The organism is Paenibacillus sp. MDMC362, assembly GCF_003269305.1.
In the GTDB taxonomy this organism is placed as follows: domain Bacteria; phylum Bacillota; class Bacilli; order Paenibacillales; family Paenibacillaceae; genus Paenibacillus_AQ.
In genome coordinates this window covers 1-57671 of sequence record NZ_QLYT01000050.1, presented here as the reverse complement: position 1 = coordinate 57671, position 57671 = coordinate 1, and the positions used below count along the sequence as shown (strand labels likewise).

Below are 57671 nucleotides of genomic sequence, written 5' to 3'. Positions count from 1 at the left end.
AAGCCATATCCATGGGTATGGCTGTAACGTTCAGATCAAAGTTCAGTTTTTCGCATATTCACTATACCTCGTTTTCCCCCTATACACAACACTTTTCTGTGTATTTCGACAGGGGAAGGGACGGATGTGGGGGCTGATTATGGTATTTCAATTTTCGAAAAAGGATAACAAAAAACCGTCCACCCGGTAAGATCCGGATGAACGGTTTTCTGCAAGCCGAGTCGAAAACAACGACTACTTCAGCTCATATTGCACATACAGCTGCGTCGAGATCTTGATTTCGCCTGGCTTCACGGATGTGTTTGCGCCAGCGTCCGCAGCCGTGGATTGTGCTTCCATCTGCATTTTTTCGAGACCGTAGATGGTATCTACACCAACGGAGCCCTCAACAATGTTCAGCACGATGCCCAGCTGGCGCTTGGAGGCTTTTGCCATCGCCTGAGCTTTCAGGTCTGCATTCGCCATCGCCTTATCAATCACTTGGGCCTCGAACGCATCGCGGTTTTCCACTGAGAAACGTGCGTTTCCAATGGAATTGGCGCCGGCATCGGATGCTGCATCAAGCAGATCGCCGACTTTGTTCAAATCGCGAAGCGTCACTTCCAGGGAATGATACGCGGTGTAATTTTTCACTTTCCGTCCATTCTCATCGGAGTACGTATAGTTGGGCTGTACATAGAACTGCTCGGTTTTGATATCCTTGTCATCGATCTTCCAGGTTTCTTTCAACAGCTTCGTAATCTTATCCATTTTCAGTGCGTTGCTCTTCTGTGCGGATTTTGCGGTTTCCGCATATGATTCAGCCCCGATGGAAAGATATACGATATCTGGCTTCACCGAGATCTCGCCTTTACCGAGTACGGTCAGAAGGTTTTGCTGTGCTGCCTCCGCCGCATGCACCTCGGTTGCCCCGCTCAATCCAACTACAGCCGTACTTCCAGTCAACAGTGCACCTGCGATCATGACGGAACCTACTTGTTTGACCCATCTTTTCATATTGTCAGCCTCCTTCAATATTGGCATCGCTGCCATGCTTGCCTTACCCTTCTAACGTGAGGGCATTGGTAAATGTTGCATCCGGTTTGGAGTGTTTTGAGATTTTTCTTCACTTATGTTGATACGCCCATTTAATTGGTATATCTAGTCATGATTGGTTGATTGGCAAAATAAGATACCCCATGGAGAAGACGGCAACTGTTTAATATGGAACCCATAATGGGTAACTAACTTACATCGGTGTTTAAAAAGAGGAGGTCACTATGAAATCATTCCGGATGTTATACGCGTTCATGTCACTGCTGATACTCATGGCAGCGGGCATGCCATACGGGGCGGCAAGCGCCGCGGCAGAGCCAGCCTCCGGTAAAACCTATCAGATCGGAACCGACATTACGTTTGCCCCGTTTGAATTCCAGGATGCAAGCGGCAAATTTGTCGGTATCGACATGGATCTGCTGGATGCGATCGCAAAAGATCAGAATTTCAAATATGAGATCAAGCCGCTCGGTTTCAATGCGGCGGTTCAGGCGCTAGAAGCCAATCAGGTGGACGGCGTCATTGCCGGCATGAGCATCACGGAAGAGCGGAAGCAGAAATTCGACTTCTCCGATCCTTATTTTGACTCAGGTGTGGTCATGGCCATCCGCCAGGATCAGGAGTCAATTAAAGGGTATGAGGATCTAAAAGGGAAAAAAGTCGCCGTCAAAACAGGTACGGAGGGCTACAGCTTTGCTGAATCCATTTCGTCCAAGTACGGTTTCACCATCGTGCCTTTTGACGATTCCGCCCAGATGTATGACGATGTCAGGACCGGCAATTCCGTTGCTTGTTTTGACGACTTCCCCGTGCTGGCTTACGGAGTCGAACAGAATAATGGACTGAAGATCGTCACGAAAATGGAGCCGGGTGCCTCCTACGGATTTGCGGTGGGCAAGGGACGGAACCAGGAGCTACTGGAAAAATTCAATGCCGGCTTGATCAACCTGAAGGCCAGCGGAGAATATGATCGCATTAAGGCAAAATACATTGGCGAAAATGCCGTGGGCGCGGCGAATCAAAGCCGCTGGGAACTGATTGTGGAGTCGCTGCCTTCGCTGCTGAAGGGCCTTGGCAATACGCTGCTGTTGACCATCGTATCGCTGTTCTTCGCGTTTTTCCTAGGGTTGATATTCGGTTTTATGAAGGTCGGACGCAACAAATGGCTCCGAGGCATCGCAACTGTATTCGTGGATATTTTCCGCGGCATACCGCTGCTGGTCCTTGCCTTCTTCATCTACTTCGGTATTCCGCAAGCGCTCGGATTCACGATGTCGCCGATCGTGGCAGCTGTCCTGACACTTAGCCTGAATGCCGGTGCCTATGTCACGGAAATTATCCGGGGCGGTATCCAATCCATAGACCCTGGACAGCTGGAGGCTGCCCGATCGCTCGGTTTGCCATACCGTAAAGCCATGATGAAAATCATCATTCCCCAGGCAATCAAAGTCATGATTCCAACCTTTATTAACCAGCTGGTAATTACGCTCAAGGATACGTCGATCCTGTCGGTAATCGGCCTGGTTGAGCTGACCCAATCCGGGAAAATCATCATCGCAAGAACATTCGCTTCGTTTGATATCTGGCTCGTGGTCGCCATCATGTATCTGGTCGTGATTACTATTCTGACTAAAATTTCGGGCCGTCTGGAAGGGAAGGTGCGTCATGGATAAAATCCGCGTAGAAGGACTGAAGAAGAATTTTGGCACGAACGAGGTGCTGAAGGGCATCGACATGCAGGTTCAGGAAGGCGAGGTCGTCTGTGTCATCGGGCCCTCGGGCTCCGGCAAAAGCACCTTCCTGCGCTGCATCAACCGACTGGAGGACATTACGGCAGGCAGGGTGTTCGTGCATGACAAGGATATCAATGACCCTAAAACGGACATCAACAAGGCCCGTGAAAACATCGGCATGGTGTTCCAGCACTTCAATCTGTTCCCCCACTTCAATGTGCTGAAGAACATCACATTTGCCCCGGTCGAGCTGGGCAAGCAGAGCGCTTCCGAGGCGCGTGCCACGGGGCTGAAGCTGCTGGAACAAGTAGGCCTCTCCGATAAGGCTGAGGCCTTCCCCAGCCAGCTGTCAGGCGGTCAGAAGCAGCGTGTTGCGATCGCCCGGGCCTTGGCAATGAATCCAGACATCATGCTGTTTGACGAGCCGACATCGGCGCTGGACCCGGAGATGGTCGGTGAAGTGCTCGGCGTCATGAAGGATCTGGCGCGCGAAGGCATGACGATGATGATCGTCACGCATGAGATGGGCTTTGCCCGCGAGGTTGCGGATCGGGTGATCTTCATGGATGGCGGGTATATCGTAGAGGAAGGCCCGCCGGAGGAAGTGTTCGGCAGACCGAAGCACGAGCGTACGATCAGCTTTTTGGAGAAAGTGCTGTAATGGGGCAGCTATCCTGTCTTTAGTAAGCCGTTGCTGCGCGGCTGCACGAACCTTGCGGGTTGCTCCCTGTGCGCACTGCTCACTGTGCGCACGGTCCCGTGGCCGAGGTACCGTCGACGCAAATCATCCTGCAGCTGCCATTATCACACCGCACGCGGGAGAGGCACGCGGTAAACATGGTGGGCGGCCTCGGAATGTGCTTGGCTGTCGAGCATATTCATGTGCTTTGCACCCAGCTTTTGTGGAGCTAACGGACCGAGAGTTACCTTATTTGAGGGGAAATGGGGCTTTTTCGAAGACCATCGGACTAAGGATCCGTTATTCCTTCCAAAAGACCGCAATTATCTATACAAAGTCTAAAATAACGGATCTGGTGTCCGTTATTTTAGTTTACGGTTGCTTCATTCGGCAAATAAGGTCCTTGGTGTCCGTTACATTCGCAAGATTACCGAGGAAATGCTTGATGTCTGATGTCCAACCTTCACCACACAATCACTACTTCGCATCCGGTGGTCGCTTATAAGGAACCTTTACGGTAAAAGCCGAGCCCTTCCCAAGCTCGGATTGGACCGTTATCTTCCCTTGATGAATATCGACGATCCGCTTCACGATCGATAAGCCTAGTCCGCTGCCGCCCGCAGCGCGATTGCGCGATTTGTCCGCTTTGTAGAAGCGTTCGAATATATGCAGCTGGTCCGACTCCGACATCCCGACTCCCGTATCCGTCATCGTAACCTCGGCTCCGTCTTCCCCTGCTTTCAGCACGATGGTGATCATACCGCCTTCCGGCGTGAATTTGATGCTGTTGTGCAGCAAGTTGGTCCACACTTGACTCAACAGATCCTCTGTGGCCTCAATCTCTACTTTAGCGAGATCCAGATCCACCTGAATCCGTTTCGCCAGCCACTGCGGCTCATGCGCCAAGACGACCGCACGCAGCTGCCCGTCGAGCCGGTAGCGCGCCATTTCGAATGCAGGCTGCTCTCCTTCCAGGGACGACAGCTTCAACAGATTATCACTCAGCTGCGACAGACGGCGGCCCTCTCCTTCGATGATCTCCAGGTAACGGGCTCTCTTCTCCTCCGTGAGACGCGGATTTCGGAGCGCCCTTGCAAACCCCCGAATCGAAGTGAGCGGGGATTGAATTTCATGGGACACATTGGAGATAAAGTCCTGACGCATAGTCTCCATCCGGCCCAATTCGCCCGCCATGTCGTTAATGCCGCTGGCGATCATCTTGAATTCCCCGCGCCATTCATGTTCGTCCATCTTTACACTGAAGTCTCCCTGCGATATCCGGCGCATGGCATCTGTAATGGAATTCAGCATGGCCATTTGTCGATGCTTGAAGAACATGCCCACGACCAGCATGCATAGGAAGAAGATGATGACGCCAAAAAACAAGTTGATCAGCTGGACGACATAATCCCAACGCGGCGTTCCCGTCCAGGTGTAAATAAACCGCGTCACATAGGTCGCCGCCGTCCATGACGCGCCCAAGACCGCGAAGACCAAGATAATCTGTAGCGTTTCCCGAACGATCTTCCACCATATTTTATGCGTTTTCTTCATTAACCTTCACCTGCCTCCAGACGATAACCCAGACCGCGCACCGTCCGAATCCTAAACCGGTATTTCTCCTCCGGGAACCGCTCCCGCAGGCGATTTACGTGGACGTCCAGCGTCCGTTCGTTCCCTTCAAAGTCATATCCCCATATATCTTCGATCAGCCGGTCGCGCGGCAACGTGCTCCCCGGATAACTGGCCAGCTTGAAGAGCAGCTCAAACTCCTTCAGCGGCAGGGTAAAAGCCTCATCACCCGCCTTGACCTCATAGGTTCTGCGGTTCATCTGCAGCTTGCCGATGGTCACCGTCTGCGATGCGGCTACCTGATACCGCTTCAACAGCGCTTTGACGCGCACAACGAGCTCCGCTGGTTCGAAGGGCTTCACCAGATAATCGTCGGTACCCAGCTCAAAACCCTTCACGATCTGCCTCGTTTCCCCTTTTGCCGTCAGCATCAGCACAGGAATACCGGTGTTCCTCCGGATCTCCCGGCATAGCTCCCATCCGTCCATATTCGGCATCATGATATCCATCACGACCAGATCGACGGATGTCTGATCCATGACGGACAAGGCCTCGACGCCATCCGAGGCTTCGAATACCCCTTCCATCCCCGCTTCCTCCAGAAACACCTTTATGAGTTCGCGGATGTTCGGGTCGTCGTCCACTACCAATATTTTTGCCATGGTGGCCATCCCTTCTTCCCCTGCATCTTCAATGCGCCTTTAAGCCTCGATCGTTTCATTCATCTGCAGCTGCTGCACGGCAAACTCTCTGTACATGTCATGCTGCTCAATCAATTCATCATGCGTTCCCCGTCCGGTTACCGTTCCTTTTTCAATGAAAATAATCTGATTCGCTCCTACAACCGTGGATAACCGGTGCGCAATAATCATCGTCGTCCGGCCAGCCATCAGGTTCTTGAGCGCCTTCTGCACTTCAATCTCGGAACGGCTGTCCAGACTGGAGGTAGCTTCGTCCAGCATCAGAATCTTCGGATCCCGCAGCAAGGCTCTGGCGATGGCAATCCGCTGCCGCTGACCGCCGGAGAGCTTCACGCCCCGTTCGCCAACATCCGTATCAAAACCATGCGGCAGTTCGTCGATAAATCCATCAGCATAGGCCATTTCTGCCGCTCTTCGGATCTCCCCATCGCTCACTTCCCGGTCCATCCCATAACATAAGTTGTCACGAATGGTTCCCGCGATCATTGGACTATCCTGTGAGACATAACCAATCAACCCGCGCCATGAGCGTAAAGAGAACGAATCAATCGCCGTCTTGCCCAATCGGATCTGCCCTTTTTGCGGTAGGTAAAACCGCTCCAGCATGGAGAACAGCGTCGTTTTGCCCCCGCCGCTCGGTCCAACCACTGCCGTGACCGTGCCCGGCTCCATCTGAAAGCTGATATCATGCAGTACCAGCTCATCCGGCTTATAACCAAACGAAAGATTCTCGATGGACAAACGCTGGTTCGCGTTCACCACATCGGCACCGGCTGAAATGGACTCTTCCTCCGCATCCAGTGTTTCCAATATTCGCTCGGTTGCTCCTTTGGCCTTCTGAAACTGGGTAAAAAACGTCGTTAACTGCGTCATCGGCATCACGATCTGAATCAGATACAGGATAAACGCAACCAGCTCGCCGGCGGTCAATGCCCCCGTGGATACCTGAAGTCCGCCATACCCGATGACCACCACCAGCAGCATCATCAGCACGAAGGACATCAGCGGCGCGATCCAGGCGGATACCACGCCTTCCTTGATCCCGAAATTCAGCAGATTGGTGATCCCTTTATGCCCATTCTCATACTCTCTGTCCTCAGCGTTTGATGCTTTCACCAAACGAATCTCCGACAGCACCTGACTGATATTCGCCGTAAACGCAGCTGTCTCATCCTGCATGCCAAGCGAGATTCTATACATTTTTTTGCCAAGCGGCACAAGAATCAGCGCTGCAATCGGAATGACGATAAACATTGTCAGTGTCATCTTCCAGTTTAGATAGAGGAGCACCCCGATGGAACCTACAATAGAAATGATCCCGCTAAAAAATCCGGCCACATGGTCCGATATGAGACTTTTAATCACTCCTGTATCATTCGTCATCCGGCTGACCGATTCCCCTGAACGGTTATGATCGAAGTAGCGGATCGGCAGCACCAGCAGCTTTTTCCACAGCCGTTCCCTAAGGGCGGCCACCATCTTCTGTCCCGTATAACTCAGCAAGAAGATCGAAACCCCGGCGGCTATCGTCTGTACCACAAATGCGATCCCAAGTCCGATGATGTGGGAACGGTTCATATCCGTTAAGGAGAAGCCATCCACCAGGCTCTTTGTAAACATCGGAATGACTAGCCCGACCAGGGTTGATACCACATTCAGCAGGATGGCTCCAATCAGCAGCAGCATCGGCGGTTTCGTTTCTTTTAACAGCCGGAAGAAGGCCTGCGAACCTGCTTTGCTGCTGCCGGCCCGCCTTTCCTGAGCTATTTCCTGTATCGAAGTATGATCCGTTTCTCTCATCGTTTTCTCTTCCCTTCCATCCCTGTTTATTGTCTGTAAGGGAAGGATATATCAGCAAGTTAAACTGAAGTTAAACGAAGGCTTACTTCTAGAGAAACAACCTAAAATAACCCCACCAAGCGGAGCCTAAGCTACATGCTTATTCCTACTTTGCCGAGACCCCATAGAAACTTATACATCTAATATGTTGAAAAAGAGCGGATTTCTCCGCCCCTTCTTGAAATCTATTCATATGTAGCACGAAAACCAAGCAAGAATCCAGCAATAAATAGCAAAAAAAGCCTTGCAGTAACAAGACTTTTCTTAAACTTCAATCACGGTAACCCTTATTGGTTCTCGAGTTCCTCTTTGCTCACCAAGTTCACGAGTGAAGTAACCGCTTGCTCCGCGTCGGCTCCCTCAGCACTAATGTAAACTTCCGTACCAGAGCTGATCGCAAGGCTCATAATTCCCATGATACTTTTGGCATTAACTTTTTTATCATCTTTTTCAACGAAGATTTCAGATGAGTATTTATTCGCTTCCTGAACGAACAGCGCGGCCGGTCTGGCGTGAAGACCCGTCTTTAACCGAACGACTACCGGGTGCTTTGTCATGAAAATTACCCCCTATCTAATAAATCTGCTGCATTGAAAGCGCGATTGACATTTTATAATATTATACCATTTTACCATACAGGACACTAGAAGAAAAAATTCTTACCCATTCCGAATCTTTTCGGCCAATTCGTCAATTTTGCGCAGGCGGTGATTGACGCCGGATTTGCTGACGGTTCCTTTAAGAAGCTCGCCGACTTCCTTCAGATTCATGTCCGGATGAGCCAGTCGAATTTCAGCCACTTCCCGCAGTTTATCGGGCAAATTCTCAAGACCCATTTCCTTTTGGAGCAGCTTAATGTTCTCAATCTGACGAACGGCAGCGCCAATGGTTTTGTTCAGGTTAGCGGTCTCGCAGTTCACGATCCGGTTCACCGAATTCCGCATATCCCGCATAATCCGGACATCCTCGAACTTGAATAATGCCTGGTGGGCACCGATCAGATTAAGGAACTCGATAATTTTCTCGCCTTCCTTAATGTAGAAGATAAAGCCCTTCTTCCGCTCGATGCAGCGTGCGTTCAGATGAAATTCATTCGCCAGATCCACCAAGGACTGGCAGTGCTCTTCATACATTGAAGCAATTTCCAGATGGTATGAAGACCCCTCCGGATTATTCACGGATCCGCCAGCCATGAAGGCACCGCGCAAATAGGCGCGTTTACAGCAATTTTTTCGAACGATTTGTTCATCAATCCGCGATTGAAACAGAAAGCCCTCGGAAACGATGCGCAGTTCTTTAAGTATCTCCTGAACCTGGGCGGGAATACGAACGATATATACGTTATTCTTCTTCAAACGCATTTTTTTACGCACCAAAAGTTCGGTATGTGCCTGGAAATGCCTCTTAATTAAGGAATAAATACGTCTTGCAATCGCGGCATTTTCCGTTGAAATATCCAGGATTACCTTTTTGTTCGAAAGCTGAACAGAACCGTTCATCCGAATGAGCGCGGACAGCTCGGCTTTTTCACAGCAGTTCTGGCTTTCGATCATTGTCAGTTCTTTCTTCGTCTGTGCCGCAAAGGACAAGGTACTCACCCCTTTCGTGTAATCCAATCCTGTACCAGTTGAAAAATATGATTGCTCAGTTTGTCAGCGTCATGTCTTAAGTATGTTCTAAATAGCACAAGCTTATCTGCAATGAGTTTGTACCCTCTGCTGGTCACCTCATCACGATCCAGGAACACGGGCTTTGCACCCTTTTGAGCATATTTATCCTGAACCTGCGGCGGGATTTCGCCATCATTTACAATAACATAATCGAACAGATGAAGACCAATATGATCGTAAACGGCCTGCAAATGATCGCTCACCGTATAATTATCAGTTTCTCCAGGCTGCGTCATCACATTGCACACAAACATTTTGATCGCCTCAGAGGATACGATGGCTTCAGCAAGCTTGGGAACAAGCAAATTGGGCAAAATACTGGTATATAGACTTCCCGGACCGATCAGAATTGCATCGGCCTGCTGAATCGCCTCCAGCGCTTCCGGCAGCGGCTCAACATGCTCCGGCTCCAGGAAGATCCGCTTAATGCGGCGCCCAGCCTCCGGAATTTTGGATTCACCGGTCACGATGGAACCGTCCTCCATCTCTGCATGCAAAATAACGGCTTCACCCGCCGCAGGCAGCACCTGTCCACGAACAACAAAAACCCGGCTCATCTCCTTGACTGCCGTGACAAAATCACCGTGCAAATCCGTCATGGCAGCCAAGATTAAATTGCCGAGGCTGTGCCCGGCCAGTCCCGAGCCATTCTTAAAACGGTATTTCAATATATCGGATAACAGCGGCTCCACATCGGCGAGCGCTGTAAGTACATTTCGAATATCTCCCGGGGGCGGCATCTGCAATTCGCTACGCAGTATGCCGGAGCTGCCCCCATCATCAGCGACGGTAACGATAGCCGTAATGTCGAGCGGCTTCTCCTTGAGTCCCCGCAGCATAACGGACAGCCCGGTTCCTCCACCCATCACTACGATGCGAGGACGCTTTCTAGCTTGCACAGCCACATTTATCACTTCCCTTAATTAATGCCGATCCCGGTCGGAATCACGGTGACTCACCGATACCGCCTCCGTTTCGCTAACGCCCAGCATTTTGCCAAGGTATTCCGCTATCGCAACGGAGCGATGCTTCCCGCCGGTACAGCCAATGCCGATAATAACCTGGCTTTTGCCTTCCTTCCGATACTGCGGGATCAAGAAATGCAGCATATCGAGCAGTTTCGTTAGAAACGCCTGCGTCTCCGGCCATTTCATCACGTATTCATATACATCACTGTTCTGGCCGGTATTTGGGCGCAGCTGCTCAACATAGTGCGGGTTGGGCAGAAAGCGCACATCAAACACCAGATCCGCGTCAATCGGAATCCCATATTTAAACCCAAAGGATGTGATATTTACCGATAATGTGCTGCTCTCCAGATGTGTGAAACGTGAGATAATCTTCTCCTTCAATCGCACAGGCTTCATATTGCTGGTATCGATCACCTGAGTAGCGGAATTCTTCAGCTCATCCAGCATCTTGCGCTCCAACCTTATACCGTCAAGCGGCATGCCTTCCGGAGCGAGCGGATGGCGACGACGGCTTTCCTTATAACGTTGTACAAGCACGGAATCCGTTGCATCCAGGAATAGAATCTCGCAATGGATGGTAAAGTGGTCCTTGATGTAACTCAGAGACTCAGATAGAGCCGTAAAAAATTCGCGGCCACGCAGGTCGATGACCAATGCAACCTTGCCGATCTTACCCTTGGATTGATCGATCAGCTCCGCGAATTTGGGAATGAGCACCGGAGGCAGGTTATCGACGCAAAAGAATCCAAGATCCTCCAGACTTTGTACGGCCAAGGTCTTACCTGCTCCCGACATCCCGGTGATGATGATCAGGGTGGCCATGGATGATGTGTTGCCGCCTCGGTTGGCTGCTTCCAGCATCAGCTTTCCCTCCCTTATAGTTTAGATCAGACGATGTATGGTGAATAATGACTACGAACGCAAATGCAGTCCGGCAGCGCCTACAACGCCAGCATCATTGCCGAGCTCAGCCGGCACGATGCGTACGCCTCGCTGAAGCGGCTCTGGTGTCAGCTTCGCAAATACAGCGCGGACTTCATTAAACAGAATGTCACCGGCTTTGGATACGCCGCCGCCGATAATAAAGGCTTCCGGATTCAACACGGCCGCAACGGCAGCCATAGATTTGCCCAGATAATAAGCTGCGCGATTCACGATCCGAATGGCAACTTCATCGCCGGCCTTTGCAGCATCAAACACTTCCTTCGCCGCAATGCTCTCAACATGGGCAAGGGAAGTACGGTCCCCACGCTCTACGGCATCCTTCGCCATACGGATAATTCCGGTTGCTGACGAAACCGTCTCCAGACAGCCCATTTCACCGCATCCGCATTGAATCGCTTCCAAGTCCGGCACAACCGAGATATGTCCAAGCTCTCCAGCCATGCCGCCGAAACCTTGATAGATCTTGCCGTTAATAATAATGCCTCCGCCAACGCCAGTGCCCAGCGTGTAGCATACGCAGTTCTCAACGCCGCGCCCTGAACCGCTCCAGGCTTCACCTAATGCAGCCACATTAGCGTCGTTGTCTATTTTGACAGGCTTGCCGAGACGCTCTTCAAGCAGTGCGCGAATCGGTACATCCTTAAATCCTACATTCGGTGCCAGAATAATGATGCCTTCACGAATATTCGTAAAGCCGGCGAATCCAGCTCCCACACCAGCAAGTTGATCCCAGCTGAATGGCGATTCTTCCACAATGTGACGCACATATTTCTCAATGTTGTCAATAACCGTGTCAACGCCTTTGGCTGTTTCCGTCGGTCCCTCATACTTATGCAGAAGATGCCCCTCTTCATTGCAAATTCCGACTTTAATTGCTGTTCCGCCCAGATCGACACCGACGTAGATGTTCTCAGACATGTTTCAAGCCACCTTTTTCCTTCTATATTATAGATTGCTCCTACTGTACCCACTATAATTGAAGGCACTTCCGCGGTCAAGAGAACACCGCGTGACGGGAAACCGTAATCAGTCCTTTAATTTCGATTATGTAAGCGCATCCAATCATCCTCGAAACCTCCCTGGTTTGTTCATCATCTAACTCCCCTCTCCTTATGACAGATCCGACATGACAATTGTCACGCCGAAGTGGTGACATCCTTTACTAACAGGCATTCCCTCGCTTTCGTATGATGAATTCAGATCATTTCGATTACGGAGGAGCGATTCCATGACAAACCCAATCCAAGAACCAATTGCAGAGCTGCGGCAGGTAACCAAGATGTTCGGAAGCAAAAAAGCCGTCAACCAAGTGTCGTTTACGATAGAGAAAGGGTCGATCACAGCCATTCTCGGACCTAATGGAGCAGGGAAATCAACCGCCATCTCCATGATGCTCGGCCTTAAAGACGCGAGCCAGGGTGAAGTTCTCCTATTCGGACGCAATCCGAAGGACTTGACGGTCCGCGAGAAGATTGGCGCCATGCTTCAAGAGGTCAGTGTAATGGACGGATTGCGGACGCGCGAAATTATCAATCTTATCCAAGGCTATTATCCGAACCCGCTAACACTGGATGAAATCGCGAACTTGAGCGGACTTACCGCGGAAGAACTGAATAAATGGGCTGTCAAAATGTCCGGCGGCCAAAAACGCAAGCTCAGCTTTGCGCTGGCGATTGCGGGCAACCCCGAGCTGCTGTTTTTCGATGAACCGACGGTCGGCTTGGATACATCGGCCCGCCGATTATTTTGGCAGACGGTACGCAAGCTTGCTGATCAGGGCAAAACGATTCTGTTCACCACGCATTATCTGCAAGAGGCTGACGATATGGCCGACCGCATTCTGTTGTTCCATCAAGGTCAGGTTGCCGCCGATGGCACGCCGGAAGCGATCAAAGCCAAGCTGACACGAAGGTCGGTTTCCTTTATCGTGGATGCGGACCACCAGCAGGTCAAGGAGCTGCTTCATGAAGTGCCCGGCGTAACCGATGTGCATGAACACAACGGCCGGCTGAACGCCGTAACCGATGATACGGATACAGCGCTGGCGGCTCTGTTCCGAGCCGGGCTGGCTGTACGCGACATTCGCATCGATCAAGGAAGCCTGGACGAAGCATTCGACCAATTAACGATGGATCAAGGGGAGGCTGTATAACGATGACAACCTGGAAACTGATCACCTTGCAGTGCAAAATGGAATTACTCCGAATGGTACGCAATCCGTATTATATTTTCTGGTCTTTGGCCATGCCAATTCTGTTCTATTTCATCTTTACGCGGGTCGTGAACACGGGGGCCGACGATGCCGGACAATGGCAGGCCCACTATCTCATGTCGATGGCGTCCTTCAGTGTCATGGGCACCGCCATCATGTCGCTCGGCATTCGCCTCGTGCAAGAGAGAGTCCAGGGCTGGGCTGTATATATGCGGGTAACACCGCTTCCTGGCAGCGTGTATTTCTTTGGCAAAATGTTTGTGCAGACGGTTATGCACCTGCTCTGCATCCTCGTCATTTTCGTAGCCGGCTACCTGATTAACGGAGTCTCCCTCACCTACGGACAATGGCTGCTCAGCGGACTATGGATTCTGATCGCATCCGTCCCGTTTCTTGCCATCGGTACCTTGATTGGATCCATGAAACGGGTCGATACGGCAAGCGGCGTCAGCAACGGCATCTACTTAGGGCTGGCCGTTACGGGCGGGATGTGGTTCCCGATCGAAGCGATGCCTTCCATCATGCAAGCCATCGGCAAGTGGATGCCCTCCTATCATTTTGGCGGAGGTGCGTGGTCAATCGTTCGCGGAGAAGCGCCGGGATTGGATAATTTCATGGTTTTGGCAGGATATTTGGCAGTATTTATGTTACTATCCACCTATATTCGGAAAAAACAACAAGCCGATTAAGGGGATAGGATGATGGCTTCATGAAAAAATTGAAAGACGCGAAGTCCGCGGGATTTGAGGTTTTTCCAACGCAATTGGGGTTTTTCCCCTATCTGTGGCTCATTTATATATCTCTGCCCATAATTAACATGATGAGCGAAGAAGGCTGGAAGATGGGGATTGGATATACGCTGATTGCCTTGTTTCTCCTCACGTACCGCCAGCTTTACTTCGCTGCTGACACACCTCGTTTTTTCTGGTGGCTCGGCATTCAGATGTCCATCATTTTCATTCTCTGCATGTGGTACCACCCCACCTATATGTATATGGGGTTCTTCACAGCCAATTTCATTGGCTGGTATACCGACCGGCGCAATTTCACGATATCCCTTGTGCTGTTTGCCATCATAGAGGTTGTTCCCTTAATCAAAAACGCAAGCATGCTGGGATGGAGGGATCTGGTCTTTATGATTCCTTTCTTTCTCATCATGCTGTTCTCACCCTTCGGCATCCGCTCTCTAAACCGGCGGCAGCAGCTGGAGAAGGAGCTCGCGCAGGCTAACGAGCAGATCCGCAATTTGATTAAAGGCGAAGAGCGGATGCGTATCGCCAGAGATCTTCACGACACCTTGGGTCATACCCTGTCTCTCATCACGTTGAAGAGTCAGCTTGTGGAGAAGCTGGCGGTTAAGGATCCCGAGAAAGCCCAAATGGAGGCCCGGGAGATTCAGAACACCTCGCGGGCCGCACTTCGCCAAGTGCGTGAGCTGGTATCCGACATGCGGACCGCCACCTTGCCCGAGGAACTGGTCGAGGCCCAGATCATTCTGGAGAGCGCCGATATCCAGTTTAGCTGTGCCGGTAATCCGAAGCTGGAGGGAATTTCCGACCTGGCCCACAATATTCTAAGCCTCTGCTTACGGGAAGCCGTAACCAATGTGGTGAAGCACAGTCAGGCGAGCCAGTGCCGGATTGCCATCGAGTCGCTGGGCAATGAGTGGCGGCTTGAGGTGGCCGATGATGGGGTTGGTCTTCATAGCAAGGAAGAAGTTCCATCAGCTTCATCCAACAGTAACGGCCTGAAAGGCATGGCGGAGCGGCTTTCCCTCATCGGGGGCACCGTTGAGGTCAGCTCCGAGGCACAAGGCACGGTATTAGTGATTCATGTTCCGATCATCATCAAGAACCGGAAGGAGGACACTTCCCATGAGCATCAAAGTGCTGATCGCCGAGGACCAGAGAATGCTGCGCGGCGCTCTGGCTTCCTTGCTTGATTTTGAAGACGATATTGATGTGATTGGTCAAGCCGGCGACGGCGATGAAGCGCTGTCCCTGATTGCCTTGCATCAACCTGACGTATGCCTGCTCGATATCGAAATGCCTGTGCGCAGCGGTCTCGAAGTGGCGGAGGAAGTAAAGCTGCGCGGTTATCCCAGCCGGGTCATCATCCTGACCACTTTTGCTAGGCCCGGTTATTTCGAGCGGGCCGTGCAGGCGGGCGTTCAGGGTTACCTGCTTAAGGATGAGCCCAGCGAACGGCTTGCAGAAGCTATCCGCCGAGTCATGGATGGACGGCGGGAGGTCTCCCCAGAGCTCGTATTCGGTACGCTGTCAGGTGCGGGTGCCAATCCGCTGACCGAACGCGAACGGGAAGTGCTGCGAATGGCTGCCGACGGTAACAGTTCTAATGAAATTGCGTCGAAGCTCCACTTATCCTACGGGACTGTCCGCAACTATATGTCCGAAATCTTAAGCAAACTGAGTGCCAAGAACCGAATCGAAGCTATCTCGATGGCAGAGGAGAAGGGCTGGATTTAGGCCCTCACACCTTGCTCACACACCTCCCCCCGTCTCTTCAAGACGGGGCTTTTTGTGCTTCGCATCGAAAACGGGCCAACGTTTGGCCTTTTATTTTCTTTTTTGGTTGACACATCTTTCCACTTGGCATTATAGTATGTTACAAGACTAACATACTGACAGGGTGATATCATGAATTCCAGGTTTGACGAAGGACAGCCGATTTTTCAGCAAATCGCAGATATGATTGAGGATGACATATTGAACGGGACATACCAAGCGGATGATCAGATTATCTCGATGTCGCAGTTTGCGAGTACTTTTCAGGTCAATCCCGCTACAGCTGTAAAAGGCATTGCCCTGCTTGTCAATGAAGGGATTTTGTACAAGAAAAGGGGGCTGGGCATGTTTGTTGCAGCAGATGCCAAACAGATCATATTGACCAAGCGGCAGGACCGGTTTTACAACGAACTCGTATTGAAGCTGCTTGATGAGGCGGAAAAGCTTGAATTGACCACCGACGATGTTATAGAAATGATCAAACAGAGAGATAGGAGATGAGCGAGATGAATGCAATACTTACCTGTTCCAACCTGAGCAAGAGTTACGGGCGTACGGAAGCGGTTCGAAATCTGGAGCTCCAGCTGGAAGAGAATACGATCTATGGCCTGCTGGGCCGCAATGGCGCCGGAAAGACCACGCTGCTTAATATGATGACCGGGGGATCTTTTCCCGACGATGGCAGCATCCAGATCTCGGGTGTCAAGCTTAAGCATGGGGAAACCCCAAAAGGGGTCTGTTACGTAAGAGAGAAGAATTTGTTCTTCGGCGGTGCCAAGGTGATTGAAGTGCTGCGCTTGGCATCGGCCTTTCACGAGAACTGGGACTGGGACTATGCCCAGAGCCTGCTGAAGACATTCAAGCTGAACCCGGACAAAAAAATCCGCCAGCTATCACGGGGAATGGAGTCTTTGGTCGGAAACATTATCGGTCTGGCCAGCCGAGCCCCGATTACCGTATTTGACGAACCGGTGCTGGGATTGGATGTGCTCATGCGAGAGAGATTTTATCGCGTTCTGGTTGAGGATTATGCCAATCATCCCCGGACCATCCTGCTCTCGACCCATCTGATTGATGAGATCGCAACCGTTGTTGAGAAAGTTTACATCATGGATTCCGGGGCTATATTATTGCATGACGATGTTGACCATATCCGTGCCAATCCCCATCTGTTGACCGGGAACCAGGAGCAAGTCGAACTGTTTACGAAGGATTGCCACGTGATCTATAAAGAATCTTACGGGAAAGGTTCGTTAACCGCGATATATGGAGCCATCCATGAGGCAGACCGTGCACAAGCCAACAAGCTTGGTATCGCTATTGACGGTTTACCGCTGCAAAAGTTTTTCTCCTATTTGATCGAAGGAGGCCAATCCATTGAATAAAACCACTGCGCTCATGAGGGCTTCATTTCTTCAGCTTCGACCTTATCTCCTGGTGATGCTGGGCACTGTTGCGATAAGTATGATTACAAATGTAATCGTAAGCCTGTCTCTTGGAGACAGCACGGAGAATACGCAGGTGTCTGCGGCCAATCTCCTCATCGTGTTCCTTATATTTGTAGGCAGCGTGCTCCCGGCAGGCTTGTTCCGGCGGGTAATGAATTTGGGAGCTACACGAAAAGAATATTATGTTGGCATGCTTCTGGTTTACTCCATATGGTCCGCCATTTTTGCTGTCCTCAATATCATCTGGTTACAATTGGAGATCAGCTTTATACGACAATACGAGAATACCTTCAACATCCTTGAAATCTTTGGGTGGACTCAATTTGGAATCGTTGGCATGTTCTTCTATCAATTCGGCGCTTACCTGCTTCTTATTTCACTACTGAATCTGTTGTTTTCCGGTCTACGTCACATTATGGGCTGGGTGATCTGGGTGGTATTTATTGCGGCAATCCCGATCTTTACCTCCATTCCTTCACTCCGGCATACGCTGGCTGACGGCTTGCTGGCCCTTCTCTTCAACGATTCGCTGCTACAAGGGCTTGGGCTCACGCTGATTATCTCCCTCGTTCTGCTTGCAGGAGGCTGGTGGTTCACGGCCAGACGCACCATCGTTTAATCCCGTTTCCCCTAACAACGTGTTATTGTATCACTCTAGCACGAAAGGAATGATGAATCTTGAAAAAGGATGCTGTCCCCTCTGAGGTGTTCCAGTCCTTTCTGTTATGGGTCATTGCCATCGGTGCAGGGGTATTCGAGATGGCTCTGGCGGTTATCGATTCGATATCCAGCCAAACGGGTTCTGGAATTGTCGGTATTCTCACTCAAGTCGCAGCACGAACCATGATGTTCGCTGTCCTGGTCTACATCATGATCAGAATGCTTCGGGGTAAGAATTGGGCCCGTATCACACTCGCTTTGTTTTTAGGCGGGTTTGGCATGCTCTCCCTTATCATTGACCCCATCAAATGGCTCCTAACGGGCGGTTCTCTTTGGGACGTATTTGCTAATGCAGACAATATTTCCATCCTGTTTGCCTCCAGCCGTATCCTTCATGTGATCGCCGTTGTTGCAGCCTTGATTTTTATGTTCAGGCCCGCGGCGAATCGGTATTTCAAAGCTGAATTGTAAGTCTCAGCATCCGCTTGATCTTGGGATCAACAGAGCAACAGCCCCTGACCTATTCAAGGCTCGGGGCTGTTTCATATAGGTCAGATCACTTCAGCCATTCTTCCTCGATGAACTGCATCATTTCAAAAGCGCCGCCAGCGGCATTGGAAGCCACTACAAGGGTATGACCGGTGGCCGGATAATAAGCAGACCGAAAATTCACCCCCGGATCATAGCCCATGACGTGATATTTAAACACATCCTCATTTTTCTTGCCAATCCACACGCCAAGCCCGTAATGCAGTTCACTGTCCGGAACGTGTATATGTGAAGCCAACAGCTTCTCCGTCATGGATGCGGCGAGCAGCGTATTGTTCATCAGCGATCTCCATAACTTGATCATGTCCGGTACCGTCACATAGGCCCCGCCATCGGCATAACCTCGAATCGGAATGGCATACTGGTTCGTTCTCCACGTGCCGTCTTCCTCATCAATATACCCGTAAGCCGTATTCGCGGGCAGACGATCCAGCGGAAAATATCCCGAATTCTCCATGCCGCACGGCTCCAATACAAACTGCTGGACGTAGTCGCGAAACGGCATTCCGGTCTGCTGTTCAACGATCAGGCCAAGCACCACGAATCCTGCGTTGTTGTAATGAAACCTTTCACCTGGCTGAAATTTCATGCGCTCATCCCGGAACAGAGGAAGGAAATCCCTTCCATTACGGAGTGTATACATGGGAATTGTCTTCCACAGATCCTCAAAATCCTCCATAACCTCTTCATCAAAGTAATCCGGAATACCCGAGCTGTGACTCAACAAATGAAAAACGGTAATCTCCGGGTTAAAATTAGGCAGCGGAATATCAAGACAATCGCTTAGCTTGCTGTCCAGCGACAGCTTGCCCTGTTCGATAAGCTGACAAACCGCAATCGCGGTGAACAGCTTACAGCCTGAGGCAATGCCAAACCTGGTGTCTGCTTGATTCGGGATCTGATCGGCCCGGTTTGAATAACCAAAGGCACCATTCCATACAATGTTGTCATTTTCGTCGGTTACGAGCACAGCACCCGAAAAACGAATGCTGGCAGCAAATTCCTCTATTTTATGTATCATCGCAAATCCCCTTCCTTTTTCTAGTTAGGGGTATTTTACCACTTATCCTGAATGAGGGTCTCGGTATAAGATCAATATAATGAAATATTCCCCTGATACTTGAACGCTTCGGTCACAGTCTTCCAGTGGGAGTTTATATATTATGTTGATTCGCTTCGATCCTAATATCTCCACATCATCAGCAGGATCACCGGGACTGCAAAAATAAGCAACCCGGCACCAATCATCGAAGCGACCTGCAGCATGAATGTGCGCTTCGCTGGACCGGACGACTGCAGCATTCCGCATTGAGCGCATCTGTTAGAGGCAGGGTATACCTCGCCGCCGCAGCTGACACAATTCCCATTATTCCTCATGAATAACGCTCCTTTACTTGGAAAGACTACATCGACATCTAAACAGACTATTTGTGAATATTATCACATAAATGTGATAACAAGTAAAGGCATAAATGATTCATATTCCACGTCAACCCTTCGCTCCTCCAGAGCAAAGTTGCTCCATGTCAACCTAAAAACAGGAAGCACGGGGCTCCCTGTTTTACATTTTCAAGCTTATTTCTTTTCTACCCGAGGTTTTATTTGTTCTTGGCATGCAAAACCAAGTTTCCTACTCCACCAATCGCAAACAACAGTGAAACGACTCCAAATCCCCACTGCCAAGAGCTTCGATCCGTAATGAAAACAACCACCAAGAACGCTATCGCAGCCAAAAAATTAAGCAGTGCTACGATCAAAAATTCTTTTTTCTTCATTATTCATCCTCTACATTCCTACAGAATCAAATCTGTTCCAGTCTATAACCCACTGTTGTGATCATATCATATTTTTGCGATGAAAGATGACCGTTTATATGAAATTACGGTACAAAAGTAACCGTCTGCTCCGTCCACGCCGCTTCATGAAATGCCCTGGCCACTCCCTGCTGACCAATCTTCGCCTTCAACACGTACTTCCACTTCACCGAAGCCGGCCATGCCTGATCGAACAGAAACGGACGCAATCGAATCTCACGCTCGCTTGCCCAGGACGCCTTGACCCTTTCCCCATCGATCGACATATTGAAGCCCTCTTGGAACCAAGGATGCTCCTGATCCTTGGGAACACCGGGTGCATTCATATTTACATAGAGCGAGATGTCATCGCACAGCTGCAGCAGGCCAAACTGCCTGTTAACCACATCTTCATCGGGGAATGAAACCTGTTCACGCAGTCTTTTTTGCCGTTCCGTCTCCGAATGGTAGAATTCCACCAGCGGCGCTTCTGTCGCATTTTTCATAAATGACGCAAAATGAAGGCTGCAGAGATACCCTGCATAAGGACTCATCGCTTCGATCTCATCAACACCCTTGGTATACATTAGCATTTTCGGCTGGACCGGATAATCCATAAAAGTATACGGAGTCCGGCTCTCGTCATTCCATATCGGCGTGTCATCCATCCGAAGCCAAGCGCGATCATGCTCGGTTATAGCCAGCAGTACTTCTTCCAATACAGACTCATCCATAAACAGCTCTCGCCGGAAGCCCCGGGCAACATCGCCCGAGAATCGGCCATGATCGTCCTGAGTGGTCATCACAAAAGCATCCTCTGTCTCGCGAATGATCATCAGATCGTCTCCCCTCTATTCTCTACCCCAGATATGCTCTTCGCTTCATAACGGCAATGATGTCTCTGGACTGGCCCTGATGCACGCTCGTATCAAAGCACGAGATTAATTCCCAGCCGTCAATTCCGTAGCTGTTCAATAAATCCTCGAATTCCTCCTCGTCCACCTTGCCTCCAAGGAATCCTCCTGTTTTGTATTTCAGCGTTTTGTATTCCCATTGATCCATACGCGGCATCCTCCATCATCTCAATTAGAATTTAGACCACAAACTTGAACATTTTCTATAAGATAAAATCAATTCGTATCGCCAACATAGCAAACGACGGGGCGCGCAGCCTTATCCTGAAGTGGCTTAACCAGGGAGCGAGGGTATACCCGAATATCATCCAATGCGGACAGATCGATCCATTCCACGCCCACCTGGTATTCATCCGGGTTATGGCCAAGAAAGGTATCCCCTGCATCCGCCAATCTGCACTCAAAATAAAACTCCACTTGGTGCACATCGGAATCCCATTCCGCAAACTCGTGGTTGGCCCCTATGTATTCACGGACGTGCAGCAGGTCGCGAACTTCCACCTTACGCCCGATTTCCTCCTGACACTCTCTGATCACCGCCTGCACCAAGGTTTCCCCTTTTTCTTGTCCGCCGCCAGGGAACAGATAGAAATCCCCCAAATGGTCTACGTTTTTCGTTAGCAGAATTTGATGATTCCGCATAATGACGGCCTTGGCCGAGTTTCGTATCGGTTTCATGAGCTGTCTCCTTATCGTATCGGTTTCTAGTTCTGTATTCTATTGTAGCAAATATAAATCCTCCATGAGTCGGCCTGCAACTCGTGCAAATACATGAATGTAATAAGCCGGTGTCCTATGAGCATGCTCAAAGAATACCGGCTATGTTATAACACTATAACACATCATGAATAAGTGCCTAGCTCCCGTAGCCATCTAGCGCCTATATGAGCCACTCGTCCGCTTTCTTCGAACAACGGCCGCTACGCACACAACGATCAGCGGGATGAACCCCGCCGCTATCCAATCCTTCATGATCTCCCACGGAACACGGGACCCGCCATACTCACCCTCATAACGAGCCATGACATAGCCTTCCTGCGTCTCAACCGCGATGGCGGATTCCGTAGTAATTCCTAGGATGGCATCAGCGGTATTTTCATATACCATTCTGTACGATGGAAATTCAACATGGTCCCTCGGATATCAGAGTCATGTACCTTCATTCGTAATGTGTTGCTATTTGACCTGATTGCTGCTCCCATCGACGATCAGCTCGATGCCCGGCTCGTTTATTCCGCCTGATACACCGTATGAAGCATCGATTTGCCCTGTCGAACCCTCAAAGGTTTCTTCGATCTGCACCACCCCTCGTGGCCGAACCGTTACCGCCTTAGGCTCGAAATCAACCATCTTCCCGCCAATATTAACGCTTAGCGGGCGTACCATAACCTGCTGCTCGGTGCCATAACTGTAAATATAAATCTGGCAGTGTGCCCGAATAGCATCATCCTCTGAGCGATAATCACACTTGCTGTCTTTCCTGGAATAGGACACGGTGGATATTCCGCTCGAATTATAATTCACCACATACATCACAAACTCTGATATGAATGGAAAAATAACGATCCATGCAACACAGCCGATCATCACCCGGCTCATGATCTTCGGATAACGGGGGCGATACATGCGGACCACCCGCAGGATACCGACCATCAACAAAATCAGACCGGTAATTACAGGCAGATGAAAGCCATAATTGCCTTCCTTAGTCCATGGCGAGATCCCTGCCCAGCGGAACAGATCATCCCCGAACGAATAGCCCAGATGCTGATTGGAAATAAACAGCAACCCCACGATGATTGCGGAAATGGAGAGGATTTTACCTTTCAGTTATATCTCCTCCTCGGCGAACCCGTTTTCCACATTATAACAAATAGGAGACCCTGTGGTAACCTTAATTAATCAATCTTGGTTAATGGTTTATTCTCTACAATACCCAGCCTCGTTCCGCTCTTGGCTTCATGCAGCAGCTTCCGGTCACGATGGATGAGACATAGCAGCGCATGGATACACACAACGCCGTCCAGAAGCAATACCCCTAGTGCATACATGGCAGCCAGGACCTGTGAACCCAAGACATTAACGGTAATAAGCAAGGCATGAAGTCCACCCCATACCACATATAACAAACCGTTACGGATAATAACTTCCTTCAACTTCAGATGTTCCACTGCACCACGAATCTGGACCCGGACAATCCACTTGCCCAGCGTCTGTCCCTGCATCATATAAGGCAGCACGATATGATATAAAATGACGACAATAAAATACGCACCCCTCACGTTCAGTACGGTCAACACGCCGATGATCGGCAGCACGATCCCTGCATCAATGCCAAAAGCGATCGCCCGGCGCGTATAACTGACCCGTTTCTGCGACAGATCCACCGTCTCGTCCAATCGATCCAGGCGTGGCAGGTGATTTTTCATCCAATCCGCGAGCACGAATCCAATCATCCCACCCATGGTATTCAACAGCAGATCATCCACATCAAACAACCGGTAAGGGTGATCATAGATGCCGTAAATGCCGGTCACCTGGGTCACCTCGAAGAACAGCGATAGTCCGAATGAGGCCACCAAGCATGTAACCCAGGATGCCCGAGCGTAATAACGCAGGAACATACCGAACGGGACCACGAGAAATACGTTAAACACAACCTGCAAGAAGGCTCTTTCCTTAAATAAATGCAGGTAAGTCGAGGGCACGGCCCATACCACCTTGGTCTCCTTCAATATATCCTGTATAAAATTCAGCGGAATCCACTGCATGACCGAGGCTACATTCATCGGGGCATTGTGCCGCGAGGCAGGCAAAGGAAGGAGCACCAGATACACCGCGTTCATCATGTAGAGCAGAAATAGATACAGCAGAAACCCCCGGAATTTATTAAAATAACCATATTTGCGATACTGCACAATCAGAAAGGGAACTGCGCACAGCAAAGCCGCTATGGGAAAGGTTAAAAATGCATAAGATATAGGAAACAGATAGGCTTCCAGCATGCTCTTCGTTCACTCCCTCTGTGATGTTCTACTTATAAGTTACAGGATCAAGTTTAAATGATGGGGATTCCTTCGTTTAAAATGCGTTTAAAAAACGCATACCCGCGTCATTATCGGCCCTGCTGTTACCCCGGGGGTTACGGTTTACCCCAAAACCGAATAACCCACACCAGCAGTGTGGGCAGGAGCACCATATGCAAGACGCATTTGAGTGAATGTCATCGGAATAGCATGGTCATCGTTCCTACCTTCACGCATTGGTTGACGGGAGCCAGCCCCAGTACAGCTTCCATCAAGTCCCGTTATTTCTTCTGGTTACGCGCAGCTTTTCCAAAGCTGATCTTCCTGGGAAGTCCCAGCGTGAACTGCTCACGATGCCCGCTCCACTCTATCTTTAGGGTTAGATCCTTGTTAGGGTTCATCATATCAAGCAGATGCTCCAAATCAAGCTTCCCTTTGGTTTCCTTCACGGCAGCATAGTCGATCCCCACGACGATTTCGCCCTCCATAAAGTGGCCCGCCATATCCTCCAGCCGATAGTCTACTTTGCCATGGTCGAGAGGTTCCTTTCCTAAGTATTGCAGCTTCAGCTTTCCACCAAGCGAATCCTGAAACACGGTAAACTTCGCATTGATTTTATCCTGATGGGTAATGGCATAAGTTGCTTTCCACTTCTCACCCTTGCCTGTTAAGGTCATGGTTTTATTTCGATTCACGTGGACACCCCTCCTCACCCAGCACAACCAGTTATCCCGCTTAGGCTCATATCATAATAACGAGGAGGCATAGGGAATGGTTCTTCATTTTTGCAAATAATTCATAATCTCAAGCAAATCGGTAATCTCCCCATCCTTGGCGAAGTCCGGATCATAGTAGGGATCCCGCTTCCAGATGCCCTTCATGCCGATACGCCGGCTTGCGGTTACGTCGTTGTCCGGATGGTCTCCGACATAGATCGATTCTTCGGCCTTTGATTTAAGACGGCTTAATGTGTTGGTAAAAATCCTTGGATCGGGCTTGCGTAAGCCCTCCCATTCCGAAATCGCGATAATATCAAAATAAGGCTCGATGCCGAGTCCCTTGATATTGTTATATTGAAATTCGCCGTAACCATTGGAGATCAGTCCGAGTTTTATTCCCTTCCCTTTCAAGCTGTCCAACGCTGCATGCAGATTGGGGAAACCGACGCAATGTTGATGGAACTCGGATATGTAATCGGTCAGGAGGGTATCCCATGGCAGAGGCAGAGCAAACTCCTCGGTTAACTGACGATACACTTGGTCCTTCCACACATATCCTCTGCGATCCAGCTCAACAAACCGTCTCACATACACCTCTCTATCCACTGACGCATCATGGAGCAATAAACGATCATATTGGTCTTGTACGAAGCGAACCAGTGATGTATCGCGGTCAAGCAGAGTTCCGTCCAGATCAAAAACAACGGTTCTAATCATAGATAGCGTCCATCCTTTCTCTGAGAATACAGGTAATAGCTTAAGCGATAACCCTGCAAGCTTAGGAGAGTTGCCGAAAACCATCATCCCTGTTATTTAATCCTCCGCTTTCCGGTATACTCGTTCCGGCCTGCCCACCGTGCCGTAGGAAATATCCGCCACGAGGACGCCCTTCTCCACGAAGTACTCCAGATATCTTCTTGCTGTCGTTCGGCTGAAGCCTCCACGCTTGCCCAATTCCTCCGCGGTCCACACGTCCCCGGACGCCTCGATGTAGGACAGGATTTTCTCGCTCGTCAGTTTATCGATGCCTTTTGGAAAATACGCTTCCCTGTCCATCCGTTCACCGGCACGCCATAACAGCTGGTCGATGCCCTGTTGATCGATCTGCTTGTTCGCGCCGCCGAGCTGCTTCATCTGCTCGTAATATTTTTGATAAGCTCTCAGCTTCTCCTGGAAACGATCGAAGACCACCGGCTTGATCATAAAATCGTACACTCCGCCGCGAATCGCCTCCCGCACCGTATCGAATTCCTTGGCTGCCGTTATAATAATAACATCGGTATTCGGATATCCCCGTTGTATATGCTGCAGCAGATCCAATCCCGACATATCGGGAAAATACAAATCCAGCAGCACCAGATCAGGTGCCAGAATATCCAGCTGCTCATGCGCCTGGGCCCGATCCGTTGCAATGCCGACGACCTCGAAGCCCTCTACCTTCTCAACGAACCGTTGATTAATGCTGGCAATACGCACATCATCCTCAATGATTGCTACCCGAATCATGAACATCTCCCCTTGTTTTTGGTATCTTGACCGTGAACACGGCCCCGCCTTCAGGTACGTTGCGAAAAGCAATGGTACCCTGCAGCTGCTGTATGGTCCCACTGACGATCGATAGGCCAAAACCTCGATTGCGCTCCCCCTTGGTGGAGTAACCCAACTCAAACAGTCGATCCGTCCCAGCCTCGGCAATACCGGTCCCGCTGTCGGATACTTCGATCATTAATTCATTGGCCTGATCGTGTAACTCTATCCTTACCCATCTATTCTCCGATTTGGATCCCATTGCCGCCTCCATGGCGTTGTCGATCAAATTACCGATAATAGTAACGAGCTGGTTTCGGCTAATATGACCGGGAATGTCTTTAAAGGAACTGCTCCGGTCGATCTCAACCTTCACCTTCAACTCGCTTCCGCGATTAAACTTTCCAATAAGAATGCCGCCGATGATGGGATCGGGAATCTCCTGCAGCAGGAATTGAATCAGGTTCTGGTGCACATCGGTCTCATGCGTAATCAGATCCATCGCCTCCTGGTACGATTCCAGCTGAATCAGGCCGTATATCGTATACAGCTTGTTGGAATATTCGTGCGTCTGCGCGCGCAGCGCTTCCGTATATCTCTTCACCTGCGTAAGCTCTTCGGTCAAGTGCAGCAGCTCGGACTTGTTTCGAAAGCTGGAGACCGCCCCTACTATCCGATGCTCATGATCATAGATAGGCAGCCGGTTTACCACAACCGCATGATCGTTAATGAACATCTCTTGATCTTTCTCTGCTACCCCGGTCTGCATCACCTCCAGCAGCCTGGTGCCCGGGATAACGTCCTGAATATACTGCCCGGCGATCGCCCTGCGCTCCTCCGGATCGATCAGCATCATGGCTGTATGGTTGGCCAACGTTACGATGCCCTCCCGATTGACAGCGATAATGCCTTCATGAATCGTTTCCAGAATCGCCCGTTTCTCTTGATATAATAAGCCAATTTCCTTGGGCTCCAGCCCGTGAATGGATCGCTTGACGCTGGACGATATCCAGATAGCGCCGCCACATCCCAGGATTAACGCAATTCCTGCAAAGAACAGGACACGATTGCGATACGATTGTGCCGATATTTCGATATCCTTCATCAAAATGCCGACCGATACGATACCGATGATTTCATTCTTGTCATTGTAGATCGGCGTCTTCCCCCGAAGCGAGGGTCCCATGGAGCCAATCGCCTTCGATATGATGCTCATGCCCTGCAGTACCGGGCCGTTGTCGCCACCGACCATCTCTTTGCCGATCCGATCGGCGAGCGGATGCGCATAACGGATCCCTTCTCGGTTACCGATGACGATATACTCCGCGTCCGTCTCCAGCCGAATTTCCTCCACCACAGGCTGAATAATGGCAGACGGGTTCTCTTCCTCGAACGCGTCCTGAATGACGTCCATCTCCGCCACGGCCTTCGCCAGCTTTAATGCCGAAGCGCCAACGCTCTTCTCCAGCGTTGTGACGAGCAGCCGCTCAAAACTGAAGGTCAAGGCGACAATAACAGAAAACAAAAGGGTGCCTATAAGCAGAATCAATCTCGTCTGTAAACGCATTCATATTCCTCCAAAAGGATTGTCGCCATAAACGCGGCTCTGATTTCCCTATTGTATTCTAGATCACATCTATAACAATAGTCTCTGAGGAAAATCGGCCGTGAATTTTATGAACAAAATTAGCGAAATGAAGCTTTTTCAACTTATGGCACAATTCTATTCAAGCCAGATTCTCGATGATAGTATAGAGGAATCCCATAAAGTAAGCGCTTACAGTAATTACGAGCATTGGTTGTCCATAAAGGAGGAACTTATTCATGCTAAAACGAACCGGCTTCACAATCATAGCTTCTGCACTTGTCCTGGCAATGAGCCTGACAGCCTGCAGCACTTCCGGGAGCAGCACCGGCGAATATCCGAAAAAACCATTTATCGTGACCGCGCCTTCAGGCGCCGGCGGTGGATGGGACAAAACGGCCCGTTCCCTCACCAAAGTATTAACGGAAACGAAGCTCATCGAACAGACCATGACGGTTGAGAATAAGCCCGGCGGCGGCGGGACCGTATTTCTCGCGGAATACGTAGCAAAAGACAACGAAGATCCCTACAAGCTGTTCGTGAGTTCTCCGCCCATTCTCATTAACAATCTGAAAAAAGAAGGGAACAGTCCATTTGGCTACAAAGACGTGACACCGCTCGCCCAAATGACCAAAGACTTTGGAGCGATTGCCGTACCGGCAAACTCTAAATTCACCGATCTGCAATCGCTGATCGACGCGATCAAAGCCGATCCGACTTCGGTCACGCTAGCTGGCGGCTCCGCTCCGGGCTCGATGGACCACTTGATCAGCGTTCTGCCCGCATTCAAATCCGGCGTGGATCCGAGAACCGTGAAGTACTTATCCTATGATGGCGGCGGCGAAGCCATCGCGGCCCTCCTCGGCAACAATGCCGACGCGATTGGCACGGACATCTCTTCGCTCGGCAGTTACTTGAAAGCCGGCAAGATCAAAATCCTGGCCGTTACTTCAAGTGAACGCCTGGGCGGAGACTTCGCGGATGTACCGACCCTGAAGGAGCTCGGTCTGGATGCCGAATTTACGATCTGGCGCGGCGTATTCGGCCCGAAGGGACTGACGGAAGAACAGCTAGCCTACTGGGATAAAACGCTGAAGGACCTCTCCGAGAACGAAGCATGGCAGAAAGAGCTGGTTGCCAACGACTGGGCAAGCGAATACCGAAACGCTGCTGACTTCAAGGCATTCCTTGAAGAACAGGAGCAAGACGTACAGGAGCTGCTCACAGCGCTGGGCATGCAGAAATAAGCCTTGGAGCTGAAGGGAGCGGTGCGCTCCCCTCTCCCGTTTCATCCTTGAGGAGGTGTCCACCTTGAACAGAACGTTTGACCGCTACGCCAGCATCGTATTTCTGCTCCTTGGCATCGGCTTTATGTGGCAGAGTGCCAAGATCAGCTCATCCGCGTACGGAAGCACCGTTGGCCCTAACATTTTCCCGTTCGGCCTCGGGCTGGCGCTTGTGCTGCTGAGCATTCGTTTGTTTTATGAGGCCCTGAAAGCCAAGCCGACGGAGAACCGTACAGAGAAACTGGACTACAAACGGTTCTTCATGATTTTTGCGGCAGCCTTTCTCTATGCCTATATCCTGGAATTCATCGGATATATCATCGGTACCTTCCTGTTCCTCCTGTTTGCGTTTCAGACGCTGGAACGAGGCAAGTGGCTGAAATCCATTCTAATCTCCGCGCTGTTCTCCGGCGGCGTGTACGTCATCTTTGTCGTCTTGCTGGAAGGCTCCATGCCGGGCTTCCCGTCTTGGCTATCATGAGCATGGGAGGAATCTACAATGAATGTTCTGGATTATCTGGCGGACGGTTTTATGACCGCCTTACAGTGGCATAACCTGCTCTTCGCTTTTTTAGGCGTGCTGATCGGTACTTCGGTCGGGGTGCTTCCCGGCATCGGTCCGATGAGCGGTGTCGCGCTTCTGATCCCCGTCACCGCCTCCATGACTAGCGGCTTGCCGGCGGAAGCGGCAGCAACCAGCTCAATCATTCTGCTGGCAGGCGTTTATTATGGAGCCATGTATGGCGGATCTACAACTTCGATTCTGCTGAACACGCCCGGAGAGTCCTCTTCTGTCGTTACGACGCTGGACGGCTACCAGATGGCGAAGCAAGGAAGGGCAGGCCCCGCATTGTCCATCGCTGCGATCGGCTCGTTCGCAGCCGGGCTCTTCGCGCTTGTGGCATTGATCGCGCTGGCGGAGCCTTTATCCAATGTAGCGATTAAATTCGGCCCAGCTGATTATTTCTCGCTCATGCTGCTGGGACTCTGTGCGGTAAGCGGGCTTGCAGGCAAATCGATCACCAAGGCGCTCATCATGACCGTATTCGGTCTGCTGCTCGCTACCATCGGGATGGATACCGTATCCGGCGTCGCCCGATTCACCTTCGATATCCCCATCCTGTACTCCGGACTAGAATTTCTAACGATTGCCGTCGGTTTGTTTGCCCTTGGCGAAGTGTTTAAATCCATCCTGGAGAGGGACTACGCAGCGGGTCCAACTTCCAAGATCGGCCGCATCCTGCCGACACGCCAAGACTTGAAGGATAGCGCGGCACCGATTGCCCGCGGCTCGATCCTCGGCTTCTTTATCGGCATCCTGCCGGGCGCCGGCGCAACGCTTGCTTCCTTCTTCAGTTATATCGTTGAGAAAAAGGTTAGCAAGCATCCCGAATCCTTCGGCAAAGGCAACATCGCTGGCGTTGCTGCACCCGAGTCGGCCAACAATGCGGCATCCGGAGGCGCTATGATCCCTCTGCTGACACTCGGTATTCCGGGTTCCGGAACAACTGCCATCCTGATGGGGGCGCTCATCATGTACAACATCCAACCAGGCCCGCTTCTGTTCGAGGAGCACCCTCAAGTTGCATGGGGACTGATCGCCAGCATGCTCATCGGTAACCTGCTTCTGCTTGTACTGAACATGCCGCTGGTCAAGGTATTCGCTAAAGTCATCCAGACCCCGGCCAAATACCTCATACCAATCATCATTGCCATCTCCATCTTCGGCGTTTACGCCGTTCAAGCACAGATCTTTGACCTGATCCTGCTGCTCATCTGCGGCATTGCCGGCTTCCTGCTGGCCCGCAATGACTTTCCGCTCGCGCCGCTGGTGCTCGGACTCGTGCTGGGTCCCATGATCGAGAACAATATGCGCCGGGCGCTGACCACATCCAACGGCGACTTTATGATCTTCCTGCAGAAGCCGATGTCGCTGGCATTCCTCATCATCGCCTTGCTCTGGATTATCGTTCCGATTCTACTCAAGCGAAGAGGCAAGGAAGTTGTCGTGAACGAAGAAGGCTAACCCATCATACGTATATCGATAAGCTAAGGAGGCAGTCATGAATACCAGCAAACTAGGCGGCAAAAGTATCATCGCAAGAATCGAGATGCATACGGAAGAAGCAAGCTTCGGGCAAGTAACGGCCGCCATCTTCGAGGCGGGAGGCGATATCGTGGCCATTGACGTCATTCAGACAAGTAAGCATACGACGATTCGCGACGTCACCATCACGGTGATCGACACCATTGACATCGACATTATTGCCGAGCGCATTCGCAGCATCTCCGGTGTTCAGCTGCTGCATCTATCTGACCGCACCTTCCTGCTCCATCTTGGAGGAAAGATTGAAACCAAGCTGAAAGCGCCGATCCAGAACCGTGACGACCTCTCCCGCGTGTATACGCCGGATGTAGCTCGCGTATGCATGGCGATCCACGAAGAACCGCGTAAAGCCTTTACGCTTACCGTTAAGCGTAACACCGTAGCCGTCATCTCCGACGGCAGCGCCGTCCTGGGACTTGGCAATATTGGCCCCTATGCGGCCATGCCGGTGATGGAAGGCAAGTCGATGCTCTTCAAGCAGCTGGCGGATGTGGACTCCTTCCCGATCTGTCTGGATACGCAGGATACCGAGGGCATCATTACGGCGATCAAAGCGATCGCTCCCGCGTTTGGCGGTATCAATCTGGAGGATATCTCCTCGCCGCGATGCTTTGAGATTGAGCAGCGTCTACGCGAGGAATTGGACATCCCGGTGTTCCATGACGACCAGCACGGAACCGCCGTCGTCCTGTATGCAGCCTTGATCAATGCGCTGAAGGTCGTCGGTAAATCCGTAGAGAATCTGAAGGTTGTCGTCTGCGGCATTGGCGCAGCCGGCGTTGCCTGCAGCAAAATACTTATGTCGGCGGGCGTGAAGAACATCATCGGCGTCGATCGCCTCGGCGCCCTGACCTCCGATCAGACATATGACCATCCTATGTGGCAATGGTACGCCAGCAACACCAACCCCGAACGGCGTTCAGGCTCGCTTCAAGACGTCATCCGGGGCGCCGACGTATTCATCGGCTTGTCTGCTGGCGGAATCCTGAAGAGAAAGGATGTTCAGACGATGGCAGAGCGACCGATCGTCTTCGCGATGGCCAATCCGATCCCGGAGATTCTGCCGGAGGAGGCGGAGGATATCGCGGGTGTCATTGCAACAGGCCGCTCGGATTATCCGAACCAGATTAACAACGTGTTATGTTTTCCGGGTATTTTTCGCGGCGCCCTGGATTGCCGAGCCTCTGCCATCAACGAGGAGATGAAACTCGCCGCAGCCGAAGCGATTGCATCGGCGGTCACGGACAAGGAACGGAGCCGACATTACATCATCCCGAGCGTATTCAATCAGCAAGTCGTCAGCGGCATCCGGGACCTTGTCATCCAGGCAGCCATCCGAACCGGCGTAGCACGCCGTATTCCAAGGGAATACCGCTAACGATTACGATTCCATGAAACGGGGAGGATTCGCCAAGCACCAGCCGCAGCTGCAGCTGCAGCTCAAAGAGGATGGATCCCTAAGTTTTCAGAGCGTCCCATCTTAAACCATGATGATATGAGTATTTAAAGAAAATGCAAAAGAGTACGGTTTCCTCTAGGACCGTACTCTTTTGCTTCCTACCTAAACTGAAAACGCAGCACGTATAATCTTAGCCGCTCCGGCCCATCCCTTCAATGCCCAATCGACTTACTTTCGCTCTGCCCGATACTCCATAATCCAGCAGTCCCGCAGTTCACCTTCATGCTGTTCATGCTTCTCCAGCAGTCTGACCTTCCGGAAGCCGCACTTTTCGTAACAAGCAATCGCCCGTTCATTCCAAGCCTGCGGATCCATCACGATCCGATCAGCCTGCCTTTGAAACACGAGATACTCCACCATGGAAGTCATGAGCTTCGTACCGATGCCCCGATTCCAATAATCCGGCTCCCCGATGAATTGATCCGTGGCGAAGGTTCTGCAGTCTGCATCACTCCCGTTATACCCATACTCGCCTAGCGCCTCTTCATCCAGAAGATAAAACTGAATATACCCGATCGATATCCCCTCATATTCAATGATGCAGCGAGTCTCATCATCATCCACGTAAAAATGCTCCCGCACCCGCTCCACGTCGTGAGGATTGTCCCGTCCCTCATAATACTGCAGCACATCCGGATTGGACAGCCAAGAAGCTAAGGATATTTCATCCTTCTCCTCCAGCTCGCGAACCGTAATCGGTCCAGCCTCGTACACCAGCATCGCGATCCCCCTTCCCTTCTTAGATCCCCAATTCTTATTCTTCAGATTACATCCGCAAGCATCGTGATAGAGGTTCCGCTCATGCCCACCTCCTGAAATCCGAAACGCTCATATAATTTCATAGCGGCCGTATTCTCCGGAGCGACGCTTAACGATACCTTCTGAATTCCCTGCTCCTTCATTCCTCTGAACAATTCCTTCATCAGGGCCGTTCCGAGCCCTTGCCCGCGGGACTCCGGCAGCAGTGCCATGCCCAGTTCCGGAATGTCATCGCTCACGTAACCGAATCCTTTGTTCCCTTCATCAAAATAACGGATCGTAATCGAGCCTGTCGGCTTTCCTGCGGCATTCACGGCAATATAGCCTAAATCGCCCTCTCTCCCCCAGTTCTCCACATATTTTTTCATAAACGGTTCCTCGAGGATATCCCTGCTAAAAGGCTCCTCTCCCTCGGGCACATACAGGGACTCATACAGCATTTCCCGTAGAAAGGATACATCCTCCCGGCCAGCGACTCGAATATGATATGAATTCATGTGCATCTCCCTTTCCTCCTAGATACGATCCGTCAGTACAGTCCATAACGCCAATCTCTCCGGATCGAAATCGTTCCGGCCGTAATGGTCCAGAAAAATATCCCTATAGTCATCGTTCCCCAGGTTATATCGCAGCGTCCATATCCCCCAATAGAGGTCGTAGTGAAGGTCCCCGATCCCGCCATAACCCAGATCGATAAAACCTTCAAGCTGGAAATCCCTCATTATCAGATTCGGCAGACAATAATCGCCGTGGAGCAGCACATCATAGCCCGCTGTCCCCTGCAGCTTCTCAAGGCTTAATAGAACCTGTTCTCTTCCGCCCGGAAACCCTTCGTTATCTTCCGTTTTGTTCATGAAACTTTCCTGATATTCCTGGAGAAGTTCAGCCGTTCGATTCGGAAAGGGACAATCCGCAGCTGATACAGAATGGAGATAACGCAAACTTTCCCCAAACACGGCAGCCAGCCTCTTCGGATCATCAAGGTGTCCCCTGGACACCCCATCTTCACCCTGCAGAGCGACGGTCAGCAGGTAATCGTTCTCGCCATGCTGCTCATAAGCCAGCACCTTGGGAGCCAGGCCTTTTCCGTGCAGATAATCCGACATCATCCCTTCTCTCTTAAGTTCACCCCGTTTCGTTATCTTCAAAAACATCGGTTGGTTCGCTCCCTCGATGTACAGGGTTTTGGCCTGTTCCGATGAGCTGCTGTCATAGACGGCAGCATTCTGGATATATGGCTGCAAGCTGGCAGGCAGCGACTTGATGTCGAATGGAATTCGTACTTTTTTCATCGTTCCTCCACACCGACCCCAATCGGTTCGGCCCCAGTTCAATAGAATAAAGACGCCCCTATCGGAACGCCTTCGGATCTGTACTGTATGAATTGGCGATTTGCCGGCCTAATCCTTCCCTTCCAGCCGGTAATTTTTCGTTTAAACTATTTTTGCTCCCCTTTGATCAGAACGGAACTCCTTCGAAGTACACCACCTCAGCCAGACGAATGTGCAGCGCTTTATGATCCCCGACCGTCAATTGAAGATGGTCCACCGCAACGCCGGATAAGATCCCATCGACTTTCCCCGCGGTGGTCATAATGACCACCTTGGCTCCTTTATGCCGGAGCAGATGTTCAATAAATACCGGTTCAACCAGCGCTGCGTAGTGGGCTGGCTGCGGAATTGCTGGAATACGCGGCGCGTAATTCGGCGATATAGGTTGAGGCGGGGGATAGGCATAGTAACCCGGTGCATAACCCGTCGGGGCTGGATAACCGAAATGGTTTTGGTTGTTCATGAAAGACCTCCCATGCCGATATGATTCCTACACCCTTATGTATGTCCGGAAAGGGGCCGCTATGTTAACAATCCTCATATTTATGTGTAAAAGCAGGCAGACCGCCTAACTTCCCTTCCGTTACGCCTTCTGCGCAATCAACTTACTCATCGCATGCCGGTGCGGGATGCCCGATGAGTTACAATCAAAAATTACCTCCGGGCAGCTGTGAATCAACCAATCGTGGTAATGCGTCATAAGCTCCCCGGATTTCCAGTCGTAAGCGTACGGCTCATCCTCGGGAGGAGGCGCAATGAACGGCTTTTGTACGAACACATTAAGGCAATGAAGCCCCTCTGCCGACGTGAATTTTTTATAATTAGCAAAGATCTCTTCACGATACTCGGGTCTGATATAATGCAGAACGCCGCTGGAATACAGCACGTCAAACTCCGAATCCAAACGGTAATCCGAAATATCCGCCTTAAATACGTTCACGTGAACCCCAATATGATCGGCCAATTTCTTCGTTTTCTCAATCCCCGCATCCGAAATGTCGAATGCTGTGACATCATAGCCGTTACGCGCAAAAAACACGGCATCCTTCCCTTCCCCGCACCCGATATCCAGCAGCTTCACCCTTCTTGTGGGAGGGATCATTTCAAGTACCTGATAACAGGCCGCATTCGGCTCCGTGCCCCAATAGTACTCCGGTGTTTTGTACTCCTCTTCATATATGCTGATTGGCTTGCCCGTCACGGAATAACCAAACAATTTATCGATGCTGACATCAAGCAGCTGTGACAGCTCCGGAAGCAGCGCTATATCGGGCATAGTCTGTCCCGTTTCCCATTTGGACACCGCCTGGAACGTAACGCCCAGCTTGTGGGCCAATCCCTCTTGGGTGAGCCCCCGTTCTTTGCGGTATCGATGAATGTTTTTGGCTAACATGTCTCTCATATGTATCACGCTCCTATATAACCACATTGTAGGTGCCCTGCGTAAGGCATACAATAACCTGATTATTGAATCCCGGAAAAATTCAACCGTCAGTTGAGAAATCATCCAAATCCAGGAAATCGATGGCCAGGCATGTTACAATAAACCTGTTTTTACAATCACTATAGATGATAATGAGGGAGAAACTCGTGAACATTAGAAAGCTGAATACTCTTGAAAAACCCCCAATGGACCTGCTGCTGCTTGCAGATCCATCGATAAGGCTCGTAGAGGACTATGTAAAGCGCGGTCATTGTTATGTTTATGTTGCTGAAGAGGACACGCATCCCATCGGGGTCTACGTTTTGCTGCCTACAAGGCCTGATACGATCGAGCTCGTTAACGTTGCTGTAAGCGAGAATCTGCACGGCCAGGGATATGGCAAACAGCTTGTGAATCATGCCATCGGGCAGGCCCGAGAGCTTGGATATGCAACCATTGAAGTCGGAACAGGGAGTACGGGCGTGGCGCAGCTGGCGCTGTATCAGAAATGCGGGTTTCGGATGACAGGCATCGACCGGGACTTTTTTGTCCGTCATTATGATGAAGAAATCTACGAAAATGGCATGCGGCTGCGCGATATGGTGCGGTTATCGCAAGATTTGTAAGTTTTGTGGCTGGGCAGTTGCACCATTCCTCCATCCCGTGAATAGGCTATCGCATATTGATTATGGAGGAGAATCTACTTGAGCATGAGTCAAAATCCGAGGCATCTCGCTTGGCATGAAACGCTGGAGATTCATGAATTAACCGCCTTTCAGGCAAATAACCTGATGGGGTTCAAGATGTCATTGCATGATATCAAAGACCCTCAGCTCCATGGACTGTACACTGAGGCGATCCAAGGAGTAGAACAAAACTTGAGAGAGCTCTTACCTTACTATGCTGAAGCGCCGACAGGAACCCGCAGTCTTTCCGGAGCCGATTTGACGGCATATTACGCAGGCCATTTGCTGGGCTTCGCCAAAACCTCCGTCCGCAGTTACGCCATCGCCATTACCGAAGCCGCAACGCCAAGCGTAAGAGAAACCCTGCAGAAGCAATTGAACAAAGCCATTGAACTGCACGGGAAGATCTTCTATTTCATGTATGCGCGCGGTCTGTATCCTTCTTACAATTTGAAGCAGCTCCTGGAGAATGACGTAAAGAATGCCAACAAGGCATTAAGCCTGTAACCTCAGCAAAAAAAGCCCCGGGCTACACAAGACAGGTTATGTACGAGATCTTAGTCTCGCCAAAACCGTCTGCTGTATAGCTCAGAGGCTTTTTCTATTTCACACATCATCCCCCAAAAAGTCAGGAATTATTTATTCAGCGTTTCGCTCCAGTCATGCACCATATGGCCTTCGAGATATTTCTCGCAGTCCATTGCGGCCATACAGCCTGTGCCGGCAGCCGTAATGGCTTGGCGATAACGTGTGTCCTGGACATCGCCGCAAGCGAATACGCCCGGGATGTTCGTCTCCGTCGTTCCCGGCTTAACCAAGATATAGCCTGTCGGATCGGTTGTAATCTGATTGCCAAGGAAGCCCGTATTTGGCGTGTGACCGATGGCCACGAATACGCCCTCCGCTTCAATCAGTTCTTCTTCTCCGGTCTCGTTGTTGCGGACCTTCAACCCTTTTACACCGGTTTCGCTGGTAACCACCTCAATCGGCGTACGGTCCAGAGCCCACTGGATCTTCTCGTTCTCACGTGCGCGATCCTGCATGATCTTGGATGCACGCAGCTCGGTACGGCGATTAACAACGGTTACGCTGGAAGCAAAACGCGTCAGGAAGCTGGCTTCTTCCATCGCGGAGTCGCCGCCGCCGATGACAATGATTTTTTTCCCGCGGAAGAAGAACCCGTCGCATGTGGCGCATGTGCTTACGCCGCGACCAACGTTCTCCTGCTCTCCCGGAATTCCGAGATACTTCGCGGAAGCTCCCGTCGAGATAATCACGGACTCAGCCAGAAGCTCGCCCATGCCCTCGACATTCACCTTGAACGGACGTTCGGAGAAATCAACAGACTCGACCCAGGCGCTCTTGAACTCGGCACCGAAGCGCTCCGCTTGTTGACGCATATTATCCATCAGCTCGGGACCCATGATTCCTTGCGGAAATCCGGGGAAGTTCTCAACCTCCGTCGTTGTCGTAAGCTGACCGCCCGGCTGCATTCCCTCGATAACGAGCGGCTTCAAGTTCGCGCGTGCCAAGTAGATGGCTGCCGTCAATCCGGCAGGTCCTGTTCCGATTACGATTGATTTGTACATAGATACGGCCTCCTTTAAGGTGTCGATTTCTGTTACGTGCTCCATCCTTCTAGACTTATGGAATCTTCATGTACCAAGTCTCCTAAGTATCCGAATATGGGTTCTTACTTAAATGTTTTCCGTAAATGGCCGGAAATTATCATCCGGCTGTGCTTTCGTTTCACATACGCTATCCATTTGACGTGCATAACGGCTCACCGTTGATGGCGAAATGCCGTAACGGACAGCTACCTGTTCATAGGTCAGGGTTCTTCCACGCTTCTTGGCCGTCAAATATTCCAATGCCGCTGCCCAGCCCTCCACATTCCGAATGTTCGGAATATCAGGGTACAGCCGGCTCAGGAACTCGGACCAGAGATTCTCCATCTCTTTTTTCCAAAAAGCGTCTACCCGCATGTCCATGGTCTGCTCTGCCCTCTCCAGCACCGCCTTCCAGGAAGGCAGCCAATCCGGCAGTACTTCGCGGGTCTTGCCGCTGGATATCTCGCGATCGTCGCGGCGTTCCTTCAGCCGATTGCTTGCAGCCTCCATCTGCTGGAGCACCAGGCGGGCGGCATCCTTCAGCCCCGCATCCTCTCCCGGTTCCTGCAGGAACGATTGCAGCGCGTGCTGCACCTCTTCATCGGCAATCAATTCCAGCGTCCGGATCACCTGCAGCTTGGTATGCGGATCCCCATGTCGAAGCGCCCAGAAGAACGAAGATCGAATCAGCGGATTTTGCTTCGCTTCCTCCGTCAATTTGTCGCCGTCATGCTCCCAGCGTTTGAACTGCTCTTCGAACGGAAGATGATAGTGATAACTCACCTTCATCTGATCCGTACCGGTCTCTTTACGCTTCTGCAGCTGTGCCAGATAGAAATCCGGAATCACCGAATCTCCATCCAGCTTCAATGCTTGCCGCCAATATTTCTCGGCCCTGTCATAATAACCGCTATTGCATGCCGCCACGGCCGTGTAATGATACAGGCTAGGATCTCCGCTAAACTCCTCATCCTTCAACAACCGGCGAAAATGACCGTAGGCAATTTCGTGCTGCCCCAGTATTCCCATCGTTGTCGCCAGCTTAAACACATGCTCCTGATGGAAAGGAACCGTCACCGTTAGCATGTCCATTAATCGGTCGCGCTGCTCCTGATTTCCTTCATGCTGAAAGAAGATAGCCAGATTGCATAGACCGTGCAGATTGCCCGGTTCCTGATCCAACACCTCGCCAATGGTGCGCTTCGCGGTATCAAAGCGTCCCATATAATAATAGGCTAGAGCCAGATTGTTGCGCGCAGCCAGAAAATCCGGATTATCCTTGACGATTTCTTCCAACAGCTTGACCGCTTGTGCGAATTTCCCTTCCTCCAGCAGCGCCCGCGCATGCTCATGCTCGACCACGCCTTCACGACTCTTGATCCGGTTCAGCTTGGCTGGACGATTCAGCTCGTAGTGAAGCAGCTCCATCATCTCCTCAGCCTCATCCAAAAACTGACCGCTCGGGTCTTCCTCCAGATAAGTAACAAGCGCTTCTTCCGCTTTCTCGAATTGTTCCATATTGGCGTAATTGTTCGCCATATAGAAGTAGCACTCCGTCATCAACGGGTCAACCTGCTCCAGAATGTGAGCCAGCACATCGTTGGAAGCTTTATAATCTCCCGTTTCTGATAATATACCCGCCATATTGCAATGATTCACCGGATTATCCGGTTCATATTCAACAGCTTTGCGAAAATATTTCAGAGCCTTGTCATATTGGAAACGATCAAGCGAACGAACCGCGCGATCGAAGAAGAAATTGGCATTCATCTCGATAGATATAACATTGTGGGGGTCACTGGACCCATATGGATGACCATTCACGAAAAGCAAGGCACCTCCTTTAACTTGCTCCTCTATCCACAACAGTATAACACAAGTTTCAACGTCATTTGCAGAAAAAAGACACCAGTTTACACACCGGCGTCTTTGAATAAAGTGGCGATCGATCCGCCCTCGATAATAATATGGGTTGCCTGGGCTAACATTGGCGCTACGGACAGCACCTTAAGCCGCATCTTACAGTGATGATCCGGGAGCACAATAGAGTCTGTGACCACGATTTCCTCGATATGTGCATGGTCAAGGCGGTCAAGTGCTTCACCTGAGAAAAGGCCATGGGTCGCGCACACAATGGCATCATTGGCTCCCCGTTCCTTTAAGCTTTCCACCACTTGCACGATGGTGGTTCCCGTATCAATCAAATCTTCGATAATAATCGGCGTGCGACCCGCCACGTCCCCAATGACATGGGTAATTACCGCTTCGTTATGGGCAGGACGCTGCTTGACCATCATGGCAAACGGCGACCCCAGGCGGCTCGAAAGCTTCTCGGCCGTCTTCGCCCGTCCGGCATCGGGAGAAACGATAACCGGATTCTCGATATTCTTAGACTTCAGATACTCCGTAATCAAATCCAGTGCAGTCAGATGATCTACCGGTATATTGAAGAAGCCCTGAATGGCTGGCGCATGCAGATCGATGGTTATCACGCGGTTGGCACCGGCTGTGGTCAGCACGTCGGCTACCATTTTGGCCGATATCGGTTCACGCGGCGCTGACTTTCGTTCCTGTCTGGCATAACCGTAATAAGGCACAATGATATTGATCGTTCTGGCAGAAGCGCGCTTCGCGGCATCAATCATCACCAATAGCTCCACGAACATTTCATTGATAGGGTGAGAAAAGGACTGCAGCAGGAAAACATCGCAATTGCGGATGCTCTCTTCAAAGTGCACATAAACTTCGCCACTCTGAAAGCGGGAAATCTTGATTTTTCCCAGTTCAACTCCCAACTGCTGACTGATATTTGCGGCAAGCGTCGGATTTGAAGTGCCGGCGAACAATCGTAATGAACGATACATGAGGACCTCCTGACGAGAGTGGATGGATAATGTCGGCTGATGCAGCGATCTCGTTGAAAGCGCTATCGTCAAATCAGGCCGTTCCCGCCTCCGTCAACCTCTTCGAAGAAGGGTCTCTAGGAGTAGAAAACAGCCGTCTGCAATAAACCTGTTTGCAATTAATGCTTTTCTTTATTATACATGGTTTCCCTCAACATTCAAAAGCACCATCTCCCGCTTCCGGTTACGGAAGGTTGCAATCTCCCGAACGCCAAGCTCCGATAGCAGTGCCCGGGCCTGATCCAGATGCTCGCCCAGCTTCATCGGCTGGTGGGCATCCGACCCTAAAGTCAACGGAATGCCAAGCTTCATCGCTTCTTCCAACATGCGACGGCTTGGAAACATTTCCTCACAGGCCTTCGATAAGCCGGAGGCGTTCAGCTCCATCGCCTTTCCGCTCCGGGCCACGGCTGCAAGCGCGGCTTGCTCCAGAGCAATCACTTCCGGTTTCTGCTCGGGGCCAGGCCCATAACCGAACCGCTTGATCACGTCCAGATGGCCCATGATATCGTAGAAGCCGGTCGCGGCGGCTTTCTGGACCGCATCATAATATCGTCTATAAACCTCAAGCGGATCCTTGCCCTCCCAGCCTCGGGTCTGACGATAATCCGTAATATCCCATTCACCAAGAAAATGTACGGAGCCAATGACATAATCCCATGGATAGTCATTCACAATCCGCTCGATCTGTTCTTCATAACCCTCGATATAATCGCCTTCGAGTCCGATCCGGATGTCAATCTGCCCTTGGTAGCGTTCCTTCAGCTGCAGGCACTCTTCCACATAACGCGGCAGTTCCTCCATCGACATGGCCATTTCCGGATAATACGTTTCCGGGTTGACGTGAATCAAGGGCATATGATCCGACAAACCCAATTGATCCATCCCGAGTTCAATGGCGCGCCGTACATACTCCTCCAGCTGCCCCTCGGCATGTCCGCACCGGGCATGGTGGGTATGGTAATCAATATGCATCGGTAAGCCTCCCTAATCGCGGCGCGGCCGTTCATGGCGGCGGCTTAGCTCATCCATGATCTCATCCAGCGGGAGCTTCCGCTCCTGGAGAAGTACCAGCAGGTGGTAGATCAGATCGCTGATTTCAAGCTTAAGCTCGGCGTTGTCTTTATTTTTGGCGGCGATGATCGTTTCCGAAACTTCTTCGCCCACCTTCTTAAGGATTTTGTCTACCCCTTTATCAAAAAGGTAAGTCGTATAAGCCCCTTCAGGCCGCTCCACTTCACGCTGGGCAATAACCTCTTCCAGCTCGGCAAGAACCGCAAACCGCCCGCTCTCTGCAGCTGCACGGTTGTTCACAGGCTCGCTCTTCTGCCCCTGAACCGTAATCTCATTGAAGAAGCAGGTCGTTTGTCCGGTATGACAAGCCGGTCCTTTCGGATTCACCTGCAGCAAGAGGGTGTCTCCATCGCAATCGTACGTCATGGAAACCACGGTTTGGACGTTCCCGGAAGTTGCCCCCTTATGCCACAGCTCCTCGCGCGAACGGCTCCAGAACCAAGATTCGCCGCTTTCCAGCGTCAAGCGAAGAGACTCCCGATTCATATAAGCCATCATCAGCACTTGCTTGCTCTGTGCATCCTGTACAATCGCCGGCACCAGGCCCGAGGCATCCCAACGGATATGCTCGCTGACCTGCTCCAGGGATAAATCCTTCAACATATCTTCGCTCACCGTATATCCACTCCTTTTTGACTAAGCTGCAACTTCAGATGAGGAATCGAGATCTCTTTATAATGAAAAATCGTTGCGGCAAGACCCGCATCCGCCTTGCCCTTGGTGAATACGTCATAGAAGTGATCCTCTTTGCCGGCGCCGCCGGACGCGATAACCGGGATCTGCACCGTCGAAGATACGGCAGAGGTTAGCGACAGATCGAACCCATCCTTCGTTCCATCCGCATCCATGCTGGTCAACAAAATTTCGCCCGCACCCAGGCTTTCCGCCTGCTTTACCCAATCCAGCGCTTTGATGCCGGAAGGCGTACGTCCGCCGTGCGTGTACACTTCCCATTCTCCCCACGCTTCGTTGTACTTGGCATCGATAGCCACAACGATGCATTGGGAGCCGAATTTGCGCGCTCCGGCCGAGATAAGCTCCGGCTGCTTGACCGCTGCCGTATTGATCCCAATCTTATCCGCGCCAGCCCGCAGAATCCGCTTCATATCCTCGACGGACGAAATGCCTCCACCCACGGTAAAAGGAATGGCAATTTCCCCTGCCGTTCTCCGCACGACTTCCTCCATGGTCGCTCGGCCTTCGACCGATGCCGAAATATCCAGAAAGACTAGCTCGTCTGCGCCTTCCCGGTCATAGAGCGCAGCCAGTTCCACGGGATCGCCCGCATCGCGGAGATTCACAAAATTTACGCCCTTCACCACCCGTCCGTCCTTGACGTCCAGGCAAGGTATGATCCGTTTTGCCAGCATGCCTTTCCCCTCTTCCCCTATGAACTCTATCGATCAATCGCTTTTGAACGGAACCTAGGTCCAGCCTCACTTGATTCGAGTAATGGCCTCGTTCAGACCAATATTGCCTGTATACAGTGCCTTGCCTACGATTGCTCCGCCTACACCGTCACCGCTATGCGCGCTGAGTGCCAGCAAATCATCCAGCTTCGTCACGCCGCCGGAAGCGATGACCGAGCGGCCGCTGGCTTTGGCAAGCGAGACAATCCCCTCCACGTTAGGCCCCTGCATCATCCCGTCACGGGAAATATCGGTAAAGATGAAGGTTTCGGCTCCTTTGGCTGCCAGCTCCTTAGCCAACACCTCGGCTTGAACCTCGGACGTTTCCAGCCAGCCTCTAGTTGCCACGTATCCGCTTCGCGCATCGATCCCGATGGCCACCTTATCCCCGTACTTGCCCAGCACCTCTTCCGTAAAGACACGGTCTTCAATCGCCGCCGTACCGATGATCACCCGGCTGACGCCAAGCGACAGCAGCCGCTCCACATCCGCCAGCGTGCGCAGGCCTCCTCCTACCTGAACCGGAACCTGGACGCTGGCTGCGATCTTCCCGATGATATCGTCATTTACCGGATGGCCTGCCTTCGCTCCGTCCAAATCCACGAGATGAATAAAGGTGCCGCCCTGCTCTTCCCACGATTTGGCTACCTCCAGCGGATTATCATTGTATACCGTTTCTTGATTATAATCGCCTTGCACGAGTCTGACGCATTTGCCGCCACGAATATCGATTGCCGGATATATGATAAAAGAGGACATCCCCATTCCCACTTTCCTTCTGGTCTATTTGATCGCCTTACATTACGTTAAAGCCAAGAAATTGCGAAGCAGGCTCATCCCAAGCTCCCCACTCTTCTCGGGATGGAACTGCATGCCATACACCGAACCGCGGCCCACGATGGCCGTTACTGGCTGACCGTAATCGGTAACCGCCAGCAAATCAGCCTGAACCTCAGGAAGAACATGATACGAATGGACAAAATACACATGACCTTCCTCAAGTCCCGCAAACAGCGGATGCTCCCGCTTCTCGAACTGCAATGAATTCCAGCCCATATGCGGCACCTTGTAGTCACCACCCGTAAACCGAACAACCGATCCGGGCAAAATATCCAGCCCTTCAAACTGGCCATGCTCCTCGCTCCGGCTGAACAGGAGCTGCATACCGAGACAAATTCCCAGCAGCGGCTTCCCTGATTCCGCAGCATCCTTCATGACCGAGTCCAGCGAGGTTTCACGCAGCTGCTCCATGGCATCGCCGAACGCGCCGACGCCCGGCAGAATGATGCCATCCGCCGCCAGAATCGCCTCCCGCTCCCCCGTGACGAGCGGCTCATACCCAAGCCGCTCCACTGCTTTGCTCACGCTGTGCAGATTGCCCATGCCATAATCCACGATTGCAATCGCCATCGATTAGAGCACTCCCTTCGTGGATGGGACGCCCGTCACCCGCGGATCCACGGTAGTCGCTTCATCCAATGCACGGCCGAGCGCCTTAAATACCGCTTCAATCATATGGTGGGTATTGTGTCCGTAATGAACGATGACATGCAGCGTGATACGGGCTTCCAGCGCCAACTTCCACAGAAATTCATGAACAAGCTCGGTATGGAAAGAGCCTACCTGCTGCGAAGGATATTCCGCTCGGTACTCAAAATGCGGGCGGTTGCTGATATCCACAATGACTTGAGCAAGCGCCTCATCCATCGGTACAAACACGCTGGCATATCGCTTAATACCCTTTTTATCGCCCAGCGCCTCGCGGAACGTCTGCCCCAGGCAAATCCCGATATCCTCCACCGTGTGGTGGTCATCGATCTCAATATCTCCCTTCGCTTTCACGCGAAGATCAAATTGGCCATGCTTCGTAAACAAATCAAGCATATGATTCAGAAACGGCACATCGGTCTCCAGCTCCGAGATCCCGGTTCCATCGACATTGAAATCCAGGGCAATATCGGTTTCATTGGTTTTGCGGCTCACGCCGGCTGATCTTGCTGCTGCATCCAAACTGCTCACGTTGACTGCCTCCTCTATACATATCTAATATAACGAATCATCGATGCTCCTCTTTATTGATTAACGCTCCTGCTCCAGCCGAATCTCGATCGCCCGGGCATGGCCTTCAAGCCCTTCGCGCCGGGCCAGCTCCATAATCTGCTCGCCGTCGCGCAGCAGGGCTTCCTTGCTGTAGTAGATCAAGCTCGATTTCTTAATGAAATCGTCCAGATCCACCGGCGACGCAAACCGTGCCGTCCCATTCGTCGGGATGATATGATTCGGCCCTGCAAAATAATCACCTACCGGCTCCGAGCTATATGGCCCGAGGAAGATCGCGCCTGCGTTCTCGATCTGGCCCACGATCGCCAGCGGCTCCTCCGTCACGATTTCCAGATGCTCCGGCGCTAAGCGGTTAATGACTTCAATCCCTTCCCGAAGGGATTCCGTGACAATCACCGCGCCGTAGCTGTCCACGGAGGCCCGGGCGATGTCGCGCCGCGGCAGCAGCTCAAGCTGCCGCTCTACTTCGGCGGCAACCGCCTCACCCAGCTTACGTGAAGGCGTTACGAGAATGGCCGAAGCCATCTCGTCATGCTCTGCTTGGGAGAGTAAATCCGCCGCAATGTACGAAGCGTCCGCGCTGTCATCGGCTAATACCGCAATCTCGCTCGGACCGGCCAGGCTGTCAATATTGACCGCACCATATACTTCTCGCTTGGCCAGCGCAACGTAAATATTGCCGGGACCGCAAATTTTATCTACGGGGGAAATGGTCTCCGTACCGTAGGCCAACGCCGCAATCGCCTGAGCTCCTCCAACGCGGTAGATCTCCGTAACGCCGGCTTCGGCCGCAGCTACCAGGATATAAGGATCAATCCCATCCTTCCCGCCGGTTGCCGGGGGAGTGACCATGACAATCTCGGGCACGCCTGCCACTTGCGCCGGGATTACGTTCATCAGCACGGACGAAGGATAGGCTGCCTTTCCTCCGGGCACATATACACCCACGCGTTTCAACGGACGGATGATCTGCCCTAAGATGCTGCCGTCGGCTTGAAGATCCATCCAGGAATTCCGCTTCTGCTTCAAATGAAAAGCGCTAATATTAGCCGCAGCTGCCTGAATCGCCTTTACAAACGAAGTCTCCACATGATCATAAGCGACTTTGAGCTCTTCGTCCGTTACGCGAAGCTGATCTGCGGTCAGACGGACACGGTCCAATTGCTCGGTATGCCGCAGCAAGGCAGCATCTCCTTCGGATCGAACATCGCGCACGATCGCCTTCACGACTTCATTCTGCTCTGGTGTGCCGTAATCATTTTCCCGTTTCAGCTGAAAGTCCCTTGCTGATACAACCTTCACCTTAATCTCCCCCAATCCCGCTGCTTGCATCACAACTGTTCTCGATACAAGCATATCGTTTCTGACTCAATCGATAATTGATCTGTCCGATCACCGTGCTGATCCTGGTTGATACCTGTGTATCTTAGCGCTGTATATTCGCTCCCTCAGACATAATGACCGTTTGCAGACGATCGCATAATGCCTGAATTTCATCATTCTTCATCCGATAGCTGACGCGATTGGCAATCAGGCGACTTGTAATCTCAAAGATGCTGGTCATTTCTATCAGTCCGTTCTCCTTGAGCGTTTGGCCTGTTTCCACCATATCCACGATACGGTCCGCCAACCCGATAAGGGGTGCAAGCTCAATCGAACCGTTCAGCTTAACCACCTCAACCTGCTGGCCTTGTTCACGGAAATACTGCGAAGCGACATTCGGATATTTGGTGGCAACCCGCTGCCGAATGCCCGGCTTCCAGTCCGGCAAGCCGATAACCGACATCCGGCACCTTGCGATGCCAAGATCGAGCAGCTCATAGACGTCTTTGTTCTCTTCCATCAGCACGTCCTTGCCAACGATTCCGATATCCGCGACACCGTATTCCACATAAGTCGGCACATCCACCGGCTTTGCCAGAATAAATTCCATTCCTGCCTCCGGCAAGGGAATGACCAGCTTGCGCGTCTCATCCACATCGAGGGGAATCGGAAGTCCGGCTGAACGGAACAGCGCGGATGCTTTTTTGTATATACGCCCTTTGGGCATCGCTACTTTCAACGTTTCCGCCACGTTCAAATCCTCCTGACCTTGACCTATCTAAAATAGGGTGATATATCAACGTATCAACGTTCTATCGAAGGGTAATGATCTCCTGGTAGCCTCTGTTAAGCAGACTGCCGGATACGACGGGCATGCCTTCATCGCGAATATTTGCCGAATCCGGAATGATCGAAGTAATGACGGTATGGCCCTGTGCGCGTAATTCTGACGCTTTGGCCAAACCTTCCTTGCGATAGGAAGCCGTGTAACGGATCAGAATGGGCAGCTCTTCCGCAATCTCTCCTCCCTGAACCCCATCCAGAATGCGATTGGTCTTAAGCGCAAAGCCGGTTGCCGGAACCGCACGGCCAAACTGTTGCAGCAGCTTGTCATACCGACCGCCGCTCGCGACGGGTGAACCAAGTTCAGCAGCATAGCCTTCAAACGTCATACCGGTGTAATAGGAGAAGTCTCCGAGCATCGTCAGATCAAACAGAACATGCCTGGAGACATCGTATGCCTCCAGCACCTCCCATACTCTGCACAGATGCTCAATAGAAGCTCTTGCGAGATCGTTGCTGCTAATCTCAAGTGCCTGCCCGGCAATCTCCCGGCCCCCGCGCAGCTTCAGGATTCCCTCCAGTTGGTCCTGCTGTGTCTCCGTAAGGAGCAGACTGGCAATGGTGTTACGGTATCCGACATAGTCGCGGTTCAGCAGGTCCTGCTTCAGGCTCTCTTGATCCTCCGTCCGCTCAGGCAGCACTTCCTGGAGCAGGCCATTAAGGTAACCCATATGCCCCATCGCGATTTTGAATTTCTCCACGCCTGCCGCCTTCAGGGATTCGATCGCCAGTGCAATCACTTCGGCATCGGCCTCCGGCGTATCGTCGCCTACAAGCTCTACTCCCGTCTGGAAGAATTCAGCCTCCCGGCCCGCCTCCTCTTCGATTGCGCGAAATACATTCGCATGATAAGACAAACGCACCGGTAACGGCTCATCCTTCAGCAGCGACGACATGACCCTTGCTATGGGGGCGGTTAGATCGGACCGCAGCACCATGGTCGTTCCACGCTTATTCAATAATTTAAACAGTTTTTGGTCCGACGTAGAGCTTGCCACGCCTACCGTATCGTAATATTCCATCGTTGGTGTCATAATCTGCCGGTATCCCCAGCGGTCCATACATGCCAGCACTTCACGTTCAATCCGGCGCAGCTTCGTGACCGCATGAGGGAGATAATCACGAACACCTGCCGGTTTCTCGAAGCCTTTCGGTTTAGACATGACGCTCCACCTCAAATTCAGAAAAGTCTTTAATATGGTAAAGTGGTACCTTGCTAATAAATTAAAGGATATTGGCTATATTACCATGAACTCTGCCCGATCGTCAATGCATAATGAACGCTTCCTGCTGTGTATCGTTCTCTGTTGTTCTTCACCTTAGCCGCCAAAGAATTCGCTTAACTTCTGGGTATAATTGTAACACAAGAACAAGCTGGAGTGGCTTGCTTGTCTGTGGGTTGGGTATCGTATGTTTTGGGCCACTCCGTCATTCTCAGGATGATCTAATCATACAAAAAAGCCGCCCGATTGCCGGACGGCTTTGCTTCATAATGTCTGGTATGAATAAAGAATATGCCTGCTATGATTATAGATCAACTGATTTCTTGCTGTCGCCTGCAACGGTGTCTTTTCTCTGCGATGGCGCTTTTGGAGCTTTGGATGATGGCTTCAATGATCGTGGAACGCTGCCAAGCAGCACCCAGGAGCCTGGAATCCATCGGAACACTGTTTGTACGACCAGCGCACTAACAATCAGCGCAGTTACCATGCCGCCATAAATCCAGATGAGATAATCATCGGTTACCGGATTCAGCTTGAGATCGTACTCCCGATACAGGAACAGCCAGAGAGGATGCACCAGATAGATCGCGAAGGACAACTCGCCAATCCGCGTCAGCACCTTCACGATCAGTCTCCAACCGCTGTTATACAGCCAGCTGGCCAGCTGCATCAGCACAATGGCGGAGAAAACCGTGTGCAGATTCCATAACAGCTCGTACAACAGGGAGTCGTATTTGGCACCGTGCAATCTCTGATTGTACCAAATCTGCACGTGCGTCAGCGCCATCGCGAGCCAGCCCGCCCATAACACGACTGTACCTGCTCTTTGACCTGACGTCTGCTTTTTCCAAGATGACGTAAGCCAGCCCTTGAATTTGTCGTAATTCATCGCCAGATAAGCACCCAGCATATAGTAGGCTAAATACGAGATCGCCAAGCTTCCTTTAAACGTGTAGTGCAGCTCGTATTTATTCCATATGATAAAGCCCCATTGAAGCAGGAACCCGATGGGAACCGCCCACCGTACGAGAAACCGGGACGATTTGAACAGCTTGAGGAAGATCGGAAACAGGATGTAGAACTGCAAGCTAATAAACACAAAGTATAAGTGCGTGTAGTTCTGCCCCCGAATCAAGCGTTCAAAGAATATCGGCATCTGTGCCCATAGATCAAATGAGCTGTTGAGCAACCCGTTCTGATACATCCGCACAAAGAAATAGATGATCGAGAACAACACATAAGGCAGCAGAATGTACAAGAGCCGCCGTTTGTAGAAGTTTTTGATCAGATCCTTAGTCAGCGGCCGGTCCGCATAGTTATAGAACAGCACAAAGCTGCTTAGGAATATAAACGAGGGTGTGCCGTATTTAAAGAAAATATTCAAAAAATTAATAATATAATAGAATCGCGAATCAATCGCATCGACCGTTGCAAATGAAGTCGCATGAACGTGAAGCACGCCCAGGATGGCCAGCGCGCGATAAATATCGAGCTGCGGGAGCCTTTCCTTTTTGTTCAGCGTTGCACTCATGTCAGGCGTCGCCTCCTTGTTTTCAAGTTTTTTCATAGAGTCATGGTATAAGGATAGGCGGGCAAAAAAGTCCCTCAAGGCTATCATACCCAGGGGACTATTGAATCGCTTTGTGTCATGTTATCCTCTACTCATTCTACAATAATTCAGGTAGCTTGAGAACCTAACTTGTCACATTACCTCAAATTGACTCACTTTCCGTTGATGTCCTCTTCAGCTCTTGCAATGGATTGCCGCCTACAAAAACACCCGGTGCCACATCTTTATGTACGACAGACCCTGCAGCAACAACCGCTCCATCTCCGATCGTTACACCAGGCAAAATCGTGGTGTTCGCGCCGATGAGTACGTTCTCCCCGATCCGCACTTCACCCAGACGATATTCCTTTATTAAATACTCATGGGCAAGAATCGTTGTATTGTAGCCGATCACCGAATTCTCGCCGATGGATATTTTCTCCGGAAAAAACACATCCACCATGACCATCAATCCAAACGCGGTATGCCTCCCCACCTTCATCCCGAGCATATGGCGGTATATCCAGTTCTTCAAGGGCAGAATAGGACAATAGCGGGCCAACTGGATAAAGATGAAGTTCTTGACGCCTTTGAACGGGCTCACGGTGCGGTAGATTTGCCATAACGCGTTGGGCCCTTCTACAGGATAACGGGTAATCTTTCTGGCCATGCTGCCAAAACTCCTATTCCTCTTGAAGTCCTACGATCTCATACAGGTCTTTCATATCTTTTAAAACATAATCCGGACCATACTCCATCAGCTTCTGCTCACCCTTCAGGGACCAAGCTACAGCTGCTGCCTTCACGCCCGCCGCCTTGGCAGATTGAATGTCGACTGGGCTGTCTCCGATCATCAACGTCGTAGCCGGATTGGCGCCCAGCCGCTCGATCGCCGTCAGAACAGGCTCCGGGTGCGGTTTCGGATGCTCGACGTCGTTCACTGTCACAATCGCCGACATGAAGCGCTCCAGATCGTACTTCTCCAAAGTCATCATCGTGGAGGGACGGATCTTCGTGGTTACGATCCCCAGTGAAAGCCCGTGACGATGAAGACGCTCTACCACTTCATTTACATGGGGGAACGGTCTAACCATCTCATCATGATGAAGCGTGTTAAAGGAACGGTATGCTTTGATAAGCGGACTTACGTCCTCAACGCCTCCCGAGAAAGCCTGCAGCTGCTGCTCCAGCGTGGTTCCCATATGTGGAATGATCTGCTCCCTGGTTAACGGTCCTGGGGCCTGAGCCTCGAAGACATGGAGAAACGACGAGATAATCAATTCATTCGTATCAATGATGGTTCCGTCCAAATCAAACAGTACGGTTTCGATCATGCTGCAACTACTCCTTTTTGTCTTCCGTATCTGGTTTTATTGCCGGAGTATCTTCTACTGGGGACGGTTTGACTTCCGTCTCCTGGACTTGGGTTAGAGGGCTTTTGTCAGCCGTCTCTGCTGGCTCTGCTGCCGGTTTGTCCTGCTTAACAGGTGCCTGCGCAGATGACTTCGCGGCTTTATTGGTCTGAAGGTCCGCTTCAGGCGTAGGACCTGCTCCGGTCTTCGTTGACACGATGGGGTCCAAATAACGCACATTGGCGCGACCCGTTACACGGCGCACAATGATCAGTACGATGCCTCCAATGACAATCAATACAGACAGCAGCTGGGAGATCCTAATATTGCCGTAAGCCGGGTCCAGATGGCCCAGTTTAAAGCCCATCCAAGTCATCGGTGCCCATAACGTATTGTTAATGAAGTCGGCAAGTCCGGCTGCGCCTTGGAACGCCAAACTGTCCGTGCGCACCGCTTCAATGAAGAATCGGCCGATGGAATACCAGATGAAATATCCGATGAAGAGCTCGCCTGCGCGCAGGAATTTCTGTCTGCGAAGAATAAGCAGGATGACAATACCGACCAAGTTCCATAAGGATTCATATAGGAAGGTAGGATGATGGAATACGCCTTGTACATTCATTTGATTGACGATGAAATCAGGCAGGTGCAGCTGCCCGCGTAAAAAGGACTCGCTGACAGGACCGCCATAGGCCTCCTGGTTAACGAAATTCCCCCAGCGACCAATGATTTGGCCGGCCAACAGAGACGGAGCACAGATATCAGCAATCCGCCAGAATGAGTAGCCTCTTCTACGTACAAAGATCAAAGCGCAGATAATGGCCCCGATGAGAGCACCAAATATCGCAATCCCGCCATTCCATGTTTTGAACACGTCCAGGAAGTTGTCCTTATAATCTTCCCATTTAAATGCTACATAATAAATACGTGCACCAATAATTGCCGAAGGTACGCCAAGCAATACCAAATCCATAAAGAACTCCTGCGGAATGCCAAAACGCTTCCCCTCGCGAATGGCCAGCAACAGCCCCACCAAAGCACCCAGCCCTAAAATCAAGCCATACCAATGAACACGCAGCGATCCGATGGAGAACACCACCGGATCGATGAGCAATGTTTGCATCACTTATAACCTCCCTAGTCCTAGTCCAAATCGTCCATATCTTCAGCGATCGTAGCTGTCAGTTTGTTCGTAAACTGCAGCGCAGCATTCAGTCCCATTTGTTTCAGTCTGTAGTTCATAGCTGCCACTTCAATAATAACCGCAAGGTTACGTCCTGGACGAACCGGAATGGTGACCAGAGGGATGTCCGTCTCAATAATTCGTGTTGTTTCTTCATCTAACCCCAGTCGATCATACTGTTTATCCTGCTGCCAGGCTTCCAATCGAACAACAAGGGTAATCCGTTTATTGTTTCGAACGGCGCCTGCACCGAATAACGTCATTACATTAATAATACCGACTCCGCGAATCTCCAGAAGATGGCGAATGAGCTCCGGCGCCGTACCATGCAGCTGAAAATCCGATGTCTGACGTATCTCCACCGCATCGTCCGCAATTAATCGGTGTCCGCGTTTGACGAGCTCCAGTGCCGTCTCGCTTTTCCCGATACCGCTTGAGCCTGTTATCAGCATCCCTACGCCATAAACATCGCACAATACCCCGTGGATGGTTGTAGTTGGTGCAAGTTTGCGTTCCAGAAAGCTTGTGAATCGGCTTGTCAGAATGGTTGTTGCCATGCTGCTGCGCAGTACAGGCAAACCTCTCTCATTCCCGAGTTCCACCAGTTCTTCCGGCACCTCCAAGGAACGTGTTACCACGATGCAAGGTGTTTCTTCCGTGCACAGGCTGCGCATACGCTCTTTACGCTCTTCCGGCTTCAGCATTCCGAAGAAAGCCAACTCGGTGCGCCCCATAAGCTGAACCCGTTCCCGCGGATGGTATTCAAAATAACCGGCCATTTCCAATCCCGGGCGATTCAGATCGTCCGTTGTAATCTGACGTTTCAAGCCTTCCTCACCTGCGATGACCTCCAGCTGAAACTGCTGGACCAGCTCGGATACCTTTACTTTCTTGGCCATGGTCTTACCCCTCTTCTTCCATTGTATGTTGACATCACAACGGAACCGCCATATGGCACGGCCCGTCTTGGATGATATATTTCATCATTCAGTTATTCCTAAAGAGCAGTTCTGCACACTTATCTGCGATCTGGCAATTATCATAAAATATGCTCAACATCCCATATGTTCAATACTTATGTATGCCTTGCTTTGTGCTTATCTTATCGAAAAAAGCCAATGAATGCAATTCTAACCGACTACTCCATTGCGGCATTAGGCTTATATAGGGGTGTACATTAAATAGATTGCTACCTATGGAATACCTCTACTGGAAACGGCAAAGGGGATCTAAACCTTTTTAAGGGCGTGAATGCTAGTGTGTTATTGCCTTTTACTCCTAAAAAAACCGCCCCTTGAGGGGGCGGTTTTCAAGAGATCCCGATTGCTGAAGATTAATCTTCGAGCAATACGTTCAATTCAGACTCTTTATCAAAGATATGAACTTTGTTCATGTCGAGTGCCAATTTCACATTGTCGCCTTCGCGCGTAGTCGAACGTCCGTCTACACGGCCGATAACCGTATCGGTGCCCAAGCCGCTCAGGTACAAGAGCATTTCGTGACCAAGGTTCTCGGTTACATCGACTTTTGCAGAGAAGATCGTGTTCGGGGAAGCTTCCAGGAAGACTGGCTCTTCATGAATATCTTCCGGACGAACACCCATAATCACTTCTTTGCCAATCATGGATTTATTTTTGAGCAATTGTGCTTTACCACCTGGTACTTGAACGTTCAAGCCCTGGGAAGTGAAGTATACGCCACCGTTTTGCTCGGACAATTTACCGTTGATGAAGTTCATGGTTGGGGAACCGATGAAACCAGCAACGAACAGATTGTTCGGATTGTTGTACAGTTGCTCTGGGGAATCCGCTTGTTGAATGATGCCGTCCTGCATAACAACGATACGGTCACCCATTGTCATAGCTTCTGTTTGGTCATGCGTTACGTAGATACAAGTGGTTTCAAGACGCTTAACCAGCTTGGTGATTTCGGCACGCATCTGACCGCGGAGTTTCGCATCCAAGTTGGAAAGCGGCTCATCCATCAAGAAGACTTGTGGATCACGGACAATCGCACGACCCAAGGCAACACGCTGACGCTGACCACCGGACAGAGCTTTTGGCTTACGCTCAAGCAAATGCTCGATATCCAGGATTTTTGCTGCTTCACGTACACGCTTATCGATTTCGTCTTTCTTCACTTTACGGAGTTTCAAACCGAATGCCATGTTCTGATATACGTTCATATGTGGATACAAGGCGTAGGATTGGAATACCATCGCGATGTCACGATCTTTAGGCGCTACATCGTTAACAACGCGGTCGCCAATGTAAAGTTTACCCTCAGAAATTTCCTCAAGACCTGCGATCATACGCAGTGTCGTGGACTTACCGCAACCGGAAGGACCTACCAAAACCAAAAATTCTTTATCTTTAATATCCAAATTAACGTCAATTACAGTTGCTTTATCCGAACCTGCATACTTTTTGTAAATATGCTCTAAGCGTACACCAGCCATGTGCATTTGCCCCCTCATATGAATGTTATGAAATCGAATACAATTAATTTATAATCTTATATTACCCCATAGACACCTGACTTGCTATACACAATCTGCACAAAAAACCTATTTCCTTTTCGTCACTTTATACAATAGAAGCGTTATTTTCACTAAAACCGCATCACTGAAGCTGCGAACATCTAACCCTGTCTCCTGTTTAATCTTATCCAGGCGGTACAGCAGCGTGTTACGGTGGATATACAGGTGTTTGGCCGTCTCACTCACGTTACAATCCAATTCGAAAAAAGACTCCAGCGTTGACAACGTCTCGCTATCCTCGAACAAATCGGTATGGCCGGCAGCGTACTCGCGCAAGAATTGATTGCGCTGGTACTCGGGAATGCTATAAACCAGACGCTCCAGATGAAGCCCGGTCGACAGATGGATATGTTCCTTGACCTGGAACGTTCGGCCGATGGTCATGGTCTCTCTTAGCATGCTAACGGTCTGTGGCAGAGCATGCAGCGCATTAACCGCCGGTATCGCAGAGATATGGAAATCCCCCACCCATTCCGTTGAAATCAGCTCGTAGAGCCCCATACAGAATAAGGAGAGCAAATCCTGGTCGCCTTCCAACGAAGTATCCTCTTTATCATCCGTCGTTATACCATCCAGCAATTCTTGGTTCGCTAGGATAATCCATTCCTTATCAAGCAGCGGCACCAGAATGATGTCCCCGCCAAAATAACTGCGCAGTAATCGATGCAGCGCCTTATAGCTTGGAGTGGGAGCATGCTCGCTCTCATGAATTAGAAGAAAGGGAACCATGTCCTCTGTCAAACTTGTCCGAATCAACATTTCATCTGGTATTTCAGCAAGCAGTTCACCGGCTTGCAGGCGTTCCTGTAACCAACCACCTAACTGCTGGGCTCGTCGTTCTTCTTCAACCTTACCGGCATTCTTGGGCACTCCCCCTGGCATCGAATCCTGCAGGCTCGACAATAGTAGAGTTATAAGTCCAATCTCCGACTCCGTCAAAGCACCCTGATCCGCTACGATGACCCGGCTAGGTTCCTGTGGATTCACTGGAATCCAAATCTCACCCAGGTCCTTGTGAGCATAGGCTTCGTTAACCCTTTGTGATTTGTGCGAGGTTCCGTTTTCTACACGGTTTTTGGGCCCCTGGGCTCCTACCTCATGACCAATCCGATCACCGAATGGCGGTGAGGTCGCCATTGATTTTGTTAACCATGCCGCTTCCTGATCATTCAATGTTTTTAAACCGAGTGAGGTACCCAAAGTCTGCTCCAGTTTCTGAACGATGTGCTCCATCTCCACCATTGATGACTCCACCACTTTATCGTTTTTTCTTATTTTAGCATAAGACCCAGTACAAGCGACAATGCCTTCTCTCTAAGCCCATTTACATTGGACAAAAACAGCTTATAACAACACAAAAAGAGCCGTCAACAATGTTGACGACTCTTCGGATGAGCCATGAAGGACTCGAACCTTCGACACCCTGATTAAAAGTCAGGTGCTCTACC

Annotated in this window: 62 protein-coding genes; 16 read left to right on the top strand and 46 right to left on the bottom strand. The window is 50.9% G+C overall.

Going from position 1 to position 57671, the window contains the following annotated elements:
* Nucleotides 1-234: 234 nt before the first annotated feature.
* Nucleotides 235-996, bottom strand: a complete 762-nt coding sequence (locus DP091_RS23470; protein WP_113060519.1) for an SIMPL domain-containing protein — start codon at nucleotides 994-996, stop codon at nucleotides 235-237.
* A 323-nt stretch (nucleotides 997-1319) separates the two neighbouring features.
* Here DP091_RS23470 and DP091_RS23465 point away from each other — a divergent pair, with 323 nt between their 5' ends.
* Nucleotides 1320-2708 carry an amino acid ABC transporter substrate-binding protein/permease gene (locus DP091_RS23465; RefSeq protein WP_233355153.1) on the top strand — a complete coding sequence of 463 codons (1389 nt, stop codon included), beginning with the start codon at nucleotides 1320-1322 and terminating at the stop codon, nucleotides 2706-2708.
* Complete coding sequence (locus DP091_RS23460; protein ID WP_071219487.1) at nucleotides 2701-3429, top strand: amino acid ABC transporter ATP-binding protein; 729 nt, start codon at nucleotides 2701-2703, stop codon at nucleotides 3427-3429. The genes DP091_RS23465 and DP091_RS23460 overlap by 8 nt, the downstream gene beginning before the upstream one ends.
* Nucleotides 3430-3924: 495 nt before the next feature.
* On the opposite strand, the gene DP091_RS23455 is transcribed toward DP091_RS23460, so the two are convergent.
* The 8 genes from DP091_RS23455 to DP091_RS23420 form a co-directional block, all read right to left on the bottom strand.
* Nucleotides 3925-5001, bottom strand: coding sequence for a HAMP domain-containing sensor histidine kinase (locus DP091_RS23455; RefSeq protein ID WP_113060517.1), 1077 nt, complete (start codon nucleotides 4999-5001; stop codon nucleotides 3925-3927).
* On the bottom strand, nucleotides 5001-5681 hold the full coding sequence (locus tag DP091_RS23450) for a response regulator transcription factor (protein ID WP_113060556.1): 681 nt from the start codon (nucleotides 5679-5681) through the stop codon (nucleotides 5001-5003). Before DP091_RS23450 ends, DP091_RS23455 begins: the two co-directional genes overlap by 1 nt.
* A gap of 39 nt (nucleotides 5682-5720) precedes the next feature.
* Complete coding sequence (locus DP091_RS23445; RefSeq protein ID WP_113060516.1) at nucleotides 5721-7520, bottom strand: ABC transporter ATP-binding protein; 1800 nt, start codon at nucleotides 7518-7520, stop codon at nucleotides 5721-5723.
* Between the two features lie 326 nt (nucleotides 7521-7846).
* Nucleotides 7847-8116 (bottom strand): HPr family phosphocarrier protein, encoded by a 270-nt coding sequence (locus tag DP091_RS23440; RefSeq protein ID WP_006207570.1) that lies wholly within the window; start codon nucleotides 8114-8116, stop codon nucleotides 7847-7849.
* 102 nt (nucleotides 8117-8218) lie between these two features.
* Nucleotides 8219-9148 (bottom strand): DNA-binding protein WhiA, encoded by a 930-nt coding sequence (gene whiA, locus DP091_RS23435; protein WP_071219483.1) that lies wholly within the window; start codon nucleotides 9146-9148, stop codon nucleotides 8219-8221.
* 5 nt (nucleotides 9149-9153) lie between these two features.
* On the bottom strand, nucleotides 9154-10095 hold the full coding sequence (locus DP091_RS23430) for a gluconeogenesis factor YvcK family protein (RefSeq protein WP_181469905.1): 942 nt from the start codon (nucleotides 10093-10095) through the stop codon (nucleotides 9154-9156).
* A gap of 57 nt (nucleotides 10096-10152) precedes the next feature.
* Nucleotides 10153-11061, bottom strand: a complete 909-nt coding sequence (rapZ, locus tag DP091_RS23425) for an RNase adapter RapZ (RefSeq protein WP_113060515.1) — start codon at nucleotides 11059-11061, stop codon at nucleotides 10153-10155.
* Between the two features lie 51 nt (nucleotides 11062-11112).
* Complete coding sequence (locus tag DP091_RS23420) at nucleotides 11113-12063, bottom strand: ROK family glucokinase (protein ID WP_113060514.1); 951 nt, start codon at nucleotides 12061-12063, stop codon at nucleotides 11113-11115.
* Between the two features lie 310 nt (nucleotides 12064-12373).
* On the opposite strand from DP091_RS23420, the gene DP091_RS23415 reads away from it, so the two are divergent.
* The 8 genes from DP091_RS23415 to DP091_RS23380 all read left to right on the top strand — a co-directional run bounded on the left by DP091_RS23415 (nucleotide 12374) and on the right by DP091_RS23380 (nucleotide 18461).
* Nucleotides 12374-13297 (top strand): ABC transporter ATP-binding protein, encoded by a 924-nt coding sequence (locus tag DP091_RS23415; protein ID WP_113060513.1) that lies wholly within the window; start codon nucleotides 12374-12376, stop codon nucleotides 13295-13297.
* A gap of 2 nt (nucleotides 13298-13299) precedes the next feature.
* Nucleotides 13300-14046, top strand: coding sequence for an ABC transporter permease (locus tag DP091_RS23410; protein ID WP_113060512.1), 747 nt, complete (start codon nucleotides 13300-13302; stop codon nucleotides 14044-14046).
* Nucleotides 14047-14066: 20 nt separating this feature from the next.
* Complete coding sequence (locus DP091_RS23405; RefSeq protein ID WP_113060511.1) at nucleotides 14067-15299, top strand: sensor histidine kinase; 1233 nt, start codon at nucleotides 14067-14069, stop codon at nucleotides 15297-15299.
* Complete coding sequence (locus tag DP091_RS23400; protein WP_113060510.1) at nucleotides 15232-15843, top strand: response regulator transcription factor; 612 nt, start codon at nucleotides 15232-15234, stop codon at nucleotides 15841-15843. The genes DP091_RS23405 and DP091_RS23400 overlap by 68 nt, the downstream gene beginning before the upstream one ends.
* A gap of 171 nt (nucleotides 15844-16014) precedes the next feature.
* Nucleotides 16015-16383: a GntR family transcriptional regulator gene (locus DP091_RS23395; protein WP_071219476.1), complete on the top strand. Its 369-nt coding sequence runs from the start codon at nucleotides 16015-16017 to the stop codon at nucleotides 16381-16383.
* A gap of 5 nt (nucleotides 16384-16388) precedes the next feature.
* Entirely contained in the window at nucleotides 16389-17267 is an 879-nt protein-coding gene (locus tag DP091_RS23390; RefSeq protein ID WP_113060509.1) for an ATP-binding cassette domain-containing protein, read from the top strand.
* On the top strand, nucleotides 17260-17949 hold the full coding sequence (locus DP091_RS23385; protein WP_113060508.1) for a hypothetical protein: 690 nt from the start codon (nucleotides 17260-17262) through the stop codon (nucleotides 17947-17949). The genes DP091_RS23390 and DP091_RS23385 overlap by 8 nt, the downstream gene beginning before the upstream one ends.
* A gap of 59 nt (nucleotides 17950-18008) precedes the next feature.
* Nucleotides 18009-18461, top strand: a complete 453-nt coding sequence (locus tag DP091_RS23380; RefSeq protein WP_113060507.1) for a hypothetical protein — start codon at nucleotides 18009-18011, stop codon at nucleotides 18459-18461.
* Between the two features lie 85 nt (nucleotides 18462-18546).
* Here the strand turns inward: DP091_RS23380 and DP091_RS23375 are convergent, their stop codons facing one another.
* The 13 genes from DP091_RS23375 to DP091_RS23320 all read right to left on the bottom strand — a co-directional run bounded on the left by DP091_RS23375 (nucleotide 18547) and on the right by DP091_RS23320 (nucleotide 28085).
* Nucleotides 18547-19560, bottom strand: coding sequence for a serine hydrolase domain-containing protein (locus DP091_RS23375; RefSeq protein ID WP_113060506.1), 1014 nt, complete (start codon nucleotides 19558-19560; stop codon nucleotides 18547-18549).
* A 161-nt stretch (nucleotides 19561-19721) separates the two neighbouring features.
* Entirely contained in the window at nucleotides 19722-19916 is a 195-nt protein-coding gene (locus DP091_RS23370) for a hypothetical protein (RefSeq protein WP_113060505.1), read from the bottom strand.
* Nucleotides 19917-20137: 221 nt separating this feature from the next.
* Nucleotides 20138-20314 (bottom strand): hypothetical protein, encoded by a 177-nt coding sequence (locus DP091_RS31470; protein ID WP_164762893.1) that lies wholly within the window; start codon nucleotides 20312-20314, stop codon nucleotides 20138-20140.
* A gap of 104 nt (nucleotides 20315-20418) precedes the next feature.
* On the bottom strand, nucleotides 20419-21168 hold the full coding sequence (locus tag DP091_RS23365; RefSeq protein ID WP_113060504.1) for a DUF3891 family protein: 750 nt from the start codon (nucleotides 21166-21168) through the stop codon (nucleotides 20419-20421).
* Nucleotides 21169-21190: 22 nt separating this feature from the next.
* Nucleotides 21191-21394 (bottom strand): DUF4177 domain-containing protein, encoded by a 204-nt coding sequence (locus DP091_RS23360; protein WP_113060503.1) that lies wholly within the window; start codon nucleotides 21392-21394, stop codon nucleotides 21191-21193.
* A 68-nt stretch (nucleotides 21395-21462) separates the two neighbouring features.
* Nucleotides 21463-21924, bottom strand: a complete 462-nt coding sequence (locus tag DP091_RS23355) for an NUDIX domain-containing protein (protein WP_113060502.1) — start codon at nucleotides 21922-21924, stop codon at nucleotides 21463-21465.
* A gap of 195 nt (nucleotides 21925-22119) precedes the next feature.
* Nucleotides 22120-22269, bottom strand: a complete 150-nt coding sequence (locus tag DP091_RS31465; RefSeq protein ID WP_181469903.1) for a hypothetical protein — start codon at nucleotides 22267-22269, stop codon at nucleotides 22120-22122.
* 153 nt (nucleotides 22270-22422) lie between these two features.
* The gene (locus tag DP091_RS23345) at nucleotides 22423-23040 is read right to left on the bottom strand and encodes a cytochrome c oxidase subunit 3 family protein (RefSeq protein ID WP_258394665.1); all 618 of its coding nucleotides are present in this window, start codon (nucleotides 23038-23040) and stop codon (nucleotides 22423-22425) included.
* 104 nt (nucleotides 23041-23144) lie between these two features.
* Nucleotides 23145-24251 carry a VanZ family protein gene (locus DP091_RS23340; protein WP_113060499.1) on the bottom strand — a complete coding sequence of 369 codons (1107 nt, stop codon included), beginning with the start codon at nucleotides 24249-24251 and terminating at the stop codon, nucleotides 23145-23147.
* 302 nt (nucleotides 24252-24553) lie between these two features.
* Complete coding sequence (locus tag DP091_RS23335; protein ID WP_113060498.1) at nucleotides 24554-24967, bottom strand: hypothetical protein; 414 nt, start codon at nucleotides 24965-24967, stop codon at nucleotides 24554-24556.
* An 84-nt stretch (nucleotides 24968-25051) separates the two neighbouring features.
* Nucleotides 25052-25708: an HAD family hydrolase gene (locus DP091_RS23330; RefSeq protein ID WP_113060555.1), complete on the bottom strand. Its 657-nt coding sequence runs from the start codon at nucleotides 25706-25708 to the stop codon at nucleotides 25052-25054.
* A 96-nt stretch (nucleotides 25709-25804) separates the two neighbouring features.
* A complete protein-coding gene (locus DP091_RS23325; RefSeq protein WP_113060497.1) occupies nucleotides 25805-26497 on the bottom strand; it encodes a response regulator in 693 nt (230 codons plus the stop codon).
* On the bottom strand, nucleotides 26475-28085 hold the full coding sequence (locus DP091_RS23320; RefSeq protein ID WP_113060496.1) for an ATP-binding protein: 1611 nt from the start codon (nucleotides 28083-28085) through the stop codon (nucleotides 26475-26477). The genes DP091_RS23325 and DP091_RS23320 overlap by 23 nt, the downstream gene beginning before the upstream one ends.
* Nucleotides 28086-28342: 257 nt before the next feature.
* Between DP091_RS23320 and DP091_RS23315 the strand changes: the two genes are divergently transcribed.
* The 4 genes from DP091_RS23315 to DP091_RS23300 all read left to right on the top strand — a co-directional run bounded on the left by DP091_RS23315 (nucleotide 28343) and on the right by DP091_RS23300 (nucleotide 32874).
* A complete protein-coding gene (locus DP091_RS23315) occupies nucleotides 28343-29350 on the top strand; it encodes a Bug family tripartite tricarboxylate transporter substrate binding protein (RefSeq protein ID WP_113060495.1) in 1008 nt (335 codons plus the stop codon).
* 64 nt (nucleotides 29351-29414) lie between these two features.
* Entirely contained in the window at nucleotides 29415-29870 is a 456-nt protein-coding gene (locus tag DP091_RS23310; protein WP_113060494.1) for a tripartite tricarboxylate transporter TctB family protein, read from the top strand.
* An 18-nt stretch (nucleotides 29871-29888) separates the two neighbouring features.
* Nucleotides 29889-31415, top strand: coding sequence for a tripartite tricarboxylate transporter permease (locus DP091_RS23305; protein ID WP_113060493.1), 1527 nt, complete (start codon nucleotides 29889-29891; stop codon nucleotides 31413-31415).
* Nucleotides 31416-31452: 37 nt separating this feature from the next.
* Nucleotides 31453-32874, top strand: coding sequence for an NAD-dependent malic enzyme (locus DP091_RS23300; protein WP_113060492.1), 1422 nt, complete (start codon nucleotides 31453-31455; stop codon nucleotides 32872-32874).
* A gap of 249 nt (nucleotides 32875-33123) precedes the next feature.
* Here DP091_RS23300 and DP091_RS23295 read toward each other — a convergent pair whose 3' ends face one another.
* The 5 genes from DP091_RS23295 to DP091_RS23275 form a co-directional block, all read right to left on the bottom strand.
* On the bottom strand, nucleotides 33124-33675 hold the full coding sequence (locus tag DP091_RS23295) for a GNAT family N-acetyltransferase (RefSeq protein WP_113060491.1): 552 nt from the start codon (nucleotides 33673-33675) through the stop codon (nucleotides 33124-33126).
* Between the two features lie 41 nt (nucleotides 33676-33716).
* A complete protein-coding gene (locus DP091_RS23290) occupies nucleotides 33717-34217 on the bottom strand; it encodes a GNAT family N-acetyltransferase (protein ID WP_258394664.1) in 501 nt (166 codons plus the stop codon).
* Nucleotides 34218-34229: 12 nt separating this feature from the next.
* The gene (locus tag DP091_RS23285; RefSeq protein WP_113060490.1) at nucleotides 34230-35006 is read right to left on the bottom strand and encodes an aminoglycoside 3'-phosphotransferase; all 777 of its coding nucleotides are present in this window, start codon (nucleotides 35004-35006) and stop codon (nucleotides 34230-34232) included.
* A 166-nt stretch (nucleotides 35007-35172) separates the two neighbouring features.
* A complete protein-coding gene (locus tag DP091_RS23280) occupies nucleotides 35173-35508 on the bottom strand; it encodes a DUF2642 domain-containing protein (RefSeq protein ID WP_113060489.1) in 336 nt (111 codons plus the stop codon).
* 120 nt (nucleotides 35509-35628) lie between these two features.
* Entirely contained in the window at nucleotides 35629-36447 is an 819-nt protein-coding gene (locus tag DP091_RS23275) for a helix-turn-helix domain-containing protein (protein ID WP_113060488.1), read from the bottom strand.
* A 188-nt stretch (nucleotides 36448-36635) separates the two neighbouring features.
* Between DP091_RS23275 and DP091_RS23270 the strand changes: the two genes are divergently transcribed.
* Nucleotides 36636-37094, top strand: a complete 459-nt coding sequence (locus DP091_RS23270; RefSeq protein WP_113060487.1) for a GNAT family N-acetyltransferase — start codon at nucleotides 36636-36638, stop codon at nucleotides 37092-37094.
* Between the two features lie 84 nt (nucleotides 37095-37178).
* Entirely contained in the window at nucleotides 37179-37661 is a 483-nt protein-coding gene (locus DP091_RS23265; RefSeq protein ID WP_113060486.1) for a spore coat protein, read from the top strand.
* 128 nt (nucleotides 37662-37789) lie between these two features.
* On the opposite strand, the gene trxB is transcribed toward DP091_RS23265, so the two are convergent.
* From trxB to DP091_RS23170, 19 genes are all read right to left on the bottom strand, one after another.
* Nucleotides 37790-38743 carry a thioredoxin-disulfide reductase gene (gene trxB, locus DP091_RS23260; protein ID WP_090910383.1) on the bottom strand — a complete coding sequence of 318 codons (954 nt, stop codon included), beginning with the start codon at nucleotides 38741-38743 and terminating at the stop codon, nucleotides 37790-37792.
* A gap of 108 nt (nucleotides 38744-38851) precedes the next feature.
* The gene (locus DP091_RS23255) at nucleotides 38852-40588 is read right to left on the bottom strand and encodes a tetratricopeptide repeat protein (RefSeq protein ID WP_373456946.1); all 1737 of its coding nucleotides are present in this window, start codon (nucleotides 40586-40588) and stop codon (nucleotides 38852-38854) included.
* A gap of 89 nt (nucleotides 40589-40677) precedes the next feature.
* A complete protein-coding gene (locus DP091_RS23250; RefSeq protein ID WP_071219453.1) occupies nucleotides 40678-41628 on the bottom strand; it encodes a ribose-phosphate diphosphokinase in 951 nt (316 codons plus the stop codon).
* Nucleotides 41629-41802: 174 nt separating this feature from the next.
* Nucleotides 41803-42642: a histidinol-phosphatase HisJ gene (gene hisJ / locus DP091_RS23245; protein WP_113060484.1), complete on the bottom strand. Its 840-nt coding sequence runs from the start codon at nucleotides 42640-42642 to the stop codon at nucleotides 41803-41805.
* 12 nt (nucleotides 42643-42654) lie between these two features.
* Complete coding sequence (hisIE, locus tag DP091_RS23240) at nucleotides 42655-43356, bottom strand: bifunctional phosphoribosyl-AMP cyclohydrolase/phosphoribosyl-ATP diphosphatase HisIE (protein WP_113060483.1); 702 nt, start codon at nucleotides 43354-43356, stop codon at nucleotides 42655-42657.
* Nucleotides 43353-44111 carry an imidazole glycerol phosphate synthase subunit HisF gene (gene hisF / locus DP091_RS23235; RefSeq protein ID WP_071219450.1) on the bottom strand — a complete coding sequence of 253 codons (759 nt, stop codon included), beginning with the start codon at nucleotides 44109-44111 and terminating at the stop codon, nucleotides 43353-43355. The genes hisIE and hisF overlap by 4 nt, the downstream gene beginning before the upstream one ends.
* Nucleotides 44112-44177: 66 nt before the next feature.
* Complete coding sequence (hisA, locus tag DP091_RS23230; RefSeq protein ID WP_181469902.1) at nucleotides 44178-44909, bottom strand: 1-(5-phosphoribosyl)-5-[(5-phosphoribosylamino)methylideneamino]imidazole-4-carboxamide isomerase; 732 nt, start codon at nucleotides 44907-44909, stop codon at nucleotides 44178-44180.
* A 42-nt stretch (nucleotides 44910-44951) separates the two neighbouring features.
* The gene (hisH, locus tag DP091_RS23225) at nucleotides 44952-45560 is read right to left on the bottom strand and encodes an imidazole glycerol phosphate synthase subunit HisH (RefSeq protein ID WP_113060481.1); all 609 of its coding nucleotides are present in this window, start codon (nucleotides 45558-45560) and stop codon (nucleotides 44952-44954) included.
* 3 nt (nucleotides 45561-45563) lie between these two features.
* Nucleotides 45564-46169: an imidazoleglycerol-phosphate dehydratase HisB gene (hisB, locus tag DP091_RS23220; RefSeq protein WP_009595657.1), complete on the bottom strand. Its 606-nt coding sequence runs from the start codon at nucleotides 46167-46169 to the stop codon at nucleotides 45564-45566.
* A 60-nt stretch (nucleotides 46170-46229) separates the two neighbouring features.
* On the bottom strand, nucleotides 46230-47513 hold the full coding sequence (hisD, locus tag DP091_RS23215) for a histidinol dehydrogenase (RefSeq protein WP_113060553.1): 1284 nt from the start codon (nucleotides 47511-47513) through the stop codon (nucleotides 46230-46232).
* 124 nt (nucleotides 47514-47637) lie between these two features.
* Nucleotides 47638-48285 carry an ATP phosphoribosyltransferase gene (gene hisG / locus DP091_RS23210; RefSeq protein ID WP_071219446.1) on the bottom strand — a complete coding sequence of 216 codons (648 nt, stop codon included), beginning with the start codon at nucleotides 48283-48285 and terminating at the stop codon, nucleotides 47638-47640.
* Between the two features lie 61 nt (nucleotides 48286-48346).
* On the bottom strand, nucleotides 48347-49540 hold the full coding sequence (locus tag DP091_RS23205) for an ATP phosphoribosyltransferase regulatory subunit (RefSeq protein ID WP_113060480.1): 1194 nt from the start codon (nucleotides 49538-49540) through the stop codon (nucleotides 48347-48349).
* A gap of 364 nt (nucleotides 49541-49904) precedes the next feature.
* Nucleotides 49905-51131 (bottom strand): acyltransferase, encoded by a 1227-nt coding sequence (locus DP091_RS23200; protein WP_113060479.1) that lies wholly within the window; start codon nucleotides 51129-51131, stop codon nucleotides 49905-49907.
* A 181-nt stretch (nucleotides 51132-51312) separates the two neighbouring features.
* Complete coding sequence (locus DP091_RS23195; RefSeq protein ID WP_071219443.1) at nucleotides 51313-51819, bottom strand: acyltransferase; 507 nt, start codon at nucleotides 51817-51819, stop codon at nucleotides 51313-51315.
* Between the two features lie 13 nt (nucleotides 51820-51832).
* A complete protein-coding gene (gene ppaX / locus DP091_RS23190; protein ID WP_113060478.1) occupies nucleotides 51833-52483 on the bottom strand; it encodes a pyrophosphatase PpaX in 651 nt (216 codons plus the stop codon).
* A 7-nt stretch (nucleotides 52484-52490) separates the two neighbouring features.
* Nucleotides 52491-53624, bottom strand: coding sequence for a prolipoprotein diacylglyceryl transferase (lgt, locus tag DP091_RS23185; RefSeq protein WP_113060477.1), 1134 nt, complete (start codon nucleotides 53622-53624; stop codon nucleotides 52491-52493).
* Between the two features lie 20 nt (nucleotides 53625-53644).
* Nucleotides 53645-54583 (bottom strand): HPr(Ser) kinase/phosphatase, encoded by a 939-nt coding sequence (gene hprK, locus DP091_RS23180; RefSeq protein ID WP_071219440.1) that lies wholly within the window; start codon nucleotides 54581-54583, stop codon nucleotides 53645-53647.
* A 434-nt stretch (nucleotides 54584-55017) separates the two neighbouring features.
* Nucleotides 55018-56142 carry an ABC transporter ATP-binding protein gene (locus tag DP091_RS23175; RefSeq protein ID WP_071219439.1) on the bottom strand — a complete coding sequence of 375 codons (1125 nt, stop codon included), beginning with the start codon at nucleotides 56140-56142 and terminating at the stop codon, nucleotides 55018-55020.
* A gap of 108 nt (nucleotides 56143-56250) precedes the next feature.
* A complete protein-coding gene (locus tag DP091_RS23170; protein WP_113060476.1) occupies nucleotides 56251-57465 on the bottom strand; it encodes a PucR family transcriptional regulator in 1215 nt (404 codons plus the stop codon).
* Nucleotides 57466-57671: the final 206 nt, after the last annotated feature.

Bases quoted from the DNA above. Each gene is read 5' to 3' on its own strand.
- DP091_RS23470 (WP_113060519.1), bottom strand. From the start codon at position 996: ATGAAAAGATGGGTCAAACAAGTAGGTTCCGTCATGATCGCAGGTGCA.
- DP091_RS23465 (WP_233355153.1), top strand. From the start codon at position 1,320: ATGCCATACGGGGCGGCAAGCGCCGCGGCAGAGCCAGCCTCCGGTAAA.
- DP091_RS23460 (WP_071219487.1), top strand. From the start codon at position 2,701: ATGGATAAAATCCGCGTAGAAGGACTGAAGAAGAATTTTGGCACGAAC.
- DP091_RS23455 (WP_113060517.1), bottom strand. From the start codon at position 5,001: ATGAAGAAAACGCATAAAATATGGTGGAAGATCGTTCGGGAAACGCTA.
- DP091_RS23450 (WP_113060556.1), bottom strand. From the start codon at position 5,681: ATGGCAAAAATATTGGTAGTGGACGACGACCCGAACATCCGCGAACTC.
- DP091_RS23445 (WP_113060516.1), bottom strand. From the start codon at position 7,520: ATGAGAGAAACGGATCATACTTCGATACAGGAAATAGCTCAGGAAAGG.
- DP091_RS23440 (WP_006207570.1), bottom strand. From the start codon at position 8,116: ATGACAAAGCACCCGGTAGTCGTTCGGTTAAAGACGGGTCTTCACGCC.
- DP091_RS23430 (WP_181469905.1), bottom strand. From the start codon at position 10,095: ATGGGTGGAGGAACCGGGCTGTCCGTTATGCTGCGGGGACTCAAGGAG.
- rapZ (WP_113060515.1), bottom strand. From the start codon at position 11,061: ATGCTGGAAGCAGCCAACCGAGGCGGCAACACATCATCCATGGCCACC.
- DP091_RS23420 (WP_113060514.1), bottom strand. From the start codon at position 12,063: ATGTCTGAGAACATCTACGTCGGTGTCGATCTGGGCGGAACAGCAATT.
- DP091_RS23415 (WP_113060513.1), top strand. From the start codon at position 12,374: ATGACAAACCCAATCCAAGAACCAATTGCAGAGCTGCGGCAGGTAACC.
- DP091_RS23410 (WP_113060512.1), top strand. From the start codon at position 13,300: ATGACAACCTGGAAACTGATCACCTTGCAGTGCAAAATGGAATTACTC.
- DP091_RS23405 (WP_113060511.1), top strand. From the start codon at position 14,067: ATGAAAAAATTGAAAGACGCGAAGTCCGCGGGATTTGAGGTTTTTCCA.
- DP091_RS23400 (WP_113060510.1), top strand. From the start codon at position 15,232: ATGAGCATCAAAGTGCTGATCGCCGAGGACCAGAGAATGCTGCGCGGC.
- DP091_RS23395 (WP_071219476.1), top strand. From the start codon at position 16,015: ATGAATTCCAGGTTTGACGAAGGACAGCCGATTTTTCAGCAAATCGCA.
- DP091_RS23390 (WP_113060509.1), top strand. From the start codon at position 16,389: ATGAATGCAATACTTACCTGTTCCAACCTGAGCAAGAGTTACGGGCGT.
- DP091_RS23375 (WP_113060506.1), bottom strand. From the start codon at position 19,560: ATGATACATAAAATAGAGGAATTTGCTGCCAGCATTCGTTTTTCGGGT.
- DP091_RS23370 (WP_113060505.1), bottom strand. From the start codon at position 19,916: ATGAGGAATAATGGGAATTGTGTCAGCTGCGGCGGCGAGGTATACCCT.
- DP091_RS31470 (WP_164762893.1), bottom strand. From the start codon at position 20,314: ATGAAGAAAAAAGAATTTTTGATCGTAGCACTGCTTAATTTTTTGGCT.
- DP091_RS23365 (WP_113060504.1), bottom strand. From the start codon at position 21,168: ATGATCATTCGCGAGACAGAGGATGCTTTTGTGATGACCACTCAGGAC.
- DP091_RS23360 (WP_113060503.1), bottom strand. From the start codon at position 21,394: ATGGATCAATGGGAATACAAAACGCTGAAATACAAAACAGGAGGATTC.
- DP091_RS23355 (WP_113060502.1), bottom strand. From the start codon at position 21,924: ATGAAACCGATACGAAACTCGGCCAAGGCCGTCATTATGCGGAATCAT.
- DP091_RS31465 (WP_181469903.1), bottom strand. From the start codon at position 22,269: ATGGCTCGTTATGAGGGTGAGTATGGCGGGTCCCGTGTTCCGTGGGAG.
- DP091_RS23340 (WP_113060499.1), bottom strand. From the start codon at position 24,251: ATGCTGGAAGCCTATCTGTTTCCTATATCTTATGCATTTTTAACCTTT.
- DP091_RS23330 (WP_113060555.1), bottom strand. From the start codon at position 25,708: ATGATTAGAACCGTTGTTTTTGATCTGGACGGAACTCTGCTTGACCGC.
- DP091_RS23325 (WP_113060497.1), bottom strand. From the start codon at position 26,497: ATGATTCGGGTAGCAATCATTGAGGATGATGTGCGTATTGCCAGCATT.
- DP091_RS23320 (WP_113060496.1), bottom strand. From the start codon at position 28,085: ATGCGTTTACAGACGAGATTGATTCTGCTTATAGGCACCCTTTTGTTT.
- DP091_RS23315 (WP_113060495.1), top strand. From the start codon at position 28,343: ATGCTAAAACGAACCGGCTTCACAATCATAGCTTCTGCACTTGTCCTG.
- DP091_RS23305 (WP_113060493.1), top strand. From the start codon at position 29,889: ATGAATGTTCTGGATTATCTGGCGGACGGTTTTATGACCGCCTTACAG.
- DP091_RS23300 (WP_113060492.1), top strand. From the start codon at position 31,453: ATGAATACCAGCAAACTAGGCGGCAAAAGTATCATCGCAAGAATCGAG.
- DP091_RS23295 (WP_113060491.1), bottom strand. From the start codon at position 33,675: ATGCTGGTGTACGAGGCTGGACCGATTACGGTTCGCGAGCTGGAGGAG.
- DP091_RS23290 (WP_258394664.1), bottom strand. From the start codon at position 34,217: ATGCACATGAATTCATATCATATTCGAGTCGCTGGCCGGGAGGATGTA.
- DP091_RS23285 (WP_113060490.1), bottom strand. From the start codon at position 35,006: ATGAAAAAAGTACGAATTCCATTCGACATCAAGTCGCTGCCTGCCAGC.
- DP091_RS23280 (WP_113060489.1), bottom strand. From the start codon at position 35,508: ATGAACAACCAAAACCATTTCGGTTATCCAGCCCCGACGGGTTATGCA.
- DP091_RS23275 (WP_113060488.1), bottom strand. From the start codon at position 36,447: ATGAGAGACATGTTAGCCAAAAACATTCATCGATACCGCAAAGAACGG.
- DP091_RS23265 (WP_113060486.1), top strand. From the start codon at position 37,179: ATGAGTCAAAATCCGAGGCATCTCGCTTGGCATGAAACGCTGGAGATT.
- trxB (WP_090910383.1), bottom strand. From the start codon at position 38,743: ATGTACAAATCAATCGTAATCGGAACAGGACCTGCCGGATTGACGGCA.
- DP091_RS23250 (WP_071219453.1), bottom strand. From the start codon at position 41,628: ATGTATCGTTCATTACGATTGTTCGCCGGCACTTCAAATCCGACGCTT.
- hisJ (WP_113060484.1), bottom strand. From the start codon at position 42,642: ATGCATATTGATTACCATACCCACCATGCCCGGTGCGGACATGCCGAG.
- hisF (WP_071219450.1), bottom strand. From the start codon at position 44,111: ATGCTGGCAAAACGGATCATACCTTGCCTGGACGTCAAGGACGGACGG.
- hisA (WP_181469902.1), bottom strand. From the start codon at position 44,909: ATGTCCTCTTTTATCATATATCCGGCAATCGATATTCGTGGCGGCAAA.
- hisH (WP_113060481.1), bottom strand. From the start codon at position 45,560: ATGGCGATTGCAATCGTGGATTATGGCATGGGCAATCTGCACAGCGTG.
- DP091_RS23205 (WP_113060480.1), bottom strand. From the start codon at position 49,540: ATGTCTAAACCGAAAGGCTTCGAGAAACCGGCAGGTGTTCGTGATTAT.
- DP091_RS23200 (WP_113060479.1), bottom strand. From the start codon at position 51,131: ATGAGTGCAACGCTGAACAAAAAGGAAAGGCTCCCGCAGCTCGATATT.
- DP091_RS23195 (WP_071219443.1), bottom strand. From the start codon at position 51,819: ATGGCCAGAAAGATTACCCGTTATCCTGTAGAAGGGCCCAACGCGTTA.
- ppaX (WP_113060478.1), bottom strand. From the start codon at position 52,483: ATGATCGAAACCGTACTGTTTGATTTGGACGGAACCATCATTGATACG.
- lgt (WP_113060477.1), bottom strand. From the start codon at position 53,624: ATGCAAACATTGCTCATCGATCCGGTGGTGTTCTCCATCGGATCGCTG.
- hprK (WP_071219440.1), bottom strand. From the start codon at position 54,583: ATGGCCAAGAAAGTAAAGGTATCCGAGCTGGTCCAGCAGTTTCAGCTG.
- DP091_RS23175 (WP_071219439.1), bottom strand. From the start codon at position 56,142: ATGGCTGGTGTACGCTTAGAGCATATTTACAAAAAGTATGCAGGTTCG.
- DP091_RS23170 (WP_113060476.1), bottom strand. From the start codon at position 57,465: ATGGTGGAGATGGAGCACATCGTTCAGAAACTGGAGCAGACTTTGGGT.